Origin of the sequence: Microbacterium canaveralium, from assembly GCF_047238045.1 — a bacterium.
Classification (GTDB): Bacteria; Actinomycetota; Actinomycetes; order Actinomycetales; family Microbacteriaceae; genus Microbacterium.
Map to the genome: position 1 here is coordinate 2,038,685 of NZ_JBDFMA010000003.1, position 55,680 is coordinate 2,094,364.

A 55,680-nucleotide genomic window follows, 5' to 3' on the forward strand; every position below is an offset into this window, starting at 1 on the left:
TCCGCATCCACACGTCGTGAGCCTCTACCTCGACAACGCCGCGACGACCCCGGTGCGCCCCGAGGTCGTCGAGGCCATGGCGCCGTACCTCACCCGGTGGTTCGGCAACCCCTCGAGCCACCACGAGGTCGGCGAGGCCGCGGCATCCGCTCTCGAGGATGCTCGCGCGCGCGTCGCCGCGATCCTCGGCATGCGGGCGGGTGACATCGTCTTCACCTCCGGCGGCACCGAGTCCAACAACACGGCCATCAAGGGGCTGGTCCTCGGCGCCCTCCCCCGCGGCAGACGACACCTCGTCACGACGGCGATCGAGCACGAGTCCGTGCTCGCCTCGGCCGACTACCTTGCACGTCTGCACGGCATCGAGGTGACGTACGCCCCCGTCGACGAGACCGGAACCCTCTCCCCCGACTCCCTCGCCGCTGCCCTGCGCGACGACACCGCGCTCGTCAGCGTCGGGTACGCGAACAACGAGATCGGCACGGTCCAGGATGCCGCGGCCCTCGCAGCCGTGACCCAGGAGCGGGGCGTGCCGCTCCACCTCGACGCGGTCCAGGCGGCCGGCTGGCTTCCGCTCGCCGGGCTCGGGGCCGACGCCCTCACGATCGCGGGCCACAAGATCGGCGCTCCCAAGGGCACCGGCATCCTGGCCGTGCGTGGCCGCCTGCCGTTGGAGCCCCTCCTGCACGGGGGCGGGCAGGAACGAGGGCGCCGCTCGGGCACCCCCGACGTCGCGGGCGCGGTCGCGATCGCGACGGCGCTGTCGCTCGCCGAGGCTGAGCGGTCGGCGGAGGCCGAACGCGCGGCCGGGTTCCGCGACGCGTTCATCGGCGGCGTGCTCGCTGCCGTCCCCGGCGCGCGGCTCACCGGGCACCCCGACCGCCGCCTGCCCGCGACCGCCAGCTTCGTCTTTCCGGGCGTGAACGGCGAGACCGTGCTGCTCGAGCTCGAGCGCCGCGGAATCGTCTCGTCCAGCGGCTCGGCGTGCGCGGCGGGGAGCGAGGAGGCGTCCCACGTCTTGCTCGCCCTCGGCATCGACCCCGACGTCGCCCGTACCGCCGTGCGCTTCACCTTCCCGCACCATATGACGCAGAATCTCGACGCCGTGGCAATCGCCGTCGCCGAGGCGGTGACCGCCGTAGGATCACGCGGGTGAGTTCCCCCGCGATCACCGTGATCGTTCCCGGTCGCGACGTGGCCGGGTTCGCCGGTGAAGCCCTGCAATCGCTGCGAGCGCAGTCGCTCGACGCCTGGCGCGCCGTCCTCGTCGACGACGGCTCCATCGACGACACCCGCCGTCTGTTCGCCGACGCCGCGGCGGCCGACCCCCGCTTCGTCGTGGTCGAGCACCGCGAACCGAGGGGCCTCGGAGCCGCCCGCAACAGCGGCCTCGACCGCGTCGAAACGCCCTACACGGCCTTCCTCGACGCCGACGACCGCCTCCGCCCCCACGCGCTGGAGCGCCTGTGGTCGACGATCGAGGCTTCGGGCAGCGCCTTCGTCGTCGGCGCGTACGTGCGTCTACGACCGGATGCCGACGGCCCCGGGTACACCGCGGGCTCGGTGCAGCCGTGGGTCGCCGCTGCCACCGACCCCGCCCGCACCGGGACGACTCTGGCGGAGCACCCCGCGGCATCCGGGAACATCGTCGCGTGGTCGAAGCTCAGCCGGACCGACTTCTGGCACACCCACGGCCTGCGCTTTCCCGAGGGGCGGTACTACGAGGACCAGGTCGTCGCTCAGCGCATGTACACCCTGGCCACGGCGTTCGACGTCGTGCCCGACGTCGTCGTCGACTGGCGCGAGCGTCGGGACGGCGGCTCCATCACGCAGAGACGCAGCGAGATCGGCGTGCTGCGCGACTATCTCGACGCGCTCGGCGAGGGCATCGCCGTGCTGCGGGCGGCGGGCGCCGACGCCGCCGTGAGCGAGCGCGGTCGCCTCATCCGCACGCTCGACCTGCCGCCGTTGCTGCGGATCGCCGAGACGCACCCCGACCCGGCGTACCGGATTGCGCTCGAGGCGTTCATCGAGACACTGCCGGCGTAGACGGAGGCGGGCGAGGCCGCGGCGCTCGCGCCGGTCGTCAGCGCGGCTCAGGCCGGGGGCTGATCGCCCCGACGGGACCGTTCGCGCCGGTCGTCAGCACGGCTGAGGCCGGGGGTTCATCGCCCCGACGCGACGTCAGCGCTGGACGGGCGAGGTCGGCTCGGTCGCGCTCCTCTTCCGTGAGGACGAAAGACGCCGCCAGCTGTTCGGCGGCCAGACCCGCGTAGAGGCCGCCGGCCATGAGCAGTTCGGAGTGAGTGCCCGATTCGACGATGCGACCGGCATCGACCACGTGGATCCGGTCGGCGCCGATCACGGTCGACAGACGGTGCGCGATCGAGAGTGTCGTACGACCGTGCGACGCTGTCTCCAACGCTTCCTGGACGATGCGCTCCGACACGGTGTCGAGCGCGCTCGTCGCTTCATCGAGCAGCAGCACGGGCGGGTCTTTCAAGAGCACCCGCGCGATCGCGATGCGCTGCTTCTCTCCACCCGAGAGCCGATAGCCGCGTTCGCCCACGATCGTGTCGTACCCGTCTTCGAAGCCGGAGATGACGTGGTGGATGTTCGCCGCGCGGCACGCCGCTTCGATCTCGGCATCCGTCGCGTCGGGTTTGGCGTAGCGGAGGTTCTCGCGAACCGTGGCGTGGAACAGATAGGTCTCTTGCGAGACGATCCCGATGTTGTCGATGATCGACGCCCGCTGCAAGGTGCGGACGTCGGCGCCGGAGAACATCACCGAGCCTCCGCTCGCCTCGTACATGCGCGGCGTGAGGTAGAGGATCGTCGTCTTCCCCGCCCCCGAGGGACCGACGAAGGCGACGTGCTGGCCGGGGTCGACGGAGAAGGAGACACCGTCGAGCGTCGGTCGAGCCTGCTCGGGAGCATCCGGGTAACGGAAGACGACGTCACGGAACTCGACGCGGCCGACGGGGCCCGGTGCCGCCGACACGGGAAGGGCGTCGGGCGAATCCGCGATCGCGGGCGTGAGGTCGAGGTACTCGAAGATGCGGGCGAACAGAGCCGACGAGGTCTGCACGTCGAGTGCCACGCGCATGAGTCCCATGAGGGGCATCAGCAGACGCGCCTGCACCGTGGTGAAGGCGACGATCGTCCCGGCCGTCAGCGTCCCCGCGCCACCGCTCACGAGGAGTCCGGCCACGAGATAGATGATCGCCGGGACGCTCGCCATGATGACCTGGACCACGGCGAAGAACCGTTGACCGCTCATCGCCTGACGCACCTGGAGGCGCACCTGGTTGGCATTCTCGGCGTCGTAGCGCTCGGACTCGGTGCGCTGGCGATTGAAGGATTTCGACAGCAGGATGCCGGACACGCTCAGCGTCTCCTGCGTGATCGCCGACAGTTCGGAGAGCGACTCCTGTGTCTGCGCCGCGATGCGCGCCCGCACCTGGCCCACGCGGCGCTGGACGAGCACGAGGATGGGCATGATGACGACGGCGATGAGCGTCAGCCGCCAGTCGATGAGGACCATGGCGACGAGCGAGGCGACGACCGTCACGGAGTTGCCGAGAATGCTCGTCACGGTGTTCGTCAGCACGCCCGAGACGCCACCGACGTCGTTCTGGAGCCGCGACTGGATGACACCGGTCTTCGTCCGCGTGAAGAAGCCGAGCTCCATCGCCTGCAGGTGCTCGAACAGCCGCACGCGCAGATCGCCCGTGACGCGATTGCCGACGGTGGCCGTGAACCAGGTCTGCGCGACACCCAGCCCGCCGGACAGGACGAAGAGCCCGATCATGACGGCGACGAGGGAGGTCAGCAATCCGATGTCGACCGGGGAGCCGTCGACCGGGAAGAGGGCGTCGTCGAAGATGCGCTGCACGAGGAGCGGGGGGATGACGGCCACGGCGGCACCCACGACGACGAGGATGACGGTGGCGATGATGCGTGCGCGGTAGGGCCGGAAGAGGGCGGCCACACGGCGGCCCAGGTCGGGCACGCGGGGCGCTTCCGCGTTGCGCTGGCGCTGACTCTCCGCGTAGACGCCGCGGAACATGCTGCCACCCGCGCCGCCCATGCTCATGCCGGTCAGCCTACGTCCGACGGCCGACATCGGGACGCGCGGAGCGATGTCACAGGCCACCGATAGACTCGGCGTTCGCGACCGGCATCCGCTCCTTTCCCCGAGCAGGGAATACCCGGCCGATCGCCTCCGTTGATCTCCACGTTCGTCGCCTTCGGTGACGCCACGACGCCCTCCCTGGATTGGATCTCGCCATGGCCGCCACCACCGGAACCCCCACCGCCCCGCCGACCTCCGACACCGGAGTGACGGCCGAGCAGAACCGGGTGATCTGGCTGCTCCTCGTTGCCGCTTTCGTGGCGATCCTCAACGAGACCACGATGAACGTGGCGATCCCCCACCTCATCCGCGACCTGAGCATCACTGCCGTCGCGGCGCAGTGGTTGACGACGGCGTTCATGCTCACGATGGCCGTCGTCATCCCTGTCACCGGCTTCCTCCTGCAGCGATTCACGACCCGTCAGGTCTTCATCACGGCGATGAGCCTGTTCTCGCTCGGAACGCTCGTGGCGTTCCTGTCGCCCGGCTTCGAGCTGTTGGTGGCCGCGCGCGTGATCCAGGCGTCGGGCACCGCCATGATGATGCCTCTGCTCATGACGACGCTCATGACGATCGTGCCGCCGCAGCACCGGGGCCGCATGATGGGCCGCGTCAGCATCGTCATGGCCCTCGCGCCCGCGATCGGGCCGACGATGTCGGGCCTCGTCCTCGACTCCCTCGGCTGGCACTGGATCTTCGGGATCGTTCTGCCGATCGCCCTCGTCTCCCTGTTCATGGGTGCCCGGTGGATCCGCAACCTCGGCGAGACCCGTGAGGCGCCGATCGACGTCCTATCCGTCGTCCTGTCGGCACTCGGATTCGGCGGCATCGTGTTCGGACTCAGCCAGATCGGCGGAGGCCACGGCGGCTCCACGGAAGCCGCTGACGCCGGCGCCGTCGCAACGGTGACCCTCGTCGCGTCCTTCGCCGTCGGCGTCATCGCGCTCGCGCTGTTCGGGTGGCGACAGGTGCGCCTGCAGCGGAAGGATGCCGCGCTGCTGGATCTGCGCGTCTTCCGGTCGCTGAACTTCACACTCTCGGTCGTGCAGTTGGGCGTCATGTCGCTCGCGTTCTTCGGAGCGATCACCCTCGTGCCGTTGTACCTGCAGAACGTCCTGGGTCGCACGGCGCTGGAGACGGGACTGGCCGTCCTTCCGGGTTCTCTCGCGATGGGCCTGGCGGGTCCGCTGATCGGTCGGATCTACGACCGTCGCGGCACCCAGATCCTGCTCATCCCGGGGGCGATCATCACGAGCGTCGTGCTGTGGTTCTACTCCACGGTCGGCACCGACACGTCGTTCGTGCTGCTGGTCGTGGCGCAGACCGTGCTCTCGATCGGTCTCGCCCTGTCGTTCACGCCCCTGTTCACGGCCTCCCTCGGTTCGCTCGCCCCGCGGTTCTACTCGTACGGCTCGGCCGTCGTCGGAACCGTTCAGCAGGTCGCCGGCGCGGCGGGCATCGCCCTGCTCGTCACCGTCATGGCGGGCGTCTCGGCAGCCTCGGGCGGCGGGGTCGAAGGCGATGCCGCGGGCGCACGCATGGCCTTCATGATCGCCGCGATCGTCTCGCTGCCGCTGATCGTCGGAGCCTTCCTCATTCGCAAGCCCGCCGACATCATCGAGGGCGCGGCACCGATGGCGCACTGACGCGCGGGCGTCACATCTCAGCGAAGGCTTCTGCCCGGGCGTCGGTTCGAGACGACGGTGAGACCGTTGATCAGGACAGAGAGCAGGATCCGCCGCCGCAGCAGGACGAGGGAGCGGGGGCGTCGTCGTCGACCGGAGGGGTCAGAAGCGTCAGAAGCGGCTTCGACGGCGTCTCGGTATCAGGGGTGGTGTCACCGGACATCCCTCCATGCTACGCCTCCGCCCACCAATCGGCGCGGGCGCGACGAAACCGCTTCCGCTACCCCCGGCTACCGGCATCCGCAACCCCCGCTGCCGCGCCCGGATCGGTTCTTACCGTGGAGGAATCCCCGACCACCATCGAGAGGAGTCCTCATGACGGACCTCACCGGCAAGCGCGTCGCCTTCCTGCTCACCGACGGCTTCGAAGACAGCGAGTTGACCAGCCCCTGGGAGGCAGTCACCGCTGCCGGAGCCGAGGCGGTACTCGTCTCTCCCGCGGAGGGCAGCATCACCGGCGAGAACGGCCACGAACAGAAGGTCGATCTGCCCGTCGGGTCGGCGACGGCCGACGAATTCGACGCCCTCGTGCTGCCGGGTGGAGTGCAGAACGCCGACGACATCCGGATCGTGAAGGATGCCGTGCACTTCGCGCGCGCGTTCTTCGACCAGCACAAGCCGGTCGGTGTCATCTGCCACGGCGGATGGATCCTCACCGAGGCGGACGTGCTGAAGGGCCGCACGCTCACGAGCTACCCGACGCTCCAGACCGACCTCCGCAATGCCGGCGCCACGTGGGTCGACGAGGAAGTCCACGTCGACCAGGGGCTCGTGTCGAGCCGCAACCCCGATGACCTCCCCGCGTTCAACGCGAAGCTCGTCGAGGAGTTCGCCGAAGGCGCGCACGCCGGCCAGACGGCCTGAGCATCGCCGTCGAGTCGGGCCCCGGGCTGCGGCTCGGGGCCCCACGCCGTCCCCGGCCGCGGCGCTTGATCGGTCGCACTCAGGCGGGCGCGGGCTGACAGGTCGGGCAGTACTGCCCGCCGCCCTTCGTGCCCGGGATGTCCTCGATCGTTCCGTGCTCGTGCGGGCAGGGCTCGCCGGTGCGGCCGTGCACGCGCATCGCGGCGACCTTCGCCGCCTTCTGCTCCGCGATCGGCACGCCCGTGCGCGCTGCGACGGCCTCGTCGAGGACCTCGCGCAGCGCCTCGTGGAGCCGCGTGACCTCCTCGTCGGTCAACGCTGCGGCGTGCGCGAGCGGAGACAATCGCGCGACGTACAGGATCTCGTCCGAGTAGGCGTTTCCGATCCCGGCGAGGGACTCCTGCTCCTGCAGCAGCGCCTTCAGCTGCTTACGCCGCTTCCCGAGAGCGCGGACGAGATCCTCCCGCGAGAACGTCGGGTCGGCGGCATCCGGTCCCAGTTTCGCCACGGCGGGCACGTCCAGCGGATCGTCGACGACGTGCAGTTGCACGGACAACCAGTCGCCCGCGTCGGTGATGCCGAGCACGCCGTCGTCGAACGTCACGCGCGCGATCACGGCCGCCCCGCCATCGGGCGAAATGGATGCCGCGCCGTCGTCCCACGTCGCCCACCCCGCGCGTCCGAAGCCGACCGAGAGATGCGTCCCCTCGAGGTCGACGTCGATGTGCTTGCCGAAACGCGTGACACCGGTGACCGACCGTCCGACGATCTCGTCGAGGGGGCGCGCCCGCGTCTTCATCGCGCGGAACTCGGTCACCTCGACGGAGCGAACGACGTGGCCGGTGAGACGCTCACGCAGGAACAGCGTGAGCGCCTCGACCTCGGGTGCCTCGGGCACGATCGGCTCCTCGTCAGACTCCGGGCTCGGATGCCGTCGGCGCCGTCGCCGCGGCGGAACCGGCGGCCGCGGGCGGAGGCTCCGTGGGGCGCCGCGACGCATCCGCGAAGGCGTCGGCCACGGCGCGACCCTGGATGATCGCGGTGAGGTCGATCCCCGTCGCTGCCCGCACCGCCTCGAAGGACGAGCGCAGTCCCGCCGCCGATTCGGCGGCCAGGTGACCGCTCGCGCCTTCGCCCCCGAGCACGGTGACGTTGCCGACGCGGTCGTAGCCCTTGGCGAACTCCGCCATCATCGGCACGAGCGCCTCCAGCGCCCTCTGCGCCAGCAGCGCCTCCTGGTTGTGCGATAGTGCCTCGGCCTCGGCGCGGATCGCCTCGGCGCGAGCCTCACCGGCCAGGCGCACGGCCTGCGCGTCGGCCTCGGCTCGCACACGCACCGCCGCAGCCTCCTGCTCGGCGATCTGGGCGCGAGCCTCTGCGGCCTTGATCTGCGCGTACGCCTCGGCGTCGGCATCCTTCTGCCGCTGGTACAGGTCGGCGTCTGCGACGCGGGCGACCTCGGACTCCAGGCGCGCCTGCGTGTTCTGCGCCTCCTGCTGCAGAACGGCCTGGCGGCGCTCGGCGCGCGTGAGGGCCTCAGCCTGCTCGGCCTCGGCATTGGCTCGACCGACCTCGGCCTTCGCGGCGGCACTGTTCTTGTCGAGCGCGGTCTGCTCGATGAGGTTCGCCTCGTCGGTGGCGATCTGCCGCGCACGGATCTCGCGCACGGCGTTGATGCGTGCGACCTCGGCCTCGCGCTTGACGCGCTCGACCTCCGTGGCACCGAGGGCGGCGATGTACCCGTTGCTGTCCGTGACGCCCTGGATCTGGAACGAGTCGAGGATGAGGCCCTGCGACGACAGGTCGGCCTTGATGCCCTCGGCGATCTGGTCGGACAGCCGCTGCCTGTCACGCATGAGCTCTTCGACCGTCAGCGTCGCGACGACACCGCGAAAAGCGCCCTCGAGCTGCTCCGTCGTGAACTGCTCGATGGCCTTGTCCTGGGAAGCGAAACGTTCGGCGGCGCGACGCACCGATTCGGGATCCGACCCGATCTTCACCAGAGCCACACCGCTGACGTTCACGGTGACGCCGTTGGACGACTGCGCGGTCGGCTCCATCTTGATCTGACGAGCGCGCAGCGAGATCATCTCGCCGCGTTGCGTGAGCGGGTTCACGATCGCTCCGCCACCGGTGATGACCGTGATGCGGGAGGAGTTGCCGTCGGCGGCGCGCTGGCGCTTACCCACGATGACAAGGGCTTCGTCGGCCTTCGCGACGCGGTACCACCCGCGGACGAGTCCGGCGATGATCAGGATGACGACGATGACGACGACGAGAGCGATGACGACGACGAGACCGATCGCCCCCAGAGCGGCGATTTCCATGCTTCTCCTTCGATCGGCGCCGCCCGAGGCGACGCGGGGGGAATTCCTCCCAACCTATCGGGCGGGTCTGACGCGGTGTCCAGCCCCCGTTCACTCCGGCGACGACGCCGCGGCGCCGCGAGGGCGCGTACCGTGGAGGGTGAGGCGGCCCGAACCGCCCAAGAAGGGTCCCCCATGAAGATCGTCTCGTCCTCGGACTGGCGGGATGCCATCGCGTTCGACGTGCCCGTCGTCGTCGCCGATGTCGTCCCCGGTGAACCCACGCGCTGCGTCGGGTGCGGAGCCGATGGTGAGCTGTTCGACCGCAGCGAGCTGTGGGCAGTCAAGCACCGCCACCCGAAGCACCACGGCGGCTTCGTGCGGTTCTACTGCGCCGAGCACAAGCCCGCCCCGGCACCCGCGCCGCCGGCACCCGTCGAGCTGAAGAAGCCGCGCGCTGCCGCGCCGCGCGCCGAGCGCCGCACCGCCTCGCCGAAGGCCGTGGCGGTCACCGACCGTCCCCTGCGCGCCATGTGCCCCGACTGCTTCGTCGAGGTCTCGGCCGACGGCGTGTGCGGGATGTGTGGCACGCAGGTCGTCTGAGCCACCGCAGAACGACGCCGCCCCGGTTCATCGACCGGGGCGGCGTCGTTTCGTGTCAGCGGGCAGAGATCGTCCAGCCGACCTCGTGGCTCTCCTCGGGATCGAGGGCGATGAGGCCGGTCGCGAAGTCGTAGGCGTCGTCGTTGAACGCGTCGGGGGCGCAGGTCATGGGCTCCACCGCCAGTCCCGCACGGTGCGCCGCGGACGCCGGAGCCTCGGGCCGGTCCGCCGTGTGGATCTGCACCCACGCGCAATCGGCAGCCCACGTCATCGCCACGCCCGTGCCCGAAGGGTCGGTGAGCGTCACGGTCGCCCGACCCTCGGCATCCCGGATCAAGTCCGTGAAGGCGTGGTCGATCTCGACCGCACCGAGCACGCGCGGCGCCCGGAAATCGAAACGCTCGGCGTCGACGGCGACGGATGCCACGCCTACGGGCGACAGACGGTCCGGCGTGACCTCGAGAACGGTGTCGGCCGGGAGCTCGAGGACCCAGGAGTCGAGCGCCCCGGGCCCGGCGACCAGATACGGGTGCGGACCCGTTCCCCACGGCGCCGCCGTCGGGGAGTGGTTCGTCGCCCGCACGGTCTGAGTGAGCCCGTCGGGGCCGAGACGGTAGGTCGTCGAGACCTCCACCCACCAGGGGTAACCGGTCTGTGCGGGGACGGTCGCGCTGAGGGTGACAGTGGCGTCGTCCGTGGCGATGACGTCCCAGTCCACCCAGCCGAGAAGCCCGTGCAGCGCGTGACCGCGGGCTGGTTCGGTGAGCGCGAGCTGGTGCTCACCCCCACCGAAGTGGTGAACGCCGTCGACGACCCGGTTGGGCCAGGGGGCGAGCGTGGCGCCGCGGAAATGGGGCCGTACCTCATCGGCGGCGAACGGGACGACGAGATCGCGCCCCTCGTGGGTCAGGGAACGGAGGGAGGCGCCGACGCTCGCGATCGCGGCTTCATAGCCGTGGGCGCGGAGGACGACGGGGGTTCCGGACACGGTCGTGGTCACGGACGGAGCGGCATCGGTCATTCGGCCATTATCCCGATCGCCACGCCCGCGAAACGACGAACGCCCCGACCTTCGTGGTCGGGGCGTTCGCGAGACGGCTTACTTGAAGGCGTCCTTGACGTTCTCGCCGGCCTGCTTGAGATCGGCCTTGGTCTGGTCGGCGTGGCCCTCGGCTTCGAGGCGCTCGTTGCCCGTGGCCTTGCCCGTGGCTTCCTTGGCCTTGCCGGCGACGTCCTCTGCGGCGTTCTTGATCTTGTCGTCGAGTCCCATGTCGACTCCTTCCGCTCGTTCAGCCGGGGATTTCCCGAGTTCTCCACGCTAGGCGCGTCGCTTCGGATCCTCGGGGGGCTTGAAATTCGTCCCCGCGTGGGGAAGCGGACCCGACGGGTTAGGTTCGATGAGGGGGGATGTCATGGGGGGAACGCCGCAACGCACGGACGATCTGACGTCGTTCGAAGAACTGATGGACGACGCGCCCGGGGCGACCGGCTCGGGGCGGGCGGCGCGCATCGCGCTGATCGTCGTGCTCGTGTCGATCCTCGTCGTGCTCGCCGGAGGCGGCGGCTATGTGTGGTGGGCGTCCGCCGCGCCGCTGGCTGCGCCGACTCTGACGACACAGCTCCCCACGGCTGCGCCGGGCGAGGCCGCCGCCGTGCGCCTCCCCGCCGACGGAGCGATGCGCGTGAGCGTGACGGGCGGAGAGCAGTACCTCGGCGCCGATACCGACGGCGCGTGGGCCGCCTCCGGCGGCGACGACCCCCGGCCGATCGCGAGCATCGCGAAACTCATCACCGCGCTCGTCGTCTTGGATCGGCATCCCTTGAACGACGCGAACGACCCGGGGCCGACCGTGTCGTTCACCGAGGCCGACACCGATCTCTACGACCAGTTCTACGTGCGCGGTGCGACGATCGCCCGGATGCCCGACGGGTTGCGGCTGTCGCTCCATGACTCTCTCGCCACGATGCTTCTCCCCTCGGCCAGCAATTACGCCGTCGCCATCGCCCGGTGGGGCTTCGGGTCCGAGGGCGCGTACGTCGACGCGGCGCGGGCGTGGCTGAGCGCCAACGGCCTCTCGTCGACACGGATCGTGGATGCCACCGGCATCGACGACCGCAACACCTCGACACCGCGCGACCTCGTCGCTCTCGGCAAGATCGCAGAGGCGAATCCCGCTCTCGCCGCGATCGCGGGCACGTCCTCGATCTCCCTCCCGAACGGCCCCGGAACGGTGAGGAACACGAACGACCTCCTCGGCACCGAGGGAGTGCGGGGTCTGAAGACGGGCAACCTCGGCGAGGGCACGTTCAACCTGCTCTTCAGCTCGCAGCTCGACGTCGGTATCGGACAACCGCTCCAGATCACCGGCATCCGACTCGGCGGAGCCACGCACGACAGCACCGATCAGGACGTGGCGACGTTTCTGAAGAGTGTGCGGGCGGGATTCCACGACGTGACGGTCGGTACCGCAGGAGACGAGATGGGAACCATCACCACCCCGTGGGGCGCCTCCGCCCGTGTCGTGCTGGCCCGGACGACCACCCTGCTCACGTGGTCGGACACCCCCATCGCGACGACCTCCGCCATCGCGACACCGCGAACCTGGGCCGACGGCGAGAAGGTGGGCAGCATCACGTGGACCGCGGGACCGAACACTGCCTCATCCGACGTCACGATCGTCGGCGCGCTCGAGCAGCCGACGCTGTGGTGGCGGCTGACACACCCGGGCGACCTCGGCTCGCCGTTCTCACCGCAACCGGCCGCGACACCCTGACCGACTTCGCCGCGACCGACGGTGCCGCTCCCCCGCACGGGTGACGTTCGTCAGCGGGTGAGATTGTCGCGGGCCCAGAGCGCGGCACTCGTGCGATCTGCGACTCCGAGCTGCCGGAAGATGCTGCCGAGGTGCGCTTTGACGGTGCGCTCGGAGATGCCCAGTGCCGTCGCGACCTGCTTGTTCGCGAGCCCCCCGGCCACGAGGCGCAGCACCTCCTCCTCCCGGGCGCTGAGCCCGGTGCCCGACTCGGCGGTGTCGGGGAGGAGCGCTCCGGCGACCCGCGCGTCGAGCGGCGCGTGTCCCTCGTAGACGGACCGGACCGCCGCGCGAAGCTCCGCCGGCTCGGCATCCTTCAGCTGGTAGCCGGTCGCACCGGCGGCGACCGCTCGGCGAACGTGTTCACGATCCCCGAACGAGGTCAGGACGAGCACCCGGATGCCGGGAGCCCTCTCGCGCACCGCGCGCGTCGCCGCGACCCCGTCCATCACCGGCATCGACAGGTCCATCACGACGACGTCGATGTCGAGCGCGCCGACGAGCTCGACCGCCTCGGCGCCGTGCGCAGCCGTACCGGCCACGACGATGTCGCCGTCCGCGGCGAGCACCGACGAGAGGCCCTCGCGGACGAGTGAGTGGTCGTCGACGACGAGGACGCGGATCATGCGGGCTCCCGGGAGGGGTCGTGGGCGGGCAGGCGCAGACGCCACCGGGTTCCGCGCCCGGGGGCGGTCGACAGGGCCAGCTCGGCACCGGCCTCCGCCGCGAGGTCCCGCAGGACACGCGTTCCGAGGTGCCCGTCAGCAGGCGGGCGATGCATCAGCGTCGGGTCGAAGCCGGGCCCGTCGTCGCGAACGCACAGCACCGTGTCGTCCCCCACCCGCGTGATCGAGATCGTCACGGTACAGGGTGCGGCGTGCGTGACGGCGTTGCGCAAGGCCTCCTGCGCGACGCGGTAGAGCAGGCGTTCGCGCTCCTCCGGCAGGTCGTCGAGAGGTGCCCGGAGATCGAGGACGACATCGGCGCCTCGCGTCCGCGCCGTCGCCGCCAGATCGCGGAGAGCGGATGCCAACCCCGCGGCGCCGAGGCTCTCGGGGTAGATGTCGACGAGGAGGGAGCGCAGCACGCGCACGTTGCCCCGGACCGCTCCGGCGATGTCGCGCATGCGGGCGCCCGCCTCGTCCTCGCCACGGCGGTCGGACTCGACGGCCGCGCTCTCGGCCCCGTAGCTCGTGGCGACGAGCTCTTGCACCGGGCCGTCGTGGAGCGTCCCGGCAATACGGCGACGCTCGGCGTCCGAGGCATCCACGGCCCGCTGCAGCAACTCGGCACGCCGGGCCTCGGCTCCGCGCAGTTGCCGGAGCAGCGTCCAGACGATCGGCGCCGTGAGCACCACGAGGAGGAGCAGGCTGCTGAGCGTGACGCCGGTGAAGCCGCGCCATAGGTCGGCGGAGCGCGTCGCGACGGGCTCGTAGGGGTAGTACACCTCGAACAGCACCTGCTGACCGCCCGGCGTCCACATCGGACGGTAGACCTCCAGCAGCTTCGAGCCCTTCTCGAACACGTTCTCGTCCTCCGAGAGGTCCGACACCGCCGCCCGCGTCGACGGGGTCTCGAGCGCGGCACGCTGCGCATCCTCCAGGGCGAAGGTGCGGCCGATGAGCTGCGGCTCGTCGGCGTACAGCACCTGTCCTTCGGTGCTCCAGATCTTCACGCGGATGACATCCTCGCCGAGGATCTGCGCGCGCACGGTGTCGTCGAAGGCGGCGACGGCGGCGGGATCACCCTGGGCGAGCGCATCGGTGAGGACCGGACGCACCACGGCATCGGCGAGGACGTTCGTCACCTGGGCTGCGTCATTGACGGCCTCGCGCTCCGCGAGCCACTGCGCGCCGAATCCGGCGAGCGCCGCGACGGCGACGAGGACCGCCGCGAGACCGGCCGCCAGGCGCACGAGCACGGCGCGTGTCGACAGCCGACGCGGCGCCGTGGCGGCCGTGCGGGCGGTGACGAGCACCTCCCACGGCGGATCGAGGGGGTCGGGCGTCACTCAGTCGTCTCCCCCGTGTCCGCCGCTCTCGCCGCCGTGCTTTCCGCTGTCGTCGGCCGCGTCGTCGTGATGGCTCCCGCTGTCGTCTCCGCCTCGGTCGTCGGTCGATCCGGTCGCCGCGTCATCGGTCGACGTTCCGCCCTGCACCGCACGGTCGTCGCCCTGCTCGACGCGCTGATCGCGCGGGACCGACCCACCGCTGTCGTCCCCGGACTCGACCCGCTGATCGCGCGGGACGTCGCCGCCGTGGTCATCGACGACGGATCCGCCGGACCCGGTGTCCGCGGAGGGTGCGTCTCGGTCGTCGCCCTGCTCGACGCGCTGATCGCGCGGAACGTCGCCGCCGTGATCATCGGGCGAGGGCGACGTCGAGGACGAGGGCGAGGGCGACGGCGTCGCGACGACCATCGACGTGGGTACCGGCACCGGCACCGATTCCGCGAACGACGCGTTGCCCCACAGCCCGATCGCCGCGGGCGCGGCAGCGAGCGCGAGGGCACCCGCTCCGATGAGGATCCGCTTCTTCATGGCATCCGTCCTTTCCGCCCATTGTCACCTGCGACACGGGCTGTCGGTCTCCACCCTGCGCGGATCGGCGCCGGCCGACCATCGGACCATGGTCGTAGTACCAAGGTCGCATTGCCCGGTCCGTGGGGCGCGGGCGACGGTGGGAGCAGCTCACCCCCCACTGACGAAACGAGGCATCCATGAGCAGCTCGACCCTCACCCGCACCACGGCGGTCCTCGCGGCCGCCCTGGTCGCGGCATCCGGTCTCCTCTTCCCCGCGGCGGCGCAGGCGAAGACGACCTCGACGGGTGGCGACTACGCCGTCACCGTCAACGGCACCACGTACAACCCCGCACCGGGCAAGGATGCCAAGCTCAGGGACGTGACCGTCTCGGGCAAGATCACCGTCAGCGGCAAGAACAACCGCTTCACGATCGATCCCGCCACCCTCGGCGTCTACGACTACACCCTCACCGGCGCCGCCGACACGCAGCGCATGGTGACGAGCCCGACGGTCGTCTTCGCGTCGAAGGTGCCGACCCTGACTGCGGCGCAGCGAGCGGGCACCCGCCTATCGAGCCTCGAGGTGCGCGACGACACACTCGTCGCGATCTTCACCACCGCCGGAGGCAAGCTGAAGATCCAGGCGAAGGACGGCGCCCAGGGCGGCATCTTCCAGATGGAGCCGGAGTTCACCGCTCCCGTCGAGCTCGTCCACACGCTCGGCCCCGGCCTGTTCTACTTCGTGAACCAGTACACCGGCAAGATCAACTTCGGCAATGGCGTGGATGCCGTCGCCTCCGGGCCCGACGCCCACCAGATGCTCCTCGGCAAGGACAGCCCGCAGGTGGCGACGAAGACGTATCAGGATGCCACGGTCACGAAGTGGACCGTCACGTCGGGCGGCCGACTGGGCGGCGTGCTCGGCGAGGATGCCATCGAGCTGTCAGCCGGAGCGACGAACTGCACGAGCCAGTGCCAGGCACAGAACCGCATCAACGGTTCGCTGCCCGTTCCCCCGAACCCGACGAACCCGACGCCGATCGGCGGCTGACACGCCCGCCGTCGGGCCCCCGGTCATGTGACCGGGGGCCCGACGTGCGCACGTCAGACGACCGCGCCCCGCAGCCCGTCGATGGGGCGCTCGTCCCACATCTCGAACGGGTCGTCGCCCACCTCCGCCATCAGCGCGGGCCGGGCGGCGACGGCGGAGTCCTCCGACTCCCACAGCGCGATCCCGACCAGACGACCGCTCGCGTCGTCGATGACGCCGGTCCATTCCAGGCCGGGTTGTTCGCGCGCCACCCGGCTGTACCGCTGCATCGAGTCGATCACCGCGGCGCGGTACTCGGGTTTGGGAGAGTGGACGGAGACGACGGCGAAGGTCATGGCCGATGGTGACACCGGCGAAGTGGTCGGCGCCAGGGGTTCATCCGCGCCCCTGGCTCGAACGGTGCTGCGGCCCGTGACACGAGGGCGACCTGTGTACGGTCGTGATGTGCGCCGCATCCCCTTCCTCGTCGCCGTTCCCCTCGCTCTCGCCCTTTCTCTTTCGGCCTGCACACCGCCGCCGCCGACCCCGACGGTGTCGGCAGCGCAGACGCCGTCCCCGACGCCCTCCGCCAGCGCGACCGCTCCCGCTGCAGCCCCAACGCCCACGAGCGCCGCAGCCCTGATCGTCACCCTCGACGACGCGACGGTCGAGGGCGGCTCCGCGCCCCTCCCCTACGCCCGAGGAGCGAAGGACGCGTGGGCGGGCGCGCTCGAAAGCGAACCGACGGAGTCGTCCAGCGAAGTCGTCAACGGATATGACTTTCAGCAGACGGTCTGGAAGTGGCCGGGACTCCAGCTGAGTGTGCCCAACGACGGCTCCGAGAACGGCAGCCACGTCTTCGTGTCCGCGTCCACCGTCGCCGGTCACCCGATCCGAACGACGCAGGGCATCGGAGTCGGATCCACGCGGGCGGATGCCATCGCCGCGGGCGCGGTGAACGGCTTCGACTCCACGGAGCTCCGCCTCGACGTCCGCGACGCGCCGGGGACGACGTCGCTGGAGCGGCCGGGCGAGGTCGGCCGCCAGTTCATCTCGCTGATCCTCGAAGGCGACACCGTCGTCTCGATCCACCTCCCGGCGGATGATTTCTCCGACCTTTAGAGTCCGGCGTCGCCGATGCTCATCGCCGGGAAGTGATCGTACTCTCGCTGCTCGACCAGCGCGGCGACGAGGTCGAGGAGCTCGTGGGCTGGGTCCGAGCACAGCCTCCCTCGCCGGCCCTGATCGGCGCGGCGCGGTGACCCGGTGGGTCGAGTCCTTGACGGAGGACACGCTGCGTGGCAGTTCGTCCGCCGCATTCCGGATGAACACGTCAGCAATGTCTGCTGGCAGACCTGTGATCACGAGTTCGTGCCACCCTCGCGCAGTGAGACCGACCGTGTAAGAGAACGGTGCGGCCGACGCGTCCCGAGTACGTGTCTGATCGCCCAGCCGTCCGTGTCAACGATTCGCTCCAAATCGGCGAATGCGCGCTCGGGCGGGCTATCTATCACCTTGACCATAGTGGCGCCCGCTGCATGAGATGTCAGTTGTTGAAGCGGAACTCCACGACGTTACGTCACCGAGCAACCTCTGGCCCCAGCTCGCACTTCGCGAAGCCGGGGCCCGAGGGCGCTCACGCACGCTCGACCGGGAACCACAATTCGCTCGTCGCCGTGCTGAAGTCGTCTGCACGATCGAGGATTGCCACGATCGACGGTCCGTGACGCAGCCGCCATGGGTTGGACGGGAACCAGTCGGCAGCAGATGCCGCGTACGCCTCTTGGAGGGCGGATGGGTATGGACCAGACGTACGGAAGACGACCCACGCGCCGGCGGCCACCTCGATGACGTCGAGATCCGCAGCAACAGGCGCGTCCGCCTCAACGGCGACACCGTGCAGGTAGGTCAGTTCGCTCCCCTCCGCGTAGTCGGGATCGATGTCGGCACTGACCTGGAGGAGCCCCCGCGGATCCGTCCCGCTGAGCAGCTTGAGTCGTCCGTGTTCCTCGGGCGGCAGTGACGCGATGTGCTGCTGAATGTGCGGGTTGCTGCCCCGGTGAATGAGCGGTACACGCGCGGCGTGACCGACGAGGCGGAAGGCGGGGCGTTCGATGATTCGGGCATCCATGACGGAGCTCCCTTCAACGGTCAGGCGGAACCTGAGGGTGGGTTGGATTCGAAGGGGGCCACCGTCGCGGCGGACATCGCCGTGGCTCACGCCGTGCACAGACCGGAACGCTCTCCCGAAGGCCTCGACCGATCCATATCCGAAGCGCACGGCGATCGTCAGCAGATCTTCACCGCCGATCACGTCCGACGCAGCGACTGTCATCCGCCGCCGACGCACGTACTCCGATATCGGCATTCCCGCGAGTGCCGAGAACATCCGTCGCGAGTGGTAGCCCGTCGTCCCCATCGACGCGGCGAGCGCGTCGATGTCGATCTCGTCGACCAGGCGATTCTCGATTTCGTCGGCCAGGCGGTTGAGGACCTCGATCATGTGACTCCCTTCGCCGTCCACTCTCGTTTCGCCAGGGACCCTCGCGCCCGATTCTTCCGATCCGATTCTGTCGGCCGGGAAGCCGCCGACGGCCGGGAGTAATGCGAAGGCCCCGCTCGATCCGAAAGATCGAGCGGGGCCGTGGACGCTGAGAGGGCCTCAGTTGTTGAAGCGGAACTCCACCACGTCGCCGTCCTGCATGACGTAGTCCTTGCCCTCGAGGCGCGCCTTGCCCTTCGCGCGCGCCTCGGCAACCGAGCCGAGCTCGACGAGGTCGGCGAACGAGATGACCTCGGCCTTGATGAAGCCCTTCTCGAAGTCGGTGTGGATGACACCGGCGGCCTGCGGGGCCTTCCAGCCCTTGCCGATCGTCCAGGCGCGCGCTTCCTTCGGACCCGCGGTGAGGTAGGTCTGGAGCCCGAGCGTGTCGAAGCCGATGCGGGCGAGCTGGTCGAGGCCCGACTCGTCCTGACCGGTGGATGCCAGCAGTTCGGCGGCATCCTCGGGGTCGAGGTCGATCAGTTCCGACTCGATCTTGGCATCCAGGAACACGGCCTTCGCGGGCGCGACGAGCGCGGAGAGCTCGTCCTTGCGGGCCTGGTCGGTGAGCACGGCCTCGTCGACGTTGAAAACGAAGATGAAGGGCTTGGCGGTCAGGAGACCCAGCTCGCGGATCGGGGAGAGGTCCAGACCGGATGCCGACAGCAGCTGTCCGCGCTGGAGCGCATCCTCCGCCGCTTTGGCCGTCTCGAGCACCGAGGGGTCGAGCTTCTTGCCCTTGACCTCCTTCTCGTACCGCGTGATCGCCTTCTCGAGCGTCTGGAGGTCGGCGAGCTGCAGCTCGGCGTTGATGGTCTCCATGTCGCTGGCGGGGTTCACCTGCCCGTCGACGTGGACCACGTCGTCGTCGGCGAACCCGCGGACGACCTGGGCGATGGCATCCGCCTCACGGATGTTGGCGAGGAACTGGTTGCCGAGGCCCTCACCCTCGCTGGCACCGCGCACGATCCCGGCGATGTCGACGAACGACACCGCGGCGGGCACGAGACGCTCGCTGCCGAAGACGTCGGCGAGCTTCTGCAGCCGCGCATCGGGAAGGTTCACGACCCCGACGTTGGGCTCGATCGTCGCGAACGGGTAGTTCGCCGCGAGCACCGAGTTCTTGGTCAGGGCGTTGAAGAGGGTCGACTTTCCGACATTGGGAAGGCCGACGATTCCGATGGTAAGAGCCACGGGAGTCCAGGTTACCCGGCGCGCAGCACTCCCACGGCGTCAGGGACGGTGCGCGCGGAAGGCGTGAGTGACGTAGGGCAGGTCGACCGCTCCCCCGTCGGCGAGTTCCGGAACGGATGCCACGACCCCGTCGACCGCCGCATCGATGCGCGCACGTTCCTCCGGGCTCGCTGTGATGATGTCGCTCCGCGAGAAGACGAGGTCGCGCAGCTGCGGGAGCGTGATGCGGCGGCTCCACGACCACGACCGGTGCTCGAGGTCGGCGAAGGGCTCGGCGACGCGCGGGCCGGTGGTGGCCAGGAGCACCTCGGCGTTGGAGCCGCCCATCGCCGCGGTCAAACGGCGAACCCAGTCGACGCGCTCATCGCGGATGTTCCAGATCAGCCCAAGCACCCCGCCGCTGCGCAACACGCGGCCGATCTCACGGGAGCCGGCATCCGGATCCACCCAATGCCATGCCTGACCCATGACTACGGCGTCGAGGGCGTGGTCGGGCAGCGGCAGGCCCTCGGCGGCCCCGACGAACGTGGGGACACCCCGGACGTTCTCGCGCAACGACGCGAGCATGTCGGCATCCGGGTCGATGGCGACCACGTCGGCACCGAGCTCGACGACGGCGCGGGTGAGTTTCCCGGTGCCCGCCCCCACGTCGGCGACGCGAAGCGCCCGGCCCGGTTCCCGTACCGGCGCAAGCATCCAGGCGACCGCCTCGGCGGGATACTGCGGTCGCCCCGACTCGTAGGCCGCGGCCGCCTGCCCGAACGACGTCGACTTCCGGCTCTCCGTCATGCCTCGACCCTACGCCGCCGCCACCTCGCGCAACTTTGCACGACCCAACGCCGATGACGACATATCGCCGCTACCGAAGCACCCTGTCGGCGTAACCGCCACGCCCCCCTCCCCCCGAGTCGCGCCACTTTGCACGACCCAACGCGCACCACAACACATCGCCGCGACCAAAGCACCCTGCCGGCGCAACCACCACGCCCCGCTCCCCCCGAGTCGCGCCACCTGGCACGACGCAACGCGCACCACAACACATCGCCGCGACCGAAGCACCACTCGAGGAAACCCGCCGCACCCCCCGCCCCCAGAGTCGCGCCACCTTGCACGACCCAACGCGCACCACAACACATCGCCGCGACCGAAGCACCACTCGAGGAAACCCGCCGCGCCCCCTCCCCCCGAGTCGCGCCACCTGGCACGACCCAACGCGCACCACAACACATCGCCGCGACCGAAGCGCCACTCGGCGGGAACGCGGCGCGCCTCCCCGGCACCGCGGCGAGCGCGTCGCAGGGTGGACCCGTGGCACTGGATTTCACCGCGATCGACTTCGAAACGGCGAACTCCAGCGGTGCGTCTGCGTGCGCGGTGGGCCTCGCCCGTGTACGCAACGGCCGCGTCGTCGCCACCGCCGCGTGGCTCATCAAGCCGCCTGCCGGCCATAACACGTTCGCGGCGATCAATGTCGGCATCCATGGCATCCGTGCGTCCGACGTCGTGAACGCTCCCGACTGGACCACCCAGCTCGCGCGGCTGACCGCGTTCGCCGGCGCCGACGTTCTCGTCGCCCACAACGCGGGTTTCGACATGTCCGTCCTGCGGCGTGCGTGTGCCGCGACGGGCGACGAATGTCCTCCGTACCGCTACATGTGCAGCGTGCAGATGTCGCGAAGGACCTACACGCTGGATTCGTACCGACTGCCCCTGGTCGCCGCGGAGGCGGGCTGTTCACCGTTCGCGCATCACGACGCCCTGGCCGACGCGGTCGCCTGCGCGGAGATCACGATCGACTGCGCCCGCCGAGCGGGAGCCGCAGACGTGCACGCCCTGGCCGCCCACCTCGGCGTCCGCATTTCTCAGATCACGCCCGAAACGCGACTCGAGCGCGCGGTCGCCTGACACGCTCGAGATCCGAGGGGCACCTGCGGCCGATGTCGGGGGCCTGCGGCACACTGACCCCATGGATGCCATCGCCCTGATCCTCGTGATCCTCGCCCTCGCGGTCGGAGCCGCCGCCGGCTGGTTCTTCGGCACCGCCCGTACGACCTCGCGCGCCGCCGCCGAACGCGTCGATCTCGCTGCACGTGTGGCAGCGGCCGACGCCGCGCGAGCGGGCGTCCAGTCGCAGCTCGACCACCAGACCACGCTGTACCGCGATCTCCTCGGGCAGACGCGCGCCGATCAGGCCGCCCGTGAAGAGCGCGAACGCCGCGAACAGACCGTGCTGCGCGCTCTCGACCCCGTGCGCGAGACGCTCGACGCGATGCAGCGAAAGGTCGATGGACTCGAACGTGACCGTGTCGAGCAGTACTCCGCCCTCGGAGAGCAGCTGAGGCTCTCGCGCGAATCCGACGAAGCGCTGCGCTCGACGACCGAAGCACTGGCATCGGCGATGCGGTCGGGAAGCACGCGCGGTGTGTGGGGCGAGACGCAGCTTCGTCGTGTCGTCGAAGCTGCGGGCCTCACCCGCTACGTCGACTTCGATCTGCAGGCGTCCATCTCCTCCGACGCCGGAGCCGGCCGACCCGACATGATCGTGCGGCTCCCCGGGGGCAAGGCGCTGGCGGTGGATGCCAAGGTCCCCCTCGACGCGTATCTCCAGGCCAGCGCGATCGCCGTGACCGCCACGGGCGACGAGGGGGCTCGGCGCGCCACTCTGCTGGCGAAGCACACGAAGGCCGTGCGCGCTCATGTCGATGCGCTCGCCCGCAAGACCTACTGGGCGGGGCTTCCGAGCAGCCCGGAGTTCGTCATCTGCTTCCTCCCCAGCGAGTCGCTGCTCTCGGCAGCGCTCGAGGAAGACCCGACGCTTCTCGAATACGCCTTCACCCGCCGCGTGGCGCTGGCCTCCCCCGTGAACCTCTGGGCGGTTCTGAAGACCGTCGCGTTCACCTGGACGCAGAATGACGTGTCCGATGAGGCACGCACCCTGTTCGCTCTCGGCACCGAGCTCTACGAGCGGGTCGGGGTGCTGGCCTCACACGCCGGCGATCTGCGGCGCGCGCTGGAGCGGACCGTCGACAGCTACAACAAGTTCGCGGGCTCGCTCGAGTCGCGGGTTCTGGTCACGGCGCGGAAGTTCCCCGGCATCGACGAGACGAAGCTCGACGCCGTGGCGGCGCCTCCAACGCTCGAGGCCGCACCGCGCCGGTGGACGGCCCCGGAACTGCTCGAGCTTTCCGAGGGAGACGAGTCATCTCGGGGCGACGCGGAAGGGCACGGCGTCACTCAGGCCGATCTCGGTGCCGTGCGCGAGCGCGCGGGCCTCCGTCAGGACACTTGAACGGCGGCGAGGCTCAAGAACCGCCCGGCACCCAACTGAGCAGGCTCACCACGGCGGCGGAGACGACGACGAAGGCTCCGATCATCCACCACGCGCTGATCTCGTGGCCCTCGGCACGACGCTTGCGCAGGAGCACGTCGGGACGTCGCGCGGGGTCGACGGCGCTCGCGATCACCGCCTGCGCACCCGTCTGAGGTGCGGTCGAGTTCGTCGGAGCTGCCATGAAACGATCCCCCTTCGGGTCTCGGAAGAACACAGCGTCGCCGTTGACACTGCACACGATTCTGCCAGAGGCCCGTTCGGGAACGCGTCACACTTGCGCAACGACACGCCCGGCTGTACCTGCGAACTGTCGCCCGTTCCGGTGCGCCGCCGCACGAGGGGCCGCAACAACCCGCGAGGCTTCAGCGGGCTGGCGTCCCCGTGACATCCCGCCGCGTGTTTACCAGCCCGATGGATTCTCGCGCCGACGAGGCGTCAGAGCCACTTCGAGGTCAGGTGCTCGGACGAGATCCTGCGGAGCGTCCCGGATGCCCCGCGCAGCACGACGCTTTCGGTGTAGATGAAGCCGCCGTCCCGCCGGACTCCCTGCACGAGCTGGCCGTCGGTCACACCCGTGGCGACGAAGATCGTGTTCTTGCCCCTCACGAGGCCGTCCGCTTCGTACACCTCGCCGTCGACGTGGAGACCGGCGTCGCGACCCTTCTCCTTCTCGTCGTCGTCACGCGGCGCGAGCACGCCCTGGATGTGTCCGCCGAGAGCCTTGATCGCGCACGCCGTGACGATCCCTTCCGGGCTGCCGCCGATACCGACGCACATGTCGGTGCGGGCGTTGTGGCGTGCCGCATTGATACCGCCCGCGACGTCGCCGTCGCTCATGAGGCGCGTTCCGGCGCCCGCTTCACGGATGTCGGCGATGAGCTGCTCATGGCGGGGGCGGTTGAGGACCGACACGACGATCTCGTCGACCGGCTTCCCGAGCGCCTTCGCCAGGAGGCGGATGTTCTCCCCGATGGGGAGGCGGATGTCGACGACGCCGACGCCGGCGGGGCCGGTGACGAGCTTGTCCATGTAGAAGACGCTGGACGCGTCGAGCATCGACCCGTGGTCGGACACCGCGATGACCGACAGGGCGTTCTGCCGTCCGGCGGCCGTCAACGACGTTCCGTCGATCGGGTCGACCGCGACGTCGCACTGGGGCCCCTTGCCGTTGCCCACTCGCTCGCCGTTGTACAGCATGGGCGCGTTGTCCTTCTCGCCCTCACCGATGACGATCGTGCCGTCGAAGTTGACGGTGCTGAAGAACGCGCGCATCGCGTCGACGGCCGCACCGTCGGCGGCCTCTTTGGCGCCACGACCGATGAACGGAACCGCGCGGATCGCCGCCGCCTCGGTCGCCCTCACCAGCTCGAGAGCCAGGTTCCGATCGGGATGCAAGGGACTCATGTCGGACGTCAGGCTCACCATGTGGCCCACTGTAGCCACGCCGGTTGTGATAATCGGGGGATTTCACTGCTCGCGGGACGAAGGAATCGCGATTCTTTACGGATGAGGAGAACCACCCTGTTCCTTGACCTCCACCGCGGTCACGATCCACCGCCTTCGCTAGAGTGACGGTGTCCCAGTCACGACCAAGGAGCACCTCCATGCCCGTCGCCACCCCTGAGCAGTACGCCGAGATGCTCGACCGCGCCAAGGCCGGCAGCTTCGCCTACCCCGCGATCAACGTCTCCAGCTCGCAGACCATCAATGCCGTGCTCCAGGGCCTGACCGAAGCCGGCTCCGACGGCATTCTTCAGGTCACCACGGGCGGCGCCGACTACTTCGCCGGCCACACCGTGAAGGCCCGCGCGACAGGCGCACTCGCGTTCGCCAAGTACGTCACCGAGGTCGCCAAGAACTATCCCGTAACGGTCGCCCTGCACACCGACCACTGCCCGAAGGACGCTCTGCCCGGGTTCGTGATCCCCCTCCTCGAGGCATCCGAGGAAGAGGTCAAGGCCGGCCGCAACCCGATCTTCCAGTCGCACATGTGGGACGGTTCCGCCGTTCCGCTCGACGAGAACATCGACATCGCCGCCGAGCTGCTCCCCCGCCTGAACAACATCCACGCCATCCTCGAGATCGAGGTCGGCGTGGTCGGCGGCGAGGAGGACGGCGTCGCGCACGAGGGCTCCAACGAGGCGCTCTACACGACGGTCGCCGACGTCACGAAGGCCGTCGAGCGTCTCGGCCTGGGCGAGAACGGTCGGTACATCTCCGCCCTCACCTTCGGCAACGTCCACGGCGTGTACAAGCCCGGCGGCGTCAAGCTCCGCCCGGAGCTTCTCGGTGAGATCCAGGAGGGCATCGCTGCCAAGTTCGGCACGGGCCCCAAGCCGCTCGACCTCGTCTTCCACGGCGGCAGCGGCTCCACCGATGAGGAGATCGCGCTGGCCGTCTCCAACGGCGTCGTGAAGATGAACATCGACACCGACACCCAGTACGCGTTCACGCGGTCGATCGCCGGGTACATGTTCTCCAACTACGACGGCGTCCTGAAGATCGACGGCGAGGTCGGAAACAAGAAGCAGTACGACCCGCGCGCGTGGGGCAAGGTCGCCGAGTCGGCGATGGCCGTGCGCGTCGTCGAGGCCACCAAGCAGCTGGGTTCTTTCGGTAAGTCGCAGGGCTGACACTCTCCCACGAGCGCCCCGGCACCGCCGGGGCGTTCGTGCTGTCACGGCGCTGCTCCACTTCCCACCGCCGAGACATCATCCCGCCGACATTCCCCCTGCAGTCTGCGGCGCAGATGTCGGCGGGATGCGGTCTCGGCGAACCGGACACACCCGCACACACGGCGCGCACCGGCGCGGCAGGCACCGGCGCAGCGGGCACGCACACCCGTGCACGCCGCACCCGCCAGCCCGGGGAACTATCCCCGGTACAGCTCCAGCACCGTGGGGGCGTCGGGCGGTGAAGAGACGACCTCGACCGGATCGCCGGCGCGGACGTCACCCGCGCGACGCACCCGCAGGTAGGCGCCCAGGCGCCCCTCGTCGGAGAACCGCTTGACCCACCCGCGTGCCGCCGCGCCGCCCACCCAGCGCGCGAAAGTCGCGCAGGGGGTCCGGGGCATCGTCACCTCCAGCCGGACGGTGTCGCCGATCCGCCATACCTCCCCGATGCGCGCGTTGTTGACATCCATGCCCTCCACGCGCAGGTTCTCGCCGAACCACCCCGGCGCCATGTCCCGCCCGAGCTCGCTCTCCCAGAACTCCGCGTCGTCCTGGGCGTAGGCGTACACCGCTTTGTCCGGACCGCCGTGATGCTTACGGCTGGCCTGAACGTCGGCGCGGACTCCGAGCGGCCCGACGCGCACCGCACCCTCGAGGGCACGCTTGTCGATGGCGGTGACCCCCACCGACCCGGAATCAGGGCGCAGGGCGTGAACGGCGCAGACGGCGACGAGGCTCGGCATCCCTCGATGTTAGGGGTTGCTGAAGTCCCGCCGCATGACCACACGGTCTCCGTCGACCGTACGGATCTCGATGGAGTCGATCTGGGATGCCGAGACATCGGTGCCCGCGCTCAACTCCGTCTTCGAGCCGGGGCCTGCGCGCCAGGTCGACAGCATCGTCGTCGCGCCGGAGTCGTCGGTGACGGCGAGGGCGTACGGCCAGCCGCCGGGCGGTGCGTCCAGCACTTCTCCCGTGTACTGGCATACGAGATCGATGCGCGTGCCCCAGGCGACCGGCGTGAGTTTCACCGAGGCCTCCAGGGGTGCTCCCGCCACGTCATCGAGCGCGTAGACGGTGCCGACGGTGGTCGTCGGCGTGCTCGTGAGCGCCAGCACGCTGGGCACCGCGATCACCGTGAGGATCGCGGCCACGGCGCCGACCCACAGCGCGGCCCTGCGGCGCCAACGGCGACGCGCCGTCCGCACGACCCGCCCGAGCAGGGCCGGGTCAGGAGAGGTCGGTGCGGCACGGAGAGCGGGCTCGTCACCGTCGATCGCGCGCGCCCGCTCGGGCGACAGGCGAGAAAGCAACCCGGCCGTGGGAGCGAGCTCGGCCACCGCGGTGCGGCACAGCCCGCAGTCCTCGAGGTGCCTTTCGTACTCCGCGCGATCCGCGGCCGACAGAGCCCCCAGCACGTAGGCGCCGTCCCAGGTGGCGAACCGATCGTGCTCGGACATCATCGCGTCACCCCCCTCTCCTGCAGGGCGAGCCGCAGAGCACGCACGGCGTAGTGCAGGCGCGACTTCACCGTTCCGGCGGGGATCCCCAGTTCCTCCGCCGCCTGCGCGACGCTGCGACCGCCGTAGTAGGCCGTCACGATGACCGCGCGATGGTCGGGCGTGAGGGTCGCCAACGCCTCCTCCACGAGGAGCGCATCGAACATGGCATCCGTGTCGTCGACACCGCCCGTCTCGGGGAGCTCGTCGACCGGCAACTCATGTCGGCGGCGCGCGCTGCGGGCATCGTCGATGACGATGTTGCGGGCCACGGTGAACATCCACGAGCGCAGCCGCGACGGGTCGTCGGCCATCACCCGGGGCGTCCGCCACGCGCGCAGCAGCGTCTCCTGCACGACGTCGTCGGCCCCCGCGTGGTCGCCGGTGAGGCTCACGACGTAACGCCAGACCGGGGCGGCGTGCGCGTCGTACAGCGCGGTCAGCTGCGCGTGCTCGTCTCGCATCGCCGGTTCCCTCCTGTCGTCGAAGAGAACACGGGATGCCAGGCCCGAAGGTTCAGTTCGTGACAGCGCCGGTGAGAGCCGACATGAATGCCGGATCCGCGGTGAGGGCGATGGTGATGCAGATGCCCGCGACGAGGGTGGTCCCGACGAAACCGACGAGCGGCACCCAGAAGGAGATACGTCCGCGGCGCAGGCGCCGCCAGGTCAGCCAGGCCGTGATCAGGTAGCCGACACCGTAGACGACGGATGCCACGGCGCCCCACGCGTAACCCGCCGAGAGGGCTGTGTAGGTGGCGTCGACGCCGAGGAGCTGTGCCGCACGCTCGGCGTACCCCGGGAAGTCCAGCAGTTGGACGATCGTGGAGATGACCGACACGAGGCCGTACACCAGTAGAACGAACGTGGCGACGCGATCGGCGAGCGGTCCTCGGGCGCGCGTCGAGGCAGCCGAGGGAGCGGCGGCCTGCTCGGGCGGCGGGGCAACCCCCGCCTCCAACGCCTCGGTCACCTGGGGGCGCTGGATGCGCGCGCGCTGCTCCTCCGGGGTGGCGTACTCGCCGAACTGCGGACGCGGGCGGGCGTCACCGTCGCTCACGCGCGACCCCGGCCGCCCAGGGCGCGCTGGTCGCGCTTGCCCGCGGCATCCTGACGCAGTTCCTTCGGAAGCGAGAACATGAGGTCTTCCTCGGCCGTGCGGACCTCTTCGACGTCGCGGTAGCCCGCTCCGGCGAGCTCCTGCAGCACTTCGGTGACGAGCACCTCGGGAACCGACGCGCCGCTGGTGACACCCACGGTCTCGACGCCCTCGAGCCACTCCTGACGCACCTCGTCGACGTAGTCGACGCGGTACGCGGCCTTCGCGCCGTGCTCGAGCGCGACCTCGACGAGGCGCACGCTGTTCGAGGAGTTGGCCGACCCCACGACGATGACGAGGTCCGCATCGCGGGCGACCTTCTTGATCGCGACCTGCCGGTTCTGCGTGGCGTAGCAGATGTCGTCGGACGGCGGATCCTGCAGCTCGGGGAACCGCGTCCGCAGACGACGGACGGTCTCCATCGTCTCGTCGACCGACAGGGTGGTCTGCGAAAGCCAGACGACCTTCGACGGGTCACGCACCTCGACGGTGTCGGCGTGCTCCGGGGAGTTGACGACGGTGACGTGCTCGGGAGCCTCGCCGGCCGTGCCCTCGACCTCTTCGTGCCCCTCGTGCCCGATGAGCAGGATCTCGAAGTCGTCGCGGGCGAACCGGACGGCCTCGCGATGCACCTTGGTCACGAGAGGGCAGGTGGCGTCGATCGCCTGGAGGTGCCGATCGGATGCCGCCGACACGACGGCGGGAGAAACCCCGTGCGCGCTGAACACCACGTGCGAGCCCTCGGGCACCTCGTCGACTTCCTCGACGAAGATCGCACCCTTCTTCTCGAGCTCGGTCACGACGTGGATGTTGTGCACGATCTGCTTGCGCACGTACACCGGGGCGCCGTAGCGCTCGAGCGCCTTCTCTACGGCGATCACGGCGCGGTCGACACCCGCGCAGTAACCGCGCGGCGCCGCCAACAGCACCTTCTTCTGTCCGTGGACGGGGATATCCTGGAGCCGCCCGCGTCGACCCGGGATCCGGGGAACGGGCAGGTGGACGGCAGGTGTGCTCACCCCTCGATTCTACCGGGGCGCCCCTGGACGACGGCCGAACCGCCCACCACCGACCCACACGAGAGAGCATGACCTCCTTCCGACCCGAAGCCGTCGAGGGCCAGGCGCCCCCGGCCGACTCCGTGCATCCGCGCGAATCCCGCAACGATGCCCCCACGTCGGTCTCGCGCCTGAACGACACGATCCGCGGCTTCATCGAACGGTGGGGGTCCGTCTGGGTCGAGGGCGAGATCACCTCGTTCAACCGTCGCGGCGGCAACGTGTTCGGCCGTTTGAAAGACCTCGGCACCGAGTCGACCGTCGCGTTCCGGATCTGGTCGAGCACGCTCGCCCGTCTGCCCAAAGATCTGCAGGTCGGCGATCACGTCGTCGCGTGCGTCAAGGCTGATTACTTCCCGCGCACAGGTGATTTCTCCTTCGCCGTGTCGGCGATGCGGCACGTCGGTCTCGGCGAGCAGCTCGAGCGTCTCGAACGCCTCCGCGTGCAGCTGCGGTCCGAGGGCCTGTTCGATCCCGCGCGCAAGAAGAAGCTGCCTTTCCTCCCCCACTGCATCGGCCTCATCACGGGCGAGAACTCGGATGCCGAGAAGGACGTGCACCGCAACGCCGAGCTGCGCTGGCCACAGGTGCGATTCCGGACACGCTATGCCGCGGTGCAGGGCGACCGGTGCGTGCCCGAGACCCTCGCGGCGCTGAAGGCGCTGGATGCCGACCCCGAGGTGGACGTCATCGTCATCGCGCGCGGAGGAGGCGATCCGCAGACCCTGCTCGGCTTCAGCGACGAACGCCTCGTGCGGGCGGTGGCAGCGGCATCCACCCCCATCGTCAGCGCGATCGGCCACGAGAACGATCGTCCTCTGCTGGACGACGTCGCCGATGTGCGCGCCTCCACCCCGACGGATGCCGCCAAGCGGATCGTGCCGGACGTCAGCGAGCAGCGCGCCCTGGTCGCGCAGCTGCGCGCGCGCCTGACGAGTCGGCTCACCCAGCGGGTTCTGCACGACATCGCCCAGCTCGAACAGCTCCGGTCCCGCCCCGCCCTTCGCGCGCCGCACTCGATGCTCACGGCGCGCGCGCAGGAGGTGTGGATGCTGGCGACACGCGGCCGCGACATCGTCGACCGGCGGCTGCAGAGTGAGGAGCGGCGCACGCGCGAGCTGCGGGCGTCCCTGCGGGCGCTCTCGCCGGAGGCCACGCTCGCGCGCGGCTACGCCATCGCGCAGGTCGCCGGCGGCGGGATCGTGCGCGACGCCGGCCAGGCGCCGGCGGGCACGCGCGTCATCGTGACCGTGGCCGACGGAGCCTTCGGCGCCTCCTCCACAGGCGCGATCGACGCCACCGACTCCCCCGCCGACGGCGGCCCCTCCGACGGGCGCGCCTAAGATGGATGCCATGACCGCGACGCCTTCCGGCTCCCCTGCCGACGTGGCGTCCCTGTCGTTCGAGCAGGCCCGCGACGAGCTCGTCCGCGTGGTCGCCGAACTCGAGCAGGGGGCTCCCACGCTGGAAGAGTCCCTGGCGCTCTGGGAACGCGGCGAACGCCTCTCGGCCCGCTGCGAGGAGTGGCTCCTCGGCGCCAAACGTCGGCTGGATGCAGCCCGTGGCGAGGGCGAGGAGTCCTGATGGCCCGCGTCGTCGCCGAACTCGGCCGTCCTGAGACGCCGGAAGAGACCGCAGCCCGCAAGGCCGAGTCCTCGCGCCGCTACCGCTCGAGCAAGACGTTCCGCAATCTCCTCGCCGCGCTGCTCGTGACCGTGGGCGTCGTGCTCGTGGTGATCGCGGCCGTCCCGCGAGGCGAACCGGCTCCGCGCCCCCAACCCGACGTCCCCGCTCTCGCGGCAGAGTTGTCCGACGACCTCGGCCGCCCCGCCCTGTCGCCTGCCCTTCCCGACGGCTGGCGCGTGAACCAGGCCATGACCGAAGGACAGGGCGGAACCGAGGCGTGGACGATGGTCTACGTCCGGTCCGGCGAGTCCGGATTCGTGCGCGTCGCGCAGGGTCTCAACACCGGCGAGGAATGGGTGGCGCAGATCCTCGGGGGCGCGCGCAGCAGTGAGACGATCACGATCGACGGGATCGAGTGGGACGTCTACCGACCGAGCGACCCCGAGAGAGCCGGCAACATCACGTACGCGCTGTCGACCCCGGCCGGCCCCGACCAGGTGCTGATCTACGGCGACGCGAGTCCCGAGACGACCGCGATCGCCGCGGCATCCGTCACCGCCCAGATCCGAGAACTGAGAGAGGCCCCGTGAGCGAGCGCTTGACCCCCCGTGCCGTGTGGAATCAGATGCTCGAGGGCAACCGCCGCTTCGTCTCCGGCGAACCCGCACACCCCCGCCAGGACGTCGAGCGGCGCACCGAGCTCGCGAACCAGCAGCACCCCAACGCGGCGCTGTTCGGCTGCTCCGACTCCCGCCTCGCGGCCGAGATCATCTTCGACCAGGGGTTGGGCGACCTGTTCGTCGTCCGCAACGCCGGACAGGTCATCTCCGACTCCGTCATCGGCAGCCTGGAGTACGCGGTGGGCGTGCTGGAAGTGCCGTTGATCGTGGTCCTCGCGCACGACGCGTGCGGAGCCGTCGGGGCCGCGATCGACAGCACCGGCGTCGACGCCCCCAACCTGCCCCCGTACATCTGGCGCCAGATCGCTCCGATCGTGCCGGCCGTCCGCCGGGTGATCCGGGAAGAGGCCGCCGCCGGCCGGGCGACCGCGCACGTGGACGCCGAGCTGGTGGGCCGCGAGCACCTGCGCCACACCGTCGCCGACCTGCTGCGGGCCTCCGAGTTGATCGCCGAGGCCGTGGCCGAGGGCCGGGTCGCGGTCGTGGGCGCCAACTACCGACTCGACGATGGGGAAGCCGTCCCCATCGTCAGCGTGGGCGACGTGGACGAATCCCGCGCCGCCTGAGACCGAACGAAACGATCCGGAGGAACGACGACGTGACCGACATCGAGTACCGCATCGAGCACGACACCATGGGCGAGGTGCGGGTGCCGAAGGACGCCCTCTACGCCGCGCAGACCCAGCGCGCGGTGGAGAACTTCCCCATCTCGGGTTCGGGACTGGAGTCGACCCAGATCGCGGCACTCGCCCGCATCAAGAAGGCGGCCGCACTCGCGAACAAAGAGCTCGGCACCCTCGACCCACGGATCGCGGACGCGATCGCGCAGGCCGCCGACGCGGTCATCAAGGGCGATTACGACGCGCACTTCCCCGTCGACACGTACCAGACCGGCAGCGGCACCTCCTCGAACATGAACATGAACGAGGTCCTCGCCACTCTGGCCACCCGCATCCTCGGCGAGACGGTCCACCCCAACGACCACGTCAACGCCTCGCAGTCGTCGAACGACGTCTTCCCGACCTCGGTCCACATCGCCGTGACCCAGGCCCTGATCGACGACCTCATCCCGGCACTGGACCACCTCTCGGTCGCTCTCGAGGCCAAGGCCGAGGCGTGGAAGGGCATCGTGAAGTCCGGTCGGACGCACCTCATGGATGCCACGCCCGTCACGCTCGGCCAGGAGTTCGGTGGCTATGCCCGTCAGATGCGCCTCGGCATCGAGCGCGTGCAGGCCGTCCTCCCCCGCGTCGGCGAGGTCCCCCTCGGTGGCACGGCCGTCGGCACGGGCATCAACACGCCGCTCGGGTTCCCGCAGAAGGTCATCGAGCTGCTCGCTGCCGAGACCGAGCTGCCCATCACCGAGGCGCAGGACCACTTCGAGGCCCAGGCCAACCGTGACGGCCTCGTCGAGGCATCCGGTGCCCTCCGGACGATCGCCGTCTCGCTCACGAAGATCAACAACGACATCCGATGGATGGGGTCGGGCCCCAACACGGGCCTGGGCGAGCTCCACATCCCCGACCTGCAGCCCGGCTCCTCGATCATGCCGGGGAAGGTCAACCCCGTCGTTCCCGAAGCAACCCTCATGGTGTGCGCACGGGTCATCGGCAACGACGCCACCGTCGCGTGGGCGGGCGCGTCCGGATCGTTCGAGCTGAACGTCGCGATCCCCGTCATGGGTACGGCGCTTCTGGAGTCGATCCGCCTTCTCTCGAACGCGATGCGCGTGCTGGCTGACAAGACCATCGACGGCCTCGAGGCCAACGTCGCCCGCGCGGAGGCATTCGCCGGGATGTCTCCGTCGATCGTCACGCCGCTGAACAAGGTCATCGGCTACGAAGCGGCGGCGAAGATCGCCAAGCACTCCGTGGCCAAGGGCATCACGGTCCGTGAGGCCGTCATCGACCTCGGCTACGTCGAGCGCGGAGAGATCACCGAAGAGGTCCTCGACGCCAAGCTCGACCTGCTGTCGATGACCCACCCGGGCTGAGCCGAACCCTCGCTGACGCCGAGGACCGCCATAATCAGAGGATGATGCGCCGCGTGAGACCTGTCTCCGCGCGCGTGCGACTTCTCGCGGCGATCCTCGGCGTCGTGCTGCTCGGACTCATCATCGCCGGCGGAGTGACGTTCTTCGTGCAGAGTGAACGCGTGCTCGCCAATGCGGGGCGGCAGTTGGACGGCTTCGTCTCGACGGTGTCCACCAGTGGTCAAGACCCGGCCGACCTGGTCGCGGCCGCCGTGCCCGGCCGCACCGACGGCACCCTCGCTCTCCGCCGCACCACGGTCCTCGCGACCACTCCCGCCCCTCCCGGGCTGCCCCTCGCCGACGATGAGGCCTTCCTGCGAGACCTCAGCGCTGCCCTGGATCGCGGCGAGATGCGCGGCCGTCTTTCCACCGCGGTGGGCCCCGTCCTCTATGCGGCGGTCGCCGAGGGCGACGCCACGATCGTCCAGGCCATCTCGATCGACCAGCGCATGGAGCTGGTCACCCTCTCCACCTCGACCTATGCCATCGCGGGCGCGATCGTCGTGCTCGCCGTCGGCGTGGCCGGCTGGTTCGTCACGGGTCGGCTGTTCTCACCGCTGCGCAAGCTTCGCGACACCACCGACGCGATCACGATCGCCGACCTGGGCGCGCGCGTCTCCGCGGACGGCAACGACGAGATCGCCGATCTGACCGCGTCGGTGAACTCCATGCTCGACCGCCTCGCCATGTCGGTCGCCGCCCAGCGCCAGTTGCTGGACGACGTCCGTCACGAGCTGAAGACCCCGATCACGATCGTCCGCGGCCACCTCGAGACCATGAACCCCTCCGATCCGGACGATGTCGAAGAGACCCGCGATCTCGGGATCTCCGAGCTCGACCGGCTGTCCCGCCTCGTCGACGACATCGATGCGCTCGCGGATGTCGAGGCCGGTTCGCTCTCGGCGGGAGTGGTCGACGTGGGGGCATTGACCGACCGTGTGGGCGAGCTGGTCGCGGCGATCCCCGAGCACACCTGGACCATCGAAGCGCGTGGCCGCGGGCGCATCGTCGGCGACCACGACCGTCTCGTCCAGGCGTGGCTGCAGCTCGCCGACAACGCCGCGAAATACACCCCGGCGGGGAGCCCGATCGAGATCGGCAGCGCCACCGACGACGCGGCAGCGAGCTTCTGGGTCCGCGACCACGGCCCCGGCATCCCCCCGGCCGCTCGGCACCGCGTCTTCCGCCGCTTCGACCGCGTCTCGACGCGACGCGGCGTCGAGGGGTCGGGTCTCGGACTGTCGATCGTGGAGGCGATCGCCAAGGCGCACGACGGGCACTGCACCATCGCCGACACCCCGGGCGGGGGCGCGACGCTCACACTCCGTATCCCGCTCGGTGGAACCCACGCCCCCACTGACCTTCCGACGCCGGTACGCGCCGGCGACGTCGTCCTGCAAAGAGAGGCCACCGGATGACCCGCATCCTCATCGCGGAAGACGAGGAGCGCATCTCGGCGTTCGTGGCGAAGGGTCTGGAGGCCGCCGGCTATCAGACCGTCATCGTGGACGACGGAGCCGCCGCGCTGGAGATGGCTCTCGCCGGCGACGCCGACCTCCTGCTGCTGGACGTGGGCCTGCCGTCGATGGACGGATTCGAGGTGCTCAGGAACCTTCGCGGCCAGGGGGCCTCGATCCCGGTCATCATGCTGACCGCCCGCACCAGCACCCGCGACACCGTGGACGGTCTCGATGCCGGCGCGAACGACTACGTCGCCAAGCCCTTCAAGTTCGACGAGCTTCTGGCGCGAGTTCGCTCCCGCCTCCGCGAGCCGGTGTCGCTGGGCACGATCACGATCTCGCATGGCGATATCTCCCTCGACGTCCACACGCGCCGTGCCTCCGTCGGCGGACGCGAGGTCGACCTCAGCGCCCGTGAGTTCGCGCTGGCGGAGGAGTTCCTCCGGCACGCCGGTCAGGTGCTGAGCCGCGAGCAACTCCTGAGCCGAGTGTGGGGTCTCGACTTCGATCCCGGGTCCAACGTGGTCGATGTCTACGTGCGGTACCTCCGGGCGAAGTTCGGAGCAGGACGCATCGTGACGGTCCGCGGGGCGGGCTACCGCTGGGAGTAGTCCCCCAAAACCCAAAAACCCCCGGTGGGGGGAACCGGGGGGATGGGGAGAAGGTTCGCGGCGGTCTTCCGACGTACCCGAAACGGCGGTGACCTGCGCGGCGAACCGATCTCTTTTTCATTTATTGGGGGGAACCGCCGAGGCGGTGACGAGGTCTCCCTCGCCTCTGGAATAACTCTGTCCGGTCCCCGTGAGAAAGCGGGGAGGTGCAGATGAGAAACCTCTCATCTGCACCTCCCCGACGAACGGTAGGCGGGTCGGCGATCAGGACAGTTCGCCGGCCTCCAGCAATTCGGTCACGAGCGCGGCGATCGCGGAGCGTTCCGACCGCGTCAGGGTGATGTGACCGAACAGGCTGTGACCCTTCAGCGTCTCGATCACCGACGCGACACCGTCGTGCCGCCCGACGCGGAGGTTGTCGCGCTGCCCGACGTCGTGGGTGAGCACGACCCGGGAGTTCTGGCCGATGCGGCTCAACACCGTGAGGAGGACGTTCCGCTCCAAGGACTGCGCCTCGTCGACGATCACGAACGCGTCGTGCAGCGAACGGCCGCGGATGTGAGTCAGCGGCATCACCTCGAGGAGACCACGTGCGAGCACTTCTTCCAGCACGTTGCTCGAGACGAGCGAACCCAGGGTGTCGAAAACGGCCTGACCCCACGGGTTCATCTTTTCGGCCTGGTCACCGGGCAGGTACCCGAGCTCCTGCCCTCCGACGGCGAACAGCGGACGGAAGACGATGATCTTCTTCTGCTGCTGCCGCTCGAGGACGGCCTCCAAGCCGGCGCAGAGCGCGAGCGCCGACTTGCCCGTACCCGCGCGCCCGCCGAGGGAGACGATCCCCACCTCCGGGTCGAGCAGGAGGTCGAGCGCGATGCGCTGTTCCGCGGAACGACCATGCAGCCCGAAGGCATCCCGGTCGCCGCGGACGAGCCGGTATTCACCGTCGCCGGTGACGCGGCCCAGCGCGGAGCCACGCTCGGAGTGGATGATCAAGCCCGTGTTGATGGGCAGCCCGCGCACGTCATCACTGGAGGCGACCTCCGCCTCGTACAGGTCGCTGAGGTCGTCACCGGACACATCAATCGATGAGATGCCCGTCCAGCCGGAGTCCATCGCCTGTTCGGCGAGGTACTCCTCCGCGGACAGGCCGAGCGACGAGGCCTTGACGCGCATCGGGAGGTCCTTCGAGACGACCGTGACCTCCGCGCCGTCCCGCGCGATGTTCATCGCGACGGCGAGGATGCGGCTGTCATTGTCACCGAGGCGCATGCCCGAGGGGAGAACCGACGGGTCGGTGTTGTTGAGTTCGACCCGCAGCGTGCCGTCGGTACCCACAGGAACCGGGAAGTCGAGGCGGCCGTGCTCGATGCGCAGCTCGTCGAGGTGTCGCAGCGCCTGCCGGGCGAAGTACCCGATCTCGGGATCGTGACGTTTACCCTCGAGCTCCGTGATCACCACGACCGGAATCACGACCGAATGCTCGGCGAAGCGGAAGAACGCCCGCGGATCGCTCAACAGAACGGAGGTGTCCAGAACGTACGTGCGCAGAGCCTGATCGGCTGAGGCATCCGGTTCCGAAACACTGCTGTCGACGACGTTCCGCTGGTCGTACGGTGCTCGTGCAGTCACAACCCACTCCCGACCCGGGTGTCTCACCCGGCTGTCACGAGTCGACCTGTGGGTCACGAGTCGCGATCCGAAGGCCGACTCGATCGGGCTCCGTGCCCGATGACCTCACCGTAAGGCCTCGCGCGGGCCCGTGGGGTCGCGAACACGCCCGGAAAAATGACGAGTACGTTAACGCTGCTACTGACCAAATCGCCGGTCGCGCTTGGTGAAGTCGCGGATGGCTCGGAGGAAGTCCACCTCGCGCAGATCGGGCCCGAGGGCCTCGACGAAATAGAACTCCGAATGAGCCGACTGCCACAGCAGGAAGTCGCTGAGCCGCTGCTCCCCCGACGTGCGGATCACGAGGTCGGGATCGGCCTGGCCACCGGTGTAGAGATGCTCACCGATCTGCTCGGGCGTGAGGCTCGCCGCGAGTTCCTCGAGCGAACCTCCTCGCTCGTCGTGCTTGGCGATGATGCTCCGGACGGCGTCGACGATCTCGCTACGCCCGCCGTATCCCACGGCGAGATTCACGTGCAGACCGGTGTGCGATCGGGTGCGTTCGGTGACCTCGCGCAGCACCTCGGCCAGCCCCGGCGGGAGGTCGTCGGCGCGACCCACGTGCTGCACCCGCCAGTCGGGTTCGTGCGACAGCTCACGGGCGAGTTCCGCGATGATCTCGATGAGGTCCTCGAGTTCGCGGGAGTCGCGCTTGCGGAGGTTGTCGTTGGACAGCAGGTAGAGCGACACGACCCGGATGCCGAGATCGTCGCACCAGCGCAAGAACTCGTGCATCTTGGCCGCCCCGGCGCGATGGCCGTGCGCGGCGCTGTCGAAACCGAGCTGCCGGGCCCACCGCCGATTGCCGTCGATCATCATGGCGACGTGATGCGGGACCGTCGTCGGCATCTGACGGCGAAGGCGCTGGATGTACAGCCGGTAGAGGACGCCCCGCCCCTCGTTTCTCCACACTCGCGCCACCCGCCCACGCTACCGCGTCGCGCCCGCCACGTCGTGCTGCGAGGCGCCTCCCGGCGAGCCGCCCGAAGCGGCATGTACACGACGGGGTATGGGGATCGACGTAGGGTCGAAGCGTGACATCCTTCCCCGCCGGCGACGGACCCGAGATGCCCCAGCTCCCCCTGTTGGAGGCCGGGGCCGTCGGTGCGCAGGCGGACCTGAAGCCCACGTGGCGCGGATGGATCCACGCCGGTACGTTCCCCGTGGCGATCGCCGCCGGGATCGTCCTGATCACCCTCGCGCAGGGCACTCCGGCGAAGTGGGCATCGGCCGTGTTCATGGCGACCTCGATGCTGCTGTTCGGGAACTCGGCGCTCTACCACCGGTTCGACTGGAAGCCGAAGACGAGGGTCCTGCTCAAGCGCATCGACCACGCGAACATCCTGCTGCTGATCGCGGGAACGTATACGCCGCTCGCCGTCCTCGCGCTCCCGACCCCGCAGACGATCCTGTTGTTGTCCATCGTCTGGGGCGGCGCGATCCTCGGCATCTTCTTCCGGGTGTTCTGGATCAACGCACCCCGGTGGCTCTATGTCGCCCTCTATCTCGCCCTCGGTTGGGCGGCGGTGATGTACATCGGTGACCTCCTCACCGCGAACGTCGCCATGATGGTGCTCGTCGTGGTCGGCGGCGTGCTCTACACCGCCGGCGCCATCGTGTACGCCCTGAAGCGACCCAACCCGTGGCCCGGCCACTTCGGCTTCCACGAGATCTTCCACGTGTGCACGGTGCTGGCGTTCCTCTGCCACTGGACCGCGTGCCTGCTGATCGCCCTCGCACCGGCATACCACGGCGGCTGACGACGGGACCGTCCCCGCGAGCCGTCCTCAGCTGCGGGGAGCGTCAGGATCGATGTCTTCGTCGTCGGTCTCGCTGGCTCGCTGTGCCGCTCTCGCCTGCTCCTCGGCATCCAGTTCCGCGTTGACCTCTTCGCGGTACCGTCCGCGACGGATGCGGCGCAGCATGTCCCACACGAGCAGGAACACCGCCACACCGATGAAGGCGACGGCGGCGAACCCGAGCGGGCCCGGGGTCACGATCGATTCGTCAGGAGTCGACGGGGTGGGCGTGGCCGCGAGGGCCGCGAGCGCGGTGAGCATGGAGTCCTTCGGTCCGGGCGGAAGCGCGTAGCCTGGAAGTCCAGCCTAAAGCCCGGGGAGACCATGACGACGCAAGCCGTGCTCGACGATCGCTACGGCTGCACCCGGTCGCCACGGCGGCGCATCGCGCTGTGGAGCATCGTCGGCGTCGTGGCGCTCGGTCTGACGGTCGCCCTCGGGTGGACCACGGTCGCCAACAGCCTCGCGTCGGTGACGTCCACCGACACCGGCTTCACGGTCACGGATGCCGAGCACGTCTCGATCTCGTTCCAGATCACCGCACCCGTCGGGCAGCCGGTCGCGTGCGCGATCGAGGCCCAGGATGAGGATCACGGCACCGTCGGCTGGCGCGTCGTGGAGTACCCGGCATCCGACGATCACACCCGGGCGTTCTCGGAGGAGATCCCTACGCTCGCGCTCGCGACGACGGGTTTTGTCAACTCCTGCTGGGTGCCGTAGGCTTTTTCTTCAAGACGCGCCCTGGCTCGAAGCCAGGGCGTTCGACATATGTCCCGGCGGACGCGCTCTCGACGCCCACCCCGCCGGTCCGATCGACGAAGGAGACCACCGTGTCCAGCGACGCTCAGGTGACGTTCCTCACCCAGGATGCCTACGACCGTCTCGCCCACGAGCTCGAGCACCTCTCGACCACGGGCCGCGAAGAGATCGCGAAGCGCATCGAATCCGCCCGCGAAGAGGGCGACCTCAAGGAGAACGGCGGCTACCACGCCGCCAAGGACGAGCAGGGCAAGCAGGAGGCGCGCATCCGCACCCTCCAGCAGCTGCTGAAGGACGCCAAGGTCGGCGAAGCCCCCGAGAGCACCGGCGTGGTCGAGTCCGGCACCGTCGTGACGGCGATCATCGCCGGGGGCGAAGAGAAGTTCCTCCTCGGCAACCGCGAGATCGCCGTCGACTCCGAACTCGACGTGTACAGCGAGGCCTCCCCCCTCGGGGCCGCGATCCTCGGCATGAAAGAGGGCGACAGCGGCGCGTACACCGCCCCCAACGGCAAGCAGATCTCCGTCGAGATCGTGAAGGTCGAGACCTACTCGGGTCAGTGACCCGAAGACGCCGCGAGCCGCTCCCCCGACCGGGTGAGCGGCTCGTCGCGTCGTGGGGTGCACCATCGGTGCCACGTCGTTCGGGTCGCGTTACCGCGTTCGGGGCGTGAGAATGCCGCCCCAAGGTGCGTCATGCGCCCCGAACCGCCGGTCGGTGTCAGTTGGGCACGACGGTCGCGATGAAACCGGCTTGTTCGAGCGTGCGGATCACGAGCGCACGATGCTCGGCGCCACGGGTCTCCACGCTCAGCTGCAGGATCACCTCGCTGATCTGCAGGCCCTGCCCGTGCCGCGTGTGCAGCACCTCGATGACGTTGGCGCCCACCTGCGCCAGCAGCTCCGACACGCGCGCGAGCTGGCCCGGCCGATCGGGAAGCGGGATGCGCAGCGACATGTAGCGCCCGGATGCCGACAGTCCGTGCGCGACGACACGCTGCAGCAGCAGCGGATCGATGTTGCCGCCGGAGAGGACCGTGACCGTCGTCCCCGTGGCTTGGATCTTGCCGGCGAGGATTGCGGCGACCCCGACCGCGCCGGCAGGCTCGACGACCTGCTTGGCGCGCTCGAGGAGCACGAGGAGGGCGCGGGCGATGTCGTCCTCCGTGACGGTGACGACCTCGTCGACGTACTGGCGGATCAGCTCGAAGGGTAGATCGCCGGGACGCGCGACGGCGATGCCGTCCGCGATCGTGGGCGTCGTCGGCACCTGGATCGGATGGCCGGCAGCGAGCGACGTCGGGTAGGCCGCGGAGTTCTCTGCCTGGACGCCGATGATGCGGACCTCGCGTCCCTCGGCGGCCGCCCGTGCCTTGATCGCGGCGGCCATGCCCGCCGCCAGGCCGCCGCCGCCGATGCCGACGATGACGGTCTCGAGATCGGGCAGGTCCTCGACGAGTTCGAGACCCAGGGTGCCCTGTCCGACGATGATGTCGCGGTGGTCGAACGGGTGGATCAGCACCGCGCCGGTGCGTTCGGCGAACTCGGCTGCGAGCCGCAGCGGCGTCTCGACGGTCGCGCCCTCGAGGACGACCTCGGCACCGTACCCCCGCGTCGCGAGGAGTTTGGGGACGGGGACACCGAGGGGCATGAAGATCGTCGCGGAGATACCCAGCTGCTGCGCCGCAAGCGCGACGCCCTGCGCGTGGTTGCCCGCCGAGGCCGCGACGACACCGCGCGCGCGCTCCTCCGCCGTCAACCGGGACAGCCGGTAGGTCGCGCCGCGGATCTTGAAGGAACCGGTGCGCTGGAGGTTCTCGAGCTTGAGGTGCACGGGGACGCCGAGCAGTTCGGTCAAGTGCAGCGATTGGTCGAGCGGCGTCCGCGTGATGATGCCGCGCAGGGTCTGCGCGGCATCCTCGAACTCGGCCAGGGTGGGCGTGTCGTTCATGATCTCCTTCCGCGGTCGCGGGGCACGGTCTGCCAGATGAGGTCGGCGGAATCGACGGAAGCACCGTCGTCGCGCCACGCGTGGCTGCTGAGGTACACCGCGACGACGTTGACGAACGCGGCGAGCGGCACCGCGAAGAGTGCGCCGGGGATGCCGCCCACCATCGCCCCGCCCGCCACGACGAGGACCACCGCGAGGGGGTGCACCTTGACCGCCGAGCCCATCAGGATCGGCTGCAGCACGTGACTCTCGAGCTGCTGGACGCCGAGCACGACGATGAGCATGAACAGCGCGATGAGCGGGCCGTTGTAGACGAGCGCGATGAACACCGCGAGGGTGCCCGTGACCACGGCGCCGACGAACGGCACGAACGCGCCGAGGAACACCAGCACACCGATCGGGATCGCGAGCGGAACGCCGAGGAGGAAGGCGCCGAGTCCGATGCCGACCGCGTCGATCGTCGCGACGAGCAATTGCGTGCGGGCGTACGTGACGACCGTGCGCCACCCGGCACGGCCCGAACCGTCGACGGCCGGTCGCGCCACCCGCGGGAAGAGTCGGGTCGTCCACCGCCAGATGCCGCCGCCGTCGGCGAGGAGACAGAGCAGGATGAACAGCGTCAGCAACAGGCCCGTGGCGACGTGACCGATCGTGGTGCCGATCGCGAGGGCCCCCGTCCACAGCACCTCTGCCTGCTGCTGCAGGAAGGATCCCGCCTGCTGCAGACCGTCATCGATCTGCTGGGCGCTGAGGTGCAGCGGACCGTCGATGAGGTATTGCCGGAACTGCCCGACGGCGTCGACCGTCCGGTCGCGGACCGAACCGAACTCTCGCGTGATCTGCCACACCGCGAGCCACAGCAGACCCGAGATGACGGCGATGGTGCCGAGAACCGTGACGACGATCGCGAGCCAGCGCGGCCACCGGTGCCGGAGCAGGAATGAGAAAGCCGGCCACACGAGTGCGGTGATGAGGATCGCGACCAGCAGCGGCACCACGAGGAGCTTCAACTGGATGACCAGCCACACCACCACACCGATCGCCGCGGCGATGACGAGCAGACGCCACGAGTACGCCGTGACCTGCCGGAGCGCCGGCGGAATCGCCGGGGAGAGATCGCTGGAGACCGTGCGCCGCCGGAGGGCGTCGAAGAACGATCCGCGGTCCTCGGGATCGGTTCCGGTCATCCCGCCAGCCTACCGCCGCGCCCGAGGCATGAACGTCCGGAATGTCGGAGGCGCCGTCTACGCTGGCGCGCATGACCACGACCCTTCGGCGCGCTGACGCGCGCCGCATCGCGTTGGCCGCCCAGGGCATCGGCCGTCCCCGTCCCACGGCAGTGGGCACCCGCCAGATCACCGCCACGCTGCAGCGCATGCGGATCCTGCAGATCGACTCGGTGAACGTCTTCTCGCGCAGTCACTACATGCCGCTGTTCGCGCGGCTCGGGGCCTACGACACGACGCTCCTCGACCGTCTCGCCTTCTCGCGGCGACCCCGCTGGGTCGAGTCGTGGGCGCATGTGGCCTCCCTCGTCGAGGTCGCCGATTGGCCGCTCCTCCAGTTCCGACGCGACGCCCTGCGCGAGAAGTATGGCGCCGACGACTGGGCCCGCGCCAACGCCGGACTGCTGCGGTGGCTCCGCGACGAGCTGGCCGCGCGCGGGCCCCTTCGTCCCGCCGAGATCGAGCACGACGCCAGGGAAGGCTCGCGCGGATCCTGGTGGGGGTGGGACGACGTCAAGAACGGTCTGGAGCGACTGTGGCTCATGGGCGACGTCGCCATCGCGGGGCGCCGTGGGTTCGAGCGGCGGTACGCGCTGGCATCCCATGTCCTGCCCGCCGACGTCCTGGACTCCCCCGTCCCGCGTGCCGAGGCGATCGCCGAGCTCGTCCGGCGCGCCGCCGTGGCATACGGCGTCGCGACGGCGGCCGACCTCGCCGACTACTGGCGTATCCGCGACCGGCCGGCTGTCCTCGCGGCCATTCGCGACCTGGTGGATGCGGGCGAGCTCGAGCCCGTGACGGTGGAAGGGTGGCAGGCTGCCGGCCGGCCCGCCAGGGCGTGGCTCCACCGGGATGCCGCGCGCCCCCGACGCGTCGACGCGACGGCGATACTCACGCCCTTCGATCCGGTGGTCTGGTTCCGGGATCGCGCCGAGCGGCTGTTCGATTTCGACTACCGCATCGAGATCTACACGCCGGCCGAGAAGCGGCGCTTCGGCTACTACTCGCTGCCCGTCATCGTCGGCGATGACGTGGTCGGCCGCATCGACCTCAAGGCCGACCGGGCGGCCTCGGCTCTCCGAGTGCAGTCGGCCTGGTGGGAGCACGGCGCCCCGGCGGAAGCGGCGGAGCGCCTCGCGGCGGAGCTGCGTACCGCGGCGACCTGGCAGGGGCTCGAGCACGTCACCGTCTCGCGATGGGGAGATGCCACCGACGCCCTCGCCGGCGCCCTCGCCGCCGAACGGCACGAGCACCCCCAGGCGCCCCCACACGAAAGCGCCCCCTCGGCCGCGGTGGGCTGAGAGGGCGCCGTCTCGAGCGCGTCAGAACTGGACGCGCGGCGGCTCGGAGATCGCGGCGCCGTCGACGACCTCGAAGAACTCTCGCGACTGGAACCCCAGCTGACGAGCGAAGAGGTTGTTGGGGAAGACCTTGATCTTCGTGTTCAGTTCGCGCACGCCGCCGTTGTAGAACCGACGCGATGCCTGGATCTTGTCTTCGGTGTCGACGATCGACTGCTGCAGCTGCAGGAAGTTCTGGCTCGCCTGAAGCTGCGGATAGCCCTCGGCCACCGCGAACAGCGACTTCAGCGCCTGCTGCATGTGTCCCTCGGCCACACCCGCCTCCGCGGGGCTCTGCGCGGAGATCGTCTCGGCGCGAGCGCGGGTCACGTTCTCGAACACGGCCTTCTCGTGCGCCGCATAGCCCTTCACGGTCTCGATGAGGTTGGGCAACAGGTCGGCCCGACGCTTGAGCTGGACGGTGATGTCGCTCCACGCTTCATCGACACGCACGTTCAGCGAGACGAGCGCGTTGTACGTCGCCCAGAGATAGATCCCCGCGATCACCAAGATCGCCACGATCACGATGACGGGGACGAGCCACTCCCACATATTCGGGTTCTCCGTTCGACGACTGCCGGCACAATCCTAACGGCGCGGCCGCCGTCCAACAGGGGCCCGGGGCCGACTCCCAGTCGATACGCACGCAGCCGCACCATCACGTCGAGTACGTACCCCCGGTGGGACTCGAACCCACACCTGGAGCGATTTTAAGTCGCCTGCCTCTGCCATTGGGCTACGGGGGCGGATGCCTCGCTCCACCGTAATGCCAGAGGGCGCAGCCTCGAGAAACGACGAAGCCCCCGCACTCCGTGTACGGGGGCTTCGATCGGAATCACTTGGCGGCGACGGCCTCGGGCTTCTTCTCGGCCGGGGCCGACTCGGCCGCGGGCTGGGCGGGGCGGGGACGCGCCGCGAACTCCTCGAACGTCGCGCGGGGGTTCTGAACCGCCTCGAGCGAAACCGTCTCGCGGCCGTGGAAGAAGTTCTGCACCCAGTCGCCGACGACGCGGAACTTGCGCTCCCACGTCGGCATCGCCAGACCGTGGTAGCCGCGGTGCGCGAACCACGCCAGCAGACCGGTCAGGGCGATCTTGCCCGACTGGAATGCGCCGTTGTACAGACCCAGACCAGCGACTGCGCCGAGGTTCTTGTGGAAGTACTGCTTGGGCTGCTCGCCGCGCAGGACCGCCACGATGTTCTTCGCCATGAGCTTGCCCTGACGGACCGCGTGCTGCGCGTTGGGGACGCAGAAGCCGCCGACGCCACCGCCGGACAGGTCGGGGACGGCCGACACGTCACCGGCCGCCCAGGCGCCTTCGACGATCTCCTCGTCGGTGCCGACGCGCAGGTCGGGACGCGTACGGATACGGCCGCGCTCCTCGACGGGCAGGTCGCTGCCGCGCACGACGGTCGGGTTCGCCATGACACCGGCGGTCCAGATGATGAGGTCGGTGGGCAACTGCTCGCCGGTGGAGAGCTCGACGACGCCGTCGACGGCGCCCTTGACCTGCGTGTCGAGGTGGACGAAGGCACCCTTCTTCGCGAGGTCGGCGAGCACCCATTCGCTCGTCTTCTGGGACACCTCGGGCATGATGCGGCCCATCGCCTCGATGAGGTGGAAGTGGGTGTCGTCGAAAGCGAGCGTGGGGTACTGCTTGAGCAGCGACGACGCGTAGGCGCGGAGCTCGGCGAAGACCTCGATACCGGCGAAGCCGCCACCGACGACCACGACGGTCAGCAGTCGATCACGTTCCGGGCCGGCGGGGAGCACGGACGCCTTCTCGAAGTTCGAGGTCAGACGGTCGCGGATGGCGACGGCCTCCTCGATCGTCTTGAGTCCGATCGCGTTCTCGGCGATCCCGGGGATCGGGAAGGTACGCGAGACGGCACCGGCGGTGACCACGATCTGGTCGTACTCCTGCGTCCAGGTCTCGTCGCCGACGATCGGCGTGATCGTGGCCGTCTTGGTCGCGTGCTCGATCCCGGTGACCTTGCCCGCGATGACCGTGGTGCGCTTGAGGTGACGGCGCAGACCGACCACGACGTGGCGGGCCTCGATCTCACCGGCCGCGACCTCGGGGAGGAAGGGCTGGTAAGTCATGTAGGGCAGCGGATCGACGAGGGTGACCTCGGCCTCGTTGCGGCCGAGGAGCTTCTCGAGCTTCCACGCAGTGTAGAAACCCGCGTAGCCTCCGCCGACGATGAGGATCTTGGGCACGGTGCTGGTCACGATGGAAGAGACTCCTGGGTTGTGGTGCGGCTCGGCTCGCGATGTGTGCGCGCCTCTCGGATACGCCGGGCAGCAGCACTGACGCCGAGCGAGATCATTATAGCGGCGAGGGTCGCTCCCGCGAGCGGCAGCGTCCCGTACAGCAGGCTGTCGCGAGTCGGGAGCAGCGGAGACGAGGCGCGCGGCGCGGATTCGACCGGCGGCAGGGGCGGGATCTCGACGGGCGCCGCGGTGGGCGCTCCGGTCGGGGCGGGAGCGTCGGCCCGGCGGTAGAGGCGCACCCATTCCGCCAAGTCGCCGAGCGGGTTCGACGTCACGGAGGGCACCGCGCTCGAGGAGACGGCGGACGCGGCATCGACCAAGCCGTAGCCGTACAGCTTGTCCTGGCCCGACCCCGCACCGGGTGCCGGCTTGGCCGTGCGGATCAAGCGGTTGAGCACATTGTCGGCATCCAGGTCCGGATGCGCGGCACGGACCAGCGCCGCAATCCCGGAGACGATCGGCGCAGCCCCGCTCGTCCCGTTCCACTGCACGAGGGTGCCGTCCGCGGACACGCCCAGCAGACGCTCGCTGGGCGCGGACAGACCGATCGTGATGCCCTGGGTCGAGGCGTCATTGCTCGCCGCGCCCGAGGGGTCGACGCCGCCGACGGCGAGCACGCCCGGGATCGTGGCCGGTGCGCCGACGCGCGAGGTGCCACTCCCCCGGTTGCCCGCGGCCACGACCACGACGACATCGTGATCGAACGCGTACTGGAACGCTTCGTCCCAGCTGGGATCCCAGTCGAGGGTGTTCGTCGTCAGCGACATGTTGATGACGGTCGCGCCCTGATCGACCGCCCAATGCATCGCGTCGGCGATCTGCTCGGTGAAGGGCTTGGAGGTGACCGCACCGAACCCGACCGAGATCGAGAGCAGTTCGGCCTCGGGGGCGACACCGATCATTCCCTTACCGTCACCCGTGCCGCGTGCCGCGGCCAGCGAGGCGACCCAACTGCCGTGGTTCGAGTCGACGGCACCGACCGGCGTGCGCCCGTCGGCCGCGCCCACCCCGGACACGTCGGTGCCTCCGGCGACCACGCCCGAGAACTCCACCGGTCCGCGGGCGATACCCGTGTCGATGATCGCGATCTTCTGCCCCGCGCCGCGCGTGGTCTTCCACGCCTCGGTGATGCCGTACTGATCGAGCCAGTACTCGGCACCGCGCACCGGGTCGGCCGAATCCTGTGGTGCGGGTGTCGCCGCCGCCCCTGTCAGCACCACGACGCCCAGGACGACGGATGCCACGGCCGCGACGACGCGTCTCATCCGCCCGCCCCGGGAGTCTCGCATTCGCACCGCTCAGGCGACCATGTCCCCCGAGCGAGAGCCAGGTCGCCGATCGGGTTCACGCCGGGACCGGCGGCGAGCGAATGCCCCGCGAGCGCGTGGAGGCACTTCACACGCGTCGGCATTCCTCCGGCGGAGATCCCGGCGATCTCCTCGGGCTCGCCGTAGACCGCTCGGTCTCGCAGGTACGCCTCGTGAGCGGCCTGATACGCCGCGCGCAGATCGTCATCGCCGCCGAGCTGGTCGGAGAACTCCTTCATGACGTGTCCCGCCTCGAGCACCGACATCGCCGCGGTGGCGGCCGGGTGGGTGAGGTAGTAGAAGGTCGGGAACGGGCTGCCGTCGTCGAGGCGGGGGGAGGTGGCCACGACGGTCGGGTTGCCGCAGATGCAGCGCGCCGCGATGCCGATGACGCCGCGCGGCACACGACCCAGCTGCGAGCGCAGCACGTCGAGGTCGGCGTCGGAGGCGGGGGGCAGGGGCGGGGTGCTCATCGGTTCCAGGGTACCCGGCGTCCCGACACGCCCGTCGTGGGCCGTGGATCAGGGAGTCGATGCGGGGTCGGGAACGTCGACGGCCGGAACGGCGACCTGCGCGGAGCCCGCCGACGCCACCGACCTAACGAGCTGCGACATCCAGTCGGTGCGCGTCTGCCCGACGTCCTGCGAGACGTCCTGCTGCTCCTGGGGGGCCGCGGAGGCCGGCAGGTCGTCGTCGATGAGATAGACCACCTCGCCGGGCATCGTGTAGTAGAGGCGTTCACGCGCCTGGGTCGTGATGTACGCGGGATCCGACCATCGTTCGCGCTGCGATTGCAGGTCGGCGACCTCGCTCTGACTCAGGGCCACGGCGTTGCGGAGCGCCTGGATCTGCTGACGCTGGTCCATGTAGGTGCCCACCGTGGGGACGAGTACCAGGGTCCCGAGGACCACGAGCCCCAGCATGATCACCACGAAACCCGAGACGCGCAGACCCCCGAGCCACGCGCGCGCGTCCACGCGGCGCGGCCGGGCGCGCTCGCGCGAGGCGACCGTCGACGGGCCCGGAGCGACCTCCCGCACGGGTCGAGTCCGTCCGCGCTTCTTCCCCGCCGAGGTGGAGGGAGTGTCGTTCCGTCCGCGGGAGGACGGGAGCGTCGGTCGATCCACGACGTCTCCTTCCTCATCCACGCCGGAGTGCGGGCGCCGGACGGTATCCGACTCTACGTCGAGGGGCGCCGCGCTTCGGATGACGCGCCGGGCTCACGGCATCCCCTCGGGCCGCCCGTCCCGGCAACGACGAAGGGGGGAGCCCGAAGGCTCCCCCCTTCTCACGCGGGTGCGTTTCAGCCCTTGAAGCGGGGGAACGCCGAGCGACCGGCGAAGACCGCGGCGTCGCCGAGGTCTTCCTCGATGCGCAGGAGCTGGTTGTACTTCGCGACGCGCTCGCTGCGAGCCGGCGCCCCGGTCTTGATCTGGCCGGCGTTCACCGCGACGGCGAGGTCGGCGATCGTGGTGTCCTCGGTCTCACCCGAACGGTGCGACAGCATCGACGTGTAGCCCGAACGGGTCGCGAGGGCGATGGCATCCAGGGTCTCGGACAGCGTGCCGATCTGGTTGACCTTCACAAGGAGCGAGTTGGCGACACCGAGGTCGATGCCCTGCTGGAGACGCTTGGGGTTGGTGACGAAGAGGTCGTCGCCGACGAGCTGGACCTTGGAGCCGATCGCGTCGGTGAGCTTCTTCCAGCCGTCCCAGTCGTCCTCGGCGAGCGCGTCCTCGATCGTGACGATCGGGAAGTTGGCGACGAGGTCGGCGAAGTAGTCGACGAGTTCGTCGACGCTCCACGCCTTGCCCTCGACGGTGTAGACGCCGTCCTTGTAGAACTCGGTGGCGGCGACGTCGAGGCCCACGGCGATGTCGGCGCCGGGGGTGAAGCCGGCCTTCTCGATCGCGCGGATGAGGAAGTCCAGGCCCTCGCGGTTGCTGGGCAGGTCGGGGGCGAAGCCGCCCTCGTCGCCGAGACCGGTGTTGTAGCCCGCGGACTTCAGCTCGCCCTTGAGGACGTGGTAGACCTCGGTGCCCCAGCGGAGCGACTCGCCGTAGGTCTCGGCGCCGATGGGCGCGAGGAAGAACTCCTGGAAGTCGATGCCGTTGTCGGCGTGCTCGCCGCCGTTGATGACGTTGAACAGCGGGACGGGCAGGAGGTGCGCGTTGGGTCCGCCGAGGTAGCGGAACAGCGGCAGGTCTGCGCTGTCGGCGGCCGCCTTGGCGACGGCGAGCGAGACGCCGAGGATGGCGTTGGCGCCGGTGCGCGACTTGTTCTCGGTGCCGTCGGTCTCGATGAGGATCTCGTCGATGATGCGCTGCTCGCTGGCCTCGACACCCTCGATCGCGGGGCCGAGCTCGTCGACGACCGCGGCGACGGCCTTCAGGACGCCCTTGCCGCCGTAGCGGCTCTTGTCGCCGTCGCGCAGCTCGTAAGCCTCGAACGCGCCGGTGGACGCACCGGAGGGAACGGCCGCGCGCTGGACGATGCCGTCGTCGAGGAGCACCTCCACCTCGACGGTCGGGTTACCGCGCGAATCCAGGATCTCGCGCGCGTTGACAGCCTCGATAAGTGCCACGAAGGACTCCTCGTTGGTTCTGAGTGGAAGAGGGCGGAGCGTCGTCGGTCCGTTGTCGAGTCTAGTGACCGCCGTCGTCGCGCGTGTGGTCGGGTCGGGGCGGCGTTCGTGGCCGCGGGGCCCCAGGGGTGCACGCGGGGCCACGAACGTGCGGCACGATCACGACGGCGAGCCGACTCCGGATGCCACGGCGTCCGTCAGAACGGCCAGCGCGAGGCCGTCCCAGCCCTTGCGGTCGAGCGTCTGCAGCGCGGTCGCATCGAAGCGCGGGTCCTCGCCCAGCATCACGACACCCGCCCGCGCACCGGCCACTTTGGTGTCCCCCGGGCGCGGGTCGGCGACCGCCCCGGCGCGAACGACGTTATCGAGCACCACCACCGTGCCGGGGCGCCCCAGGCGGGCGGCCCAGTCGAGGTAGGCGGGATTCGACTCCTTGTCGGCATCCACGAAGACGAGGTCGAACGGCTCCTGTCCCACGAGCGTCGGGAGGACGTCGGTGCCGCGGCCGACACGGATCTCCACGCGGTCGGCGACACCCGCGCGCTCCAGGTTCGCGCGCGCAACGCCCGCATTGTGCTCCTCGGCCTCGATCGTCACGACCCGGCCGCCCTCGGGCAGCGCCCGCGCGAGCCAGATCGTCGAATAGCCGCCGAGCGTCCCGATCTCCAGCACCCGCCGAGCGCCGCTGATCCGCGCGAGCAGATGCAGAAACTTCGCGCTGACCGGTGACACCTCGATCGCGGGGAGGCCCGCCTCGTGCTGCGCGGCGAGCGCGGCATCCAGGGTCGGGTCGTCACCGATCAGGGTGTCGGTCAGGAAGCCGTCGACGTCGTCGTGGGTGGGCACTCCCCCAGCCTGGCGAGGCGCGGCCAGCGGGTCAACGGGGTCCGTGCAGGTGGGCCCGGGTCATCTCGTCGTACTCCGCGTCCGATAGGTCGTCGAAGCTCTTCGCCTCGGCGCGGTCGGTGCGCATCCACCGGATCATGAGGATGACGAGGATCGGCACATCCGCGAACTCGGCGATGAACCAGATCAGGTCACCGGCGAGATGCTGGTCGTGCAGCGTGGACGGCCACCACGCCACCGCCTGCGCGGCATCCGGAACGAGATCCAGCACGGTGTCGTTCAGCCGTAGGAGCAGGCCGGGGACGGAGTCGATCAGCAACTCGACGAACGCGAGCAGGAACTCGATCGCGATGAACGTGCCGGTGTGGACGGCTCCGAGCGCCATCATCGGCAGCACCATGGACAGCCCCACCAGCGGCACGAGGACGCCGAGCGACGCCTCGATCACGGGGTTCACGCGCAGGATGCCGGCCACCGGCGTGAGGAAGAGGCAGAACACCGCGGCGATGACGACCGTTGCGACCATCGCGTTGCCGGTGATCCGCACGAGGCGCGTCGCGAGGAATCGGTCCAGTCGCGCACGGCCGCGGTCCCCCGTCGCTCGGGCGTACAGGTCGAGGGGGCGGCCGGCGGCGATCCCGGCGGGGACGGCGAAGATCAGCAGCGCGACACGCGTCGAGAACGCCCAGCGCAGCTCGGACGAGTACGCCCCCAGGAAACCCAGCTCGATCACGGCGTAGGGCGCGAGACCGAGCGCGAAGAACCCGATCGTGCGGATCACGGGCCAGCGTTCGCCACGACGGCGCACGCGCGCGACGCCGACGAGATAGGCCACGGATGCCACGACGATCACGCCGAGCGGGACGGGCGCGGCGTGCCAGGTCGTCAGGAGCGTATGCAGAGGAGGCGTGGCAGCACGCTAGGCCGACGACCTATGCGTGGGCCGGGATCCCGGCGGTTCTGCCCGGTCTCGCGTGCCCAACTCCTGAGTGTCTGGTGGCCGCTCCCCGGTCCCGCGCGCGCCGCGGCGCCGCTGACCGGCGTGCCGAACAGAACTCAGGAGTTCGGGCCGACGACCTATGCGTGGGCCGGGATCCGCGCCGTCGTGAGCGCGGCGAGGACGGCGGGCAGGAGGGCCTCGGCCGTGCGCCGGTACCCCAGCGCGCTCGGGTGGAATCGATCGACGCTGAACATCTCGTCGGGTCGCTCGGCGAACACCGGTCCCACCGCCCGTGCGAGGGCGACGACGCGTCCTCCCGCCCGCTGCACGGCGGCGGCCTGCGCCGCGGCGAGCTGCCGGGACGACCGCGCGGCCAGCGCGCGCAGCGGCTGCGGGATCGCCCGGAGGGTCCCGAGGTCCGGACACGTGCCGACGACGACGGGGATGCCTCGATCGCGGAGCGCTCGTACGATGCCCTCGAGCTGACCCGCCGCTCGGGAAGCGGGGATGCGGTGCGTCACATCGTTGCCTCCGACGACGATCACCGCGACATCGGCGCGGTACTGGTCCGGCAGCGCCGCGAGCTGCCCCGTCAGCGCCGAGGTCTCAGAACCGACCACCGCGGACGTCCGGAGGCGCACCGGCCGCCCCTGCGACCGCGCGATCCCCTTCGCGAGCCGGGCGCCGAGCGTATCGCGTCGATGACCGGCCCCGAGGCCCGCCGCGATCGAGTCCCCTAGCAGAAGCAGATCGACCGGCGGACCCGGATGCTTCTTGCGCCGCCACACCCGATCGGCATCCAGAGCCTGCTCCCCCAGGGGCTTGCCGATCCGACGCCGCGCGATCGCGGCCTGCCGGGCGATGAGCGTGCGGATCCCTACGGCCGCCGCCCCCACGACCGCGACCGACGACGCCGCGGTCACCGTGATCGGCCGACGCCTGCGCATACGCCCATCCCACCGCTCCCCGGTGAACGGCGGGTGACGCGCGGTCGCGCGACCGCCGAGACGTGCGGGCGTCGGGCTCAGCCCTGGACGCGTCGGCGCCCCCGCGCGCGCAGCACGAGCGCGAGCACGAGCACCGCGACCGCGAGGACGATGTCGAGCGCGAGCCCGGCCAGCAGTTCGTCACGGCCGCCGACGCCGGTGAACGACACGACACCACCGATGACGATGACGCCGAAGGAGAGGGCCAGCTGCTGCGCCGTGCTGAACATCCCGCCCGAGAGCCCGGCCGCGTGCACCGGGACCTCGCGGACGACGAGTTGCGTCAGCGGCGAGAAGATGAGGGCCTGGCCCACGCCGAGGAGCACGAGCGCCGGCTGCAGCCACCACCCGATGTCGGTCCCCCAGGCCAGCACCACGGTCACCGACATCGCGACGAGCGCCACGACCTGCAGCCCGACACCCCACGCGAGCGTCGCATCGCCCAGGCGCGCCTGAACCCGCGCGACGGTCAGCGAGACGACGGCGAACACCACCGCGAACGGCAGCAGCGCGAGCCCCGCCTGCAGGGATGACATGCCGCCCTGCTCCACCGCCCGCGGGAACACGTACAGCAGCGCCGAGTACCCGGCGAAGAACAGCGCCGCCGACACCAGGCCGAGCTGCAGCGCGCGAAGTCGCAAGACACTCGGAGGAAGCAACGGAATGCGACCGCTGCGCTCGACGGCATCCTGGTGCCGCCACATCGCCACGAGGGCGATCGCGGCGACGAGGAGAGCGACGAGCACGGGCCACGACCAGTTCCACGCCGGTCCGAACGTCAGCGCCACCGAGGCGGCGAGGATGCCGATGCCCAAGGCGGCCGTGCCGACGAGGTCGATCGCGACGTGCTCGTGCGAGCGGCTGCGGGGGGCCAGCGGTGCGAGGGCCATCGCCGCGACGGCGACGAGAGCCACGACGACGAACACGGCGCGCCACCCGTCGACGACACCGAAGCTCGTCGCGGCGAGCGCACCGCCGACGACCTGCCCGACCGCCGCACCGATGCCACCGCTCGCCCCGAAGGCGGCGATCGCCCGCGTGCGCGCGACCCCACCGGACGTGGCCTGAATGGTCGCGAGCACCTGCGGGGTGCACAGCGCCGCGCCCACCCCCTGCACGACCCTCGCCGCGATCAGGGTCGGCACCGAGGGGGCGAGAGCACAGGCGACGGCCGAGACGAGGAACAGCCCCATGCCGACCGCGTACATGCGGTGACGACCGAAACGGTCACCGAGTCGCCCGCCGAGGATCAGCAGAACGGCGAACGGGATGCCGTAGCCGGCGATGACGAGTTCGAGCGAGACGTCGTCCGCGCCGAAGCGGTCGCGCAGCGTCGGCAGGATGACGGTGACCGCGTTGAAGGCGAATGTGCCGACGCCGGGTCCGAGGAGGAATCCGATGTAGCGCCAGGTCGGGACCGCGGGTGCGGCGTCGCCCGACGGCACGGGGGTGGTACCGGTGCCGGGGGATGCGGAGGTCGTCATGGTGCCAGCATGAGGGGTGCGTCATCCTGGTACCAGGAGAGTGTTCATCCTGGTAGTGGAAGCACTCCCCTCACCGCGGGCGGCGGCCCTCCCGCCCTCTATGCTCGCGTCGGAAGGAGACGTCATGACCCGATCCGACGAGGCGCGCGCGGAGTTCGCGGCGTTCCTCCGCAGCCGCCGTGCCCGGCTGCAGCCGTCGGACGTCGGCCTCCCCGACGGCACGAGGCGGCGCGTCGCGGGGCTCCGGCGCGAAGAGGTCGCCCAACTCGCCGGGGTCGGACTGACCTGGTACACGTGGCTCGAGCAGGGGCGCCCGATCGCGGCATCCGCGCAGGTCGTGGCCGCGATCGCTCGCGCGCTCCGACTCACCGACGACGAACGCGACCACCTCTTCGCCCTCGCGGACCTCCCCCGCCCCGAGCGGGAAGCGCGCGCGTGCGTCGACACGCCCCACCTCGACCTCCTCGAGAAGCTCCTGCCCTACCCGGCCGCGCTGCAGACATCGCGCTTCGACATCCGCGCGTACAACCGGGCCTACCGCTACCTTTTCGACGACCTCGACGACATGCCGACCGAGCGACGCAACTGCGCGGTGCTGCTGTTCACGGACCCGACGTGGCAGAACGCCCACCTCAACCTCGATCACGCGCAGCGCCGGATGGCTGCCCGACTTCGGTCCGCGTACGGGCGGCACCACGACGAGCCGTCGTGGCAGAGCTTCATCACCGAGCTCGAGCGGGCCTCGCCGC

The 55,680-nt window shown here is 70.0% G+C and carries 59 protein-coding genes, 1 tRNA gene and 1 pseudogene (2 of these 61 only partly in view); 24 read left to right on the top strand and 37 right to left on the bottom strand.

The annotated features are described in order from the left end of the window. The 3 genes in view from nadC to ABC271_RS10740 are tightly spaced (each overlapping or abutting the next) and all read left to right on the top strand, a layout consistent with a single transcriptional unit that may run on beyond the window. Window positions 1-20: the 3' end of a carboxylating nicotinate-nucleotide diphosphorylase gene (nadC, locus tag ABC271_RS10730; RefSeq protein WP_412924860.1), read on the top strand. It extends 838 nt beyond the left edge of the window; only the last 20 of its 858 coding nucleotides appear in the window; its start codon lies off the left edge, out of view; it ends in the stop codon at window positions 18-20. Beyond that, window positions 17-1,156 carry a cysteine desulfurase family protein gene (locus ABC271_RS10735; RefSeq protein WP_412924861.1) on the top strand — a complete coding sequence of 380 codons (1,140 nt, stop codon included), beginning with the start codon at window positions 17-19 and terminating at the stop codon, window positions 1,154-1,156. The genes nadC and ABC271_RS10735 overlap by 4 nt, the downstream gene beginning before the upstream one ends. Continuing rightward, the gene (locus ABC271_RS10740) at window positions 1,153-2,049 is read left to right on the top strand and encodes a glycosyltransferase family 2 protein (protein WP_412924862.1); all 897 of its coding nucleotides are present in this window, start codon (window positions 1,153-1,155) and stop codon (window positions 2,047-2,049) included. Before ABC271_RS10735 ends, ABC271_RS10740 begins: the two co-directional genes overlap by 4 nt. Window positions 2,050-2,086: 37 nt before the next feature. Here the strand turns inward: ABC271_RS10740 and ABC271_RS10745 are convergent, their stop codons facing one another. Then, complete coding sequence (locus tag ABC271_RS10745) at window positions 2,087-4,090, bottom strand: ABC transporter ATP-binding protein (RefSeq protein ID WP_412926134.1); 2,004 nt, start codon at window positions 4,088-4,090, stop codon at window positions 2,087-2,089. A gap of 200 nt (window positions 4,091-4,290) precedes the next feature. Here ABC271_RS10745 and ABC271_RS10750 point away from each other — a divergent pair, with 200 nt between their 5' ends. After that, window positions 4,291-5,781 (top strand): MDR family MFS transporter, encoded by a 1,491-nt coding sequence (locus ABC271_RS10750; RefSeq protein ID WP_412924863.1) that lies wholly within the window; start codon window positions 4,291-4,293, stop codon window positions 5,779-5,781. Between the two features lie 70 nt (window positions 5,782-5,851). Here ABC271_RS10750 and ABC271_RS10755 read toward each other — a convergent pair whose 3' ends face one another. Beyond that, complete coding sequence (locus ABC271_RS10755) at window positions 5,852-5,983, bottom strand: hypothetical protein (RefSeq protein ID WP_412924864.1); 132 nt, start codon at window positions 5,981-5,983, stop codon at window positions 5,852-5,854. Window positions 5,984-6,135: 152 nt separating this feature from the next. On the opposite strand from ABC271_RS10755, the gene ABC271_RS10760 reads away from it, so the two are divergent. Beyond that, window positions 6,136-6,684, top strand: a complete 549-nt coding sequence (locus ABC271_RS10760; RefSeq protein WP_412924865.1) for a type 1 glutamine amidotransferase domain-containing protein — start codon at window positions 6,136-6,138, stop codon at window positions 6,682-6,684. A 79-nt stretch (window positions 6,685-6,763) separates the two neighbouring features. On the opposite strand, the gene ABC271_RS10765 is transcribed toward ABC271_RS10760, so the two are convergent. Together ABC271_RS10765 and ABC271_RS10770 are read right to left on the bottom strand one after the other, a co-directional pair. Then, window positions 6,764-7,582: a DNA-formamidopyrimidine glycosylase family protein gene (locus ABC271_RS10765; RefSeq protein WP_412924866.1), complete on the bottom strand. Its 819-nt coding sequence runs from the start codon at window positions 7,580-7,582 to the stop codon at window positions 6,764-6,766. A gap of 13 nt (window positions 7,583-7,595) precedes the next feature. Further along, window positions 7,596-9,011: a flotillin family protein gene (locus ABC271_RS10770; protein ID WP_412924867.1), complete on the bottom strand. Its 1,416-nt coding sequence runs from the start codon at window positions 9,009-9,011 to the stop codon at window positions 7,596-7,598. A 174-nt stretch (window positions 9,012-9,185) separates the two neighbouring features. On the opposite strand from ABC271_RS10770, the gene ABC271_RS10775 reads away from it, so the two are divergent. Further along, window positions 9,186-9,593 carry a glucose-6-phosphate dehydrogenase gene (locus tag ABC271_RS10775; protein WP_412924868.1) on the top strand — a complete coding sequence of 136 codons (408 nt, stop codon included), beginning with the start codon at window positions 9,186-9,188 and terminating at the stop codon, window positions 9,591-9,593. 55 nt (window positions 9,594-9,648) lie between these two features. On the opposite strand, the gene ABC271_RS10780 is transcribed toward ABC271_RS10775, so the two are convergent. Together ABC271_RS10780 and ABC271_RS10785 are read right to left on the bottom strand one after the other, a co-directional pair. Continuing rightward, window positions 9,649-10,614, bottom strand: a complete 966-nt coding sequence (locus ABC271_RS10780; RefSeq protein WP_412924869.1) for an aldose 1-epimerase family protein — start codon at window positions 10,612-10,614, stop codon at window positions 9,649-9,651. 78 nt (window positions 10,615-10,692) lie between these two features. Further along, window positions 10,693-10,863, bottom strand: coding sequence for a CsbD family protein (locus ABC271_RS10785; protein ID WP_412924870.1), 171 nt, complete (start codon window positions 10,861-10,863; stop codon window positions 10,693-10,695). A gap of 142 nt (window positions 10,864-11,005) precedes the next feature. On the opposite strand from ABC271_RS10785, the gene ABC271_RS10790 reads away from it, so the two are divergent. Next, window positions 11,006-12,367 (top strand): D-alanyl-D-alanine carboxypeptidase family protein, encoded by a 1,362-nt coding sequence (locus ABC271_RS10790; RefSeq protein WP_412924871.1) that lies wholly within the window; start codon window positions 11,006-11,008, stop codon window positions 12,365-12,367. 50 nt (window positions 12,368-12,417) lie between these two features. On the opposite strand, the gene ABC271_RS10795 is transcribed toward ABC271_RS10790, so the two are convergent. From ABC271_RS10795 to ABC271_RS10805, 3 genes are read right to left on the bottom strand one after another with little or no spacing between them, the layout of a single operon-like run. Further along, window positions 12,418-13,032 carry a response regulator gene (locus tag ABC271_RS10795; protein WP_412924872.1) on the bottom strand — a complete coding sequence of 205 codons (615 nt, stop codon included), beginning with the start codon at window positions 13,030-13,032 and terminating at the stop codon, window positions 12,418-12,420. Beyond that, window positions 13,029-14,417, bottom strand: a complete 1,389-nt coding sequence (locus ABC271_RS10800; RefSeq protein WP_412924873.1) for a sensor histidine kinase — start codon at window positions 14,415-14,417, stop codon at window positions 13,029-13,031. The genes ABC271_RS10795 and ABC271_RS10800 overlap by 4 nt, the downstream gene beginning before the upstream one ends. After that, a complete protein-coding gene (locus ABC271_RS10805; RefSeq protein ID WP_412924874.1) occupies window positions 14,418-14,945 on the bottom strand; it encodes a hypothetical protein in 528 nt (175 codons plus the stop codon). Between the two features lie 179 nt (window positions 14,946-15,124). Between ABC271_RS10805 and ABC271_RS10810 the strand changes: the two genes are divergently transcribed. Further along, window positions 15,125-15,979 carry a hypothetical protein gene (locus ABC271_RS10810; protein WP_412924875.1) on the top strand — a complete coding sequence of 285 codons (855 nt, stop codon included), beginning with the start codon at window positions 15,125-15,127 and terminating at the stop codon, window positions 15,977-15,979. A gap of 53 nt (window positions 15,980-16,032) precedes the next feature. On the opposite strand, the gene ABC271_RS10815 is transcribed toward ABC271_RS10810, so the two are convergent. Then, a complete protein-coding gene (locus ABC271_RS10815; RefSeq protein ID WP_412924876.1) occupies window positions 16,033-16,314 on the bottom strand; it encodes a hypothetical protein in 282 nt (93 codons plus the stop codon). Between the two features lie 109 nt (window positions 16,315-16,423). Between ABC271_RS10815 and ABC271_RS10820 the strand changes: the two genes are divergently transcribed. Continuing rightward, complete coding sequence (locus tag ABC271_RS10820; protein WP_412924877.1) at window positions 16,424-17,080, top strand: hypothetical protein; 657 nt, start codon at window positions 16,424-16,426, stop codon at window positions 17,078-17,080. 177 nt (window positions 17,081-17,257) lie between these two features. On the opposite strand, the pseudogene ABC271_RS10825 reads toward ABC271_RS10820, so the two are convergent. From ABC271_RS10825 to ABC271_RS10840, 4 genes and pseudogenes are all read right to left on the bottom strand, one after another. After that, window positions 17,258-17,410, bottom strand: a pseudogene (locus ABC271_RS10825) (DUF4262 domain-containing protein); the annotation flags it as partial. 184 nt (window positions 17,411-17,594) lie between these two features. Beyond that, window positions 17,595-18,461: an AraC family transcriptional regulator gene (locus ABC271_RS10830; protein ID WP_412924878.1), complete on the bottom strand. Its 867-nt coding sequence runs from the start codon at window positions 18,459-18,461 to the stop codon at window positions 17,595-17,597. 159 nt (window positions 18,462-18,620) lie between these two features. Beyond that, complete coding sequence (gene ychF / locus ABC271_RS10835) at window positions 18,621-19,694, bottom strand: redox-regulated ATPase YchF (RefSeq protein WP_412924879.1); 1,074 nt, start codon at window positions 19,692-19,694, stop codon at window positions 18,621-18,623. 39 nt (window positions 19,695-19,733) lie between these two features. Next, on the bottom strand, window positions 19,734-20,483 hold the full coding sequence (locus ABC271_RS10840; RefSeq protein WP_412924880.1) for a class I SAM-dependent methyltransferase: 750 nt from the start codon (window positions 20,481-20,483) through the stop codon (window positions 19,734-19,736). 519 nt (window positions 20,484-21,002) lie between these two features. Here ABC271_RS10840 and ABC271_RS10845 point away from each other — a divergent pair. Continuing rightward, complete coding sequence (locus ABC271_RS10845) at window positions 21,003-21,599, top strand: 3'-5' exonuclease (protein WP_412924881.1); 597 nt, start codon at window positions 21,003-21,005, stop codon at window positions 21,597-21,599. Between the two features lie 61 nt (window positions 21,600-21,660). Further along, a complete protein-coding gene (locus tag ABC271_RS10850; protein ID WP_412924882.1) occupies window positions 21,661-22,983 on the top strand; it encodes a DNA recombination protein RmuC in 1,323 nt (440 codons plus the stop codon). A 13-nt stretch (window positions 22,984-22,996) separates the two neighbouring features. Here the strand turns inward: ABC271_RS10850 and ABC271_RS10855 are convergent, their stop codons facing one another. Both ABC271_RS10855 and glpX read right to left on the bottom strand, forming a co-directional pair. After that, window positions 22,997-23,206 (bottom strand): UDP-N-acetylmuramyl pentapeptide phosphotransferase, encoded by a 210-nt coding sequence (locus ABC271_RS10855; RefSeq protein ID WP_412924883.1) that lies wholly within the window; start codon window positions 23,204-23,206, stop codon window positions 22,997-22,999. Between the two features lie 254 nt (window positions 23,207-23,460). Then, the gene (glpX, locus tag ABC271_RS10860) at window positions 23,461-24,450 is read right to left on the bottom strand and encodes a class II fructose-bisphosphatase (RefSeq protein WP_412924884.1); all 990 of its coding nucleotides are present in this window, start codon (window positions 24,448-24,450) and stop codon (window positions 23,461-23,463) included. 179 nt (window positions 24,451-24,629) lie between these two features. Here glpX and fbaA point away from each other — a divergent pair, with 179 nt between their 5' ends. Further along, entirely contained in the window at window positions 24,630-25,658 is a 1,029-nt protein-coding gene (fbaA, locus tag ABC271_RS10865) for a class II fructose-bisphosphate aldolase (RefSeq protein ID WP_412924885.1), read from the top strand. Window positions 25,659-25,897: 239 nt separating this feature from the next. Here the strand turns inward: fbaA and ABC271_RS10870 are convergent, their stop codons facing one another. From ABC271_RS10870 to ABC271_RS10890, 5 genes are read right to left on the bottom strand one after another with little or no spacing between them, the layout of a single operon-like run. Next, on the bottom strand, window positions 25,898-26,443 hold the full coding sequence (locus ABC271_RS10870; protein WP_412924886.1) for an MOSC domain-containing protein: 546 nt from the start codon (window positions 26,441-26,443) through the stop codon (window positions 25,898-25,900). Between the two features lie 9 nt (window positions 26,444-26,452). Beyond that, window positions 26,453-27,163 (bottom strand): anti-sigma factor family protein, encoded by a 711-nt coding sequence (locus ABC271_RS10875; protein WP_412924887.1) that lies wholly within the window; start codon window positions 27,161-27,163, stop codon window positions 26,453-26,455. Continuing rightward, the gene (locus tag ABC271_RS10880; protein WP_412924888.1) at window positions 27,160-27,663 is read right to left on the bottom strand and encodes a sigma-70 family RNA polymerase sigma factor; all 504 of its coding nucleotides are present in this window, start codon (window positions 27,661-27,663) and stop codon (window positions 27,160-27,162) included. Before ABC271_RS10880 ends, ABC271_RS10875 begins: the two co-directional genes overlap by 4 nt. Window positions 27,664-27,715: 52 nt before the next feature. Next, complete coding sequence (locus tag ABC271_RS10885; protein WP_412924889.1) at window positions 27,716-28,258, bottom strand: DUF6264 family protein; 543 nt, start codon at window positions 28,256-28,258, stop codon at window positions 27,716-27,718. Further along, window positions 28,255-29,295: a 4-hydroxy-3-methylbut-2-enyl diphosphate reductase gene (locus ABC271_RS10890; protein WP_412926135.1), complete on the bottom strand. Its 1,041-nt coding sequence runs from the start codon at window positions 29,293-29,295 to the stop codon at window positions 28,255-28,257. Before ABC271_RS10890 ends, ABC271_RS10885 begins: the two co-directional genes overlap by 4 nt. A gap of 89 nt (window positions 29,296-29,384) precedes the next feature. Between ABC271_RS10890 and xseA the strand changes: the two genes are divergently transcribed. From xseA to ABC271_RS10925, 7 genes are read left to right on the top strand one after another with little or no spacing between them, the layout of a single operon-like run. Beyond that, entirely contained in the window at window positions 29,385-30,698 is a 1,314-nt protein-coding gene (xseA, locus tag ABC271_RS10895) for an exodeoxyribonuclease VII large subunit (RefSeq protein WP_412924890.1), read from the top strand. A gap of 1 nt (window position 30,699) precedes the next feature. After that, window positions 30,700-30,939, top strand: a complete 240-nt coding sequence (locus tag ABC271_RS10900) for an exodeoxyribonuclease VII small subunit (RefSeq protein ID WP_412924891.1) — start codon at window positions 30,700-30,702, stop codon at window positions 30,937-30,939. Further along, window positions 30,939-31,571, top strand: a complete 633-nt coding sequence (locus ABC271_RS10905) for a DUF4245 family protein (protein ID WP_412924892.1) — start codon at window positions 30,939-30,941, stop codon at window positions 31,569-31,571. The genes ABC271_RS10900 and ABC271_RS10905 overlap by 1 nt, the downstream gene beginning before the upstream one ends. Continuing rightward, window positions 31,568-32,227, top strand: coding sequence for a carbonic anhydrase (locus ABC271_RS10910; RefSeq protein WP_412924893.1), 660 nt, complete (start codon window positions 31,568-31,570; stop codon window positions 32,225-32,227). Before ABC271_RS10905 ends, ABC271_RS10910 begins: the two co-directional genes overlap by 4 nt. Window positions 32,228-32,259: 32 nt before the next feature. Then, window positions 32,260-33,654 carry a class II fumarate hydratase gene (locus ABC271_RS10915; protein ID WP_412924894.1) on the top strand — a complete coding sequence of 465 codons (1,395 nt, stop codon included), beginning with the start codon at window positions 32,260-32,262 and terminating at the stop codon, window positions 33,652-33,654. Window positions 33,655-33,698: 44 nt separating this feature from the next. Continuing rightward, the gene (locus ABC271_RS10920) at window positions 33,699-35,111 is read left to right on the top strand and encodes a sensor histidine kinase (protein WP_412926136.1); all 1,413 of its coding nucleotides are present in this window, start codon (window positions 33,699-33,701) and stop codon (window positions 35,109-35,111) included. Then, window positions 35,108-35,764 (top strand): response regulator transcription factor, encoded by a 657-nt coding sequence (locus ABC271_RS10925; RefSeq protein ID WP_412924895.1) that lies wholly within the window; start codon window positions 35,108-35,110, stop codon window positions 35,762-35,764. The genes ABC271_RS10920 and ABC271_RS10925 overlap by 4 nt, the downstream gene beginning before the upstream one ends. A 264-nt stretch (window positions 35,765-36,028) precedes the next feature. On the opposite strand, the gene phoH2 is transcribed toward ABC271_RS10925, so the two are convergent. Continuing rightward, entirely contained in the window at window positions 36,029-37,396 is a 1,368-nt protein-coding gene (gene phoH2, locus ABC271_RS10930; protein WP_412924896.1) for an RNA 5'-3' helicase PhoH2, read from the bottom strand. Window positions 37,397-37,573: 177 nt separating this feature from the next. Next, complete coding sequence (locus ABC271_RS10935) at window positions 37,574-38,347, bottom strand: isoprenyl transferase (protein ID WP_412926137.1); 774 nt, start codon at window positions 38,345-38,347, stop codon at window positions 37,574-37,576. 155 nt (window positions 38,348-38,502) lie between these two features. Between ABC271_RS10935 and trhA the strand changes: the two genes are divergently transcribed. Further along, a complete protein-coding gene (gene trhA, locus ABC271_RS10940) occupies window positions 38,503-39,195 on the top strand; it encodes a PAQR family membrane homeostasis protein TrhA (RefSeq protein WP_412926138.1) in 693 nt (230 codons plus the stop codon). A 27-nt stretch (window positions 39,196-39,222) separates the two neighbouring features. Here the strand turns inward: trhA and ABC271_RS10945 are convergent, their stop codons facing one another. Beyond that, complete coding sequence (locus ABC271_RS10945; RefSeq protein WP_412924897.1) at window positions 39,223-39,495, bottom strand: hypothetical protein; 273 nt, start codon at window positions 39,493-39,495, stop codon at window positions 39,223-39,225. A gap of 63 nt (window positions 39,496-39,558) precedes the next feature. Between ABC271_RS10945 and ABC271_RS10950 the strand changes: the two genes are divergently transcribed. After that, window positions 39,559-39,954: a DUF4307 domain-containing protein gene (locus ABC271_RS10950; protein ID WP_412924898.1), complete on the top strand. Its 396-nt coding sequence runs from the start codon at window positions 39,559-39,561 to the stop codon at window positions 39,952-39,954. Window positions 39,955-40,064: 110 nt separating this feature from the next. Next, window positions 40,065-40,556 carry a transcription elongation factor GreA gene (gene greA / locus ABC271_RS10955; protein WP_412924899.1) on the top strand — a complete coding sequence of 164 codons (492 nt, stop codon included), beginning with the start codon at window positions 40,065-40,067 and terminating at the stop codon, window positions 40,554-40,556. A 157-nt stretch (window positions 40,557-40,713) separates the two neighbouring features. Here the strand turns inward: greA and ilvA are convergent, their stop codons facing one another. After that, the gene (gene ilvA / locus ABC271_RS10960; protein ID WP_412924900.1) at window positions 40,714-41,943 is read right to left on the bottom strand and encodes a threonine ammonia-lyase; all 1,230 of its coding nucleotides are present in this window, start codon (window positions 41,941-41,943) and stop codon (window positions 40,714-40,716) included. Next, on the bottom strand, window positions 41,940-43,130 hold the full coding sequence (locus ABC271_RS10965; protein WP_412924901.1) for an AI-2E family transporter: 1,191 nt from the start codon (window positions 43,128-43,130) through the stop codon (window positions 41,940-41,942). The genes ilvA and ABC271_RS10965 overlap by 4 nt, the downstream gene beginning before the upstream one ends. Before the next feature lie 71 nt (window positions 43,131-43,201). On the opposite strand from ABC271_RS10965, the gene ABC271_RS10970 reads away from it, so the two are divergent. Next, on the top strand, window positions 43,202-44,470 hold the full coding sequence (locus ABC271_RS10970; RefSeq protein ID WP_412924902.1) for a winged helix-turn-helix domain-containing protein: 1,269 nt from the start codon (window positions 43,202-43,204) through the stop codon (window positions 44,468-44,470). Between the two features lie 21 nt (window positions 44,471-44,491). On the opposite strand, the gene ABC271_RS10975 is transcribed toward ABC271_RS10970, so the two are convergent. The 11 genes from ABC271_RS10975 to ABC271_RS11025 form a co-directional block, all read right to left on the bottom strand. After that, complete coding sequence (locus ABC271_RS10975; protein ID WP_412924903.1) at window positions 44,492-45,061, bottom strand: LemA family protein; 570 nt, start codon at window positions 45,059-45,061, stop codon at window positions 44,492-44,494. A 120-nt stretch (window positions 45,062-45,181) separates the two neighbouring features. Further along, a tRNA-Leu gene (locus tag ABC271_RS10980) sits at window positions 45,182-45,255 on the bottom strand. 89 nt (window positions 45,256-45,344) lie between these two features. Further along, window positions 45,345-46,730, bottom strand: a complete 1,386-nt coding sequence (locus ABC271_RS10985; RefSeq protein ID WP_412926139.1) for an NAD(P)/FAD-dependent oxidoreductase — start codon at window positions 46,728-46,730, stop codon at window positions 45,345-45,347. 8 nt (window positions 46,731-46,738) lie between these two features. Further along, window positions 46,739-48,049: a S8 family serine peptidase gene (locus tag ABC271_RS10990; RefSeq protein ID WP_412924904.1), complete on the bottom strand. Its 1,311-nt coding sequence runs from the start codon at window positions 48,047-48,049 to the stop codon at window positions 46,739-46,741. Further along, on the bottom strand, window positions 48,046-48,564 hold the full coding sequence (locus ABC271_RS10995; RefSeq protein ID WP_412924905.1) for a DUF501 domain-containing protein: 519 nt from the start codon (window positions 48,562-48,564) through the stop codon (window positions 48,046-48,048). Before ABC271_RS10995 ends, ABC271_RS10990 begins: the two co-directional genes overlap by 4 nt. Before the next feature lie 48 nt (window positions 48,565-48,612). Beyond that, window positions 48,613-49,218, bottom strand: coding sequence for an FtsB family cell division protein (locus tag ABC271_RS11000; RefSeq protein WP_412924906.1), 606 nt, complete (start codon window positions 49,216-49,218; stop codon window positions 48,613-48,615). A gap of 176 nt (window positions 49,219-49,394) precedes the next feature. After that, window positions 49,395-50,675: a phosphopyruvate hydratase gene (eno, locus tag ABC271_RS11005; RefSeq protein WP_412924907.1), complete on the bottom strand. Its 1,281-nt coding sequence runs from the start codon at window positions 50,673-50,675 to the stop codon at window positions 49,395-49,397. A 159-nt stretch (window positions 50,676-50,834) separates the two neighbouring features. Then, window positions 50,835-51,521, bottom strand: a complete 687-nt coding sequence (locus ABC271_RS11010; protein ID WP_412924908.1) for an O-methyltransferase — start codon at window positions 51,519-51,521, stop codon at window positions 50,835-50,837. Window positions 51,522-51,552: 31 nt separating this feature from the next. Beyond that, window positions 51,553-52,365, bottom strand: a complete 813-nt coding sequence (locus ABC271_RS11015; RefSeq protein ID WP_412924909.1) for a cytochrome c oxidase assembly protein — start codon at window positions 52,363-52,365, stop codon at window positions 51,553-51,555. 233 nt (window positions 52,366-52,598) lie between these two features. Then, window positions 52,599-53,408 (bottom strand): SGNH/GDSL hydrolase family protein, encoded by an 810-nt coding sequence (locus ABC271_RS11020; protein WP_412924910.1) that lies wholly within the window; start codon window positions 53,406-53,408, stop codon window positions 52,599-52,601. Between the two features lie 77 nt (window positions 53,409-53,485). Continuing rightward, complete coding sequence (locus ABC271_RS11025) at window positions 53,486-54,931, bottom strand: MFS transporter (RefSeq protein ID WP_412924911.1); 1,446 nt, start codon at window positions 54,929-54,931, stop codon at window positions 53,486-53,488. Between the two features lie 124 nt (window positions 54,932-55,055). On the opposite strand from ABC271_RS11025, the gene ABC271_RS11030 reads away from it, so the two are divergent. Beyond that, a protein-coding gene (locus tag ABC271_RS11030) for a helix-turn-helix transcriptional regulator (protein ID WP_412924912.1) crosses the window boundary here: on the top strand, window positions 55,056-55,680 show its 5' portion. The gene runs 233 nt beyond the window's last position; the window shows 625 of its 858 coding nt (coding positions 1-625); the start codon lies at window positions 55,056-55,058; its stop codon lies beyond the right edge, outside the window.

Bases quoted from the DNA above. Each gene is read 5' to 3' on its own strand.
- ABC271_RS10810 (WP_412924875.1), top strand. From the start codon at position 15,125: ATGAGCAGCTCGACCCTCACCCGCACCACGGCGGTCCTCGCGGCCGCC.
- ABC271_RS10925 (WP_412924895.1), top strand. From the start codon at position 35,108: ATGACCCGCATCCTCATCGCGGAAGACGAGGAGCGCATCTCGGCGTTC.
- ABC271_RS10875 (WP_412924887.1), bottom strand. From the start codon at position 27,163: ATGATGTCCGAGCACGATCGGTTCGCCACCTGGGACGGCGCCTACGTG.
- ABC271_RS10795 (WP_412924872.1), bottom strand. From the start codon at position 13,032: ATGATCCGCGTCCTCGTCGTCGACGACCACTCACTCGTCCGCGAGGGC.
- ABC271_RS10780 (WP_412924869.1), bottom strand. From the start codon at position 10,614: ATGACCGATGCCGCTCCGTCCGTGACCACGACCGTGTCCGGAACCCCC.
- ABC271_RS10900 (WP_412924891.1), top strand. From the start codon at position 30,700: ATGGATGCCATGACCGCGACGCCTTCCGGCTCCCCTGCCGACGTGGCG.
- ABC271_RS11020 (WP_412924910.1), bottom strand. From the start codon at position 53,408: ATGCGCAGGCGTCGGCCGATCACGGTGACCGCGGCGTCGTCGGTCGCG.
- ABC271_RS10815 (WP_412924876.1), bottom strand. From the start codon at position 16,314: ATGACCTTCGCCGTCGTCTCCGTCCACTCTCCCAAACCCGAGTACCGC.
- ABC271_RS11025 (WP_412924911.1), bottom strand. From the start codon at position 54,931: ATGACGACCTCCGCATCCCCCGGCACCGGTACCACCCCCGTGCCGTCG.
- ABC271_RS10775 (WP_412924868.1), top strand. From the start codon at position 9,186: ATGAAGATCGTCTCGTCCTCGGACTGGCGGGATGCCATCGCGTTCGAC.
- trhA (WP_412926138.1), top strand. From the start codon at position 38,503: ATGCCCCAGCTCCCCCTGTTGGAGGCCGGGGCCGTCGGTGCGCAGGCG.
- ABC271_RS10880 (WP_412924888.1), bottom strand. From the start codon at position 27,663: ATGCGAGACGAGCACGCGCAGCTGACCGCGCTGTACGACGCGCACGCC.
- ABC271_RS10870 (WP_412924886.1), bottom strand. From the start codon at position 26,443: ATGCCGAGCCTCGTCGCCGTCTGCGCCGTTCACGCCCTGCGCCCTGAT.
- ABC271_RS10745 (WP_412926134.1), bottom strand. From the start codon at position 4,090: ATGGGCGGCGCGGGTGGCAGCATGTTCCGCGGCGTCTACGCGGAGAGT.
- ABC271_RS10920 (WP_412926136.1), top strand. From the start codon at position 33,699: ATGCGCCGCGTGAGACCTGTCTCCGCGCGCGTGCGACTTCTCGCGGCG.
- ABC271_RS10975 (WP_412924903.1), bottom strand. From the start codon at position 45,061: ATGTGGGAGTGGCTCGTCCCCGTCATCGTGATCGTGGCGATCTTGGTG.
- ABC271_RS10945 (WP_412924897.1), bottom strand. From the start codon at position 39,495: ATGCTCACCGCGCTCGCGGCCCTCGCGGCCACGCCCACCCCGTCGACT.
- ABC271_RS10750 (WP_412924863.1), top strand. From the start codon at position 4,291: ATGGCCGCCACCACCGGAACCCCCACCGCCCCGCCGACCTCCGACACC.
- ABC271_RS10790 (WP_412924871.1), top strand. From the start codon at position 11,006: ATGGGGGGAACGCCGCAACGCACGGACGATCTGACGTCGTTCGAAGAA.
- ABC271_RS10905 (WP_412924892.1), top strand. From the start codon at position 30,939: ATGGCCCGCGTCGTCGCCGAACTCGGCCGTCCTGAGACGCCGGAAGAG.
- ABC271_RS10995 (WP_412924905.1), bottom strand. From the start codon at position 48,564: ATGAGCACCCCGCCCCTGCCCCCCGCCTCCGACGCCGACCTCGACGTG.
- ABC271_RS10850 (WP_412924882.1), top strand. From the start codon at position 21,661: ATGGATGCCATCGCCCTGATCCTCGTGATCCTCGCCCTCGCGGTCGGA.
- ABC271_RS10950 (WP_412924898.1), top strand. From the start codon at position 39,559: ATGACGACGCAAGCCGTGCTCGACGATCGCTACGGCTGCACCCGGTCG.
- ABC271_RS10970 (WP_412924902.1), top strand. From the start codon at position 43,202: ATGACCACGACCCTTCGGCGCGCTGACGCGCGCCGCATCGCGTTGGCC.
- glpX (WP_412924884.1), bottom strand. From the start codon at position 24,450: ATGGTGAGCCTGACGTCCGACATGAGTCCCTTGCATCCCGATCGGAAC.
- ABC271_RS10785 (WP_412924870.1), bottom strand. From the start codon at position 10,863: ATGGGACTCGACGACAAGATCAAGAACGCCGCAGAGGACGTCGCCGGC.
- ABC271_RS10965 (WP_412924901.1), bottom strand. From the start codon at position 43,130: ATGACCGGAACCGATCCCGAGGACCGCGGATCGTTCTTCGACGCCCTC.
- ABC271_RS10840 (WP_412924880.1), bottom strand. From the start codon at position 20,483: ATGACGGAGAGCCGGAAGTCGACGTCGTTCGGGCAGGCGGCCGCGGCC.
- ABC271_RS10855 (WP_412924883.1), bottom strand. From the start codon at position 23,206: ATGGCAGCTCCGACGAACTCGACCGCACCTCAGACGGGTGCGCAGGCG.
- ABC271_RS10990 (WP_412924904.1), bottom strand. From the start codon at position 48,049: ATGAGACGCGTCGTCGCGGCCGTGGCATCCGTCGTCCTGGGCGTCGTG.
- fbaA (WP_412924885.1), top strand. From the start codon at position 24,630: ATGCCCGTCGCCACCCCTGAGCAGTACGCCGAGATGCTCGACCGCGCC.
- ABC271_RS10830 (WP_412924878.1), bottom strand. From the start codon at position 18,461: ATGATCGAGGTCCTCAACCGCCTGGCCGACGAAATCGAGAATCGCCTG.
- ABC271_RS10755 (WP_412924864.1), bottom strand. From the start codon at position 5,983: ATGTCCGGTGACACCACCCCTGATACCGAGACGCCGTCGAAGCCGCTT.
- xseA (WP_412924890.1), top strand. From the start codon at position 29,385: ATGACCTCCTTCCGACCCGAAGCCGTCGAGGGCCAGGCGCCCCCGGCC.
- ABC271_RS10805 (WP_412924874.1), bottom strand. From the start codon at position 14,945: ATGAAGAAGCGGATCCTCATCGGAGCGGGTGCCCTCGCGCTCGCTGCC.
- ABC271_RS10760 (WP_412924865.1), top strand. From the start codon at position 6,136: ATGACGGACCTCACCGGCAAGCGCGTCGCCTTCCTGCTCACCGACGGC.
- ilvA (WP_412924900.1), bottom strand. From the start codon at position 41,943: ATGAACGACACGCCCACCCTGGCCGAGTTCGAGGATGCCGCGCAGACC.
- ABC271_RS10770 (WP_412924867.1), bottom strand. From the start codon at position 9,011: ATGGAAATCGCCGCTCTGGGGGCGATCGGTCTCGTCGTCGTCATCGCT.